Annotated in this window: 46 protein-coding genes and 1 pseudogene (1 of these 47 running past the window's edge); 23 read left to right on the forward strand and 24 right to left on the reverse strand. The window is 51.4% G+C overall.

The genetic code is table 11. The annotated features are described in order from the left end of the window. The 3 genes and pseudogenes from PsAD46_RS06620 to PsAD46_RS06630 form a co-directional block, all read right to left on the reverse strand. Positions 1–4,556: pseudogene (locus tag PsAD46_RS06620) on the reverse strand (hypothetical protein); the annotation flags it as partial. Continuing rightward, positions 4,549–5,160: a hypothetical protein gene (locus PsAD46_RS06625; protein WP_063306434.1), complete on the reverse strand. Its 612-nt coding sequence runs from the start codon at positions 5,158–5,160 to the stop codon at positions 4,549–4,551. The pseudogene PsAD46_RS06620 and the gene PsAD46_RS06625, both read right to left, overlap by 8 nt. Further along, positions 5,144–5,683: a hypothetical protein gene (locus PsAD46_RS06630; RefSeq protein ID WP_063306435.1), complete on the reverse strand. Its 540-nt coding sequence runs from the start codon at positions 5,681–5,683 to the stop codon at positions 5,144–5,146. Before PsAD46_RS06630 ends, PsAD46_RS06625 begins: the two co-directional genes overlap by 17 nt. A 378-nt stretch (positions 5,684–6,061) precedes the next feature. Here PsAD46_RS06630 and PsAD46_RS06635 point away from each other — a divergent pair, with 378 nt between their 5' ends. From PsAD46_RS06635 to PsAD46_RS06645, 3 genes are all read left to right on the forward strand, one after another. Next, on the forward strand, positions 6,062–7,339 hold the full coding sequence (locus PsAD46_RS06635; RefSeq protein WP_063306436.1) for an IS4 family transposase: 1,278 nt from the start codon (positions 6,062–6,064) through the stop codon (positions 7,337–7,339). Between the two features lie 44 nt (positions 7,340–7,383). Then, a complete protein-coding gene (locus PsAD46_RS06640; protein ID WP_063290761.1) occupies positions 7,384–7,668 on the forward strand; it encodes a ribbon-helix-helix protein, CopG family in 285 nt (94 codons plus the stop codon). Positions 7,669–7,997: 329 nt separating this feature from the next. Continuing rightward, positions 7,998–9,419 carry a hypothetical protein gene (locus PsAD46_RS06645; protein WP_153040709.1) on the forward strand — a complete coding sequence of 474 codons (1,422 nt, stop codon included), beginning with the start codon at positions 7,998–8,000 and terminating at the stop codon, positions 9,417–9,419. A 27-nt stretch (positions 9,420–9,446) separates the two neighbouring features. On the opposite strand, the gene PsAD46_RS06650 is transcribed toward PsAD46_RS06645, so the two are convergent. From PsAD46_RS06650 to PsAD46_RS06665, 4 genes are all read right to left on the reverse strand, one after another. Next, on the reverse strand, positions 9,447–9,662 hold the full coding sequence (locus tag PsAD46_RS06650) for a hypothetical protein (protein WP_063290759.1): 216 nt from the start codon (positions 9,660–9,662) through the stop codon (positions 9,447–9,449). Between the two features lie 11 nt (positions 9,663–9,673). Continuing rightward, positions 9,674–10,678: an HNH endonuclease signature motif containing protein gene (locus tag PsAD46_RS06655; RefSeq protein WP_063290758.1), complete on the reverse strand. Its 1,005-nt coding sequence runs from the start codon at positions 10,676–10,678 to the stop codon at positions 9,674–9,676. Positions 10,679–10,681: 3 nt separating this feature from the next. After that, positions 10,682–11,329, reverse strand: a complete 648-nt coding sequence (locus PsAD46_RS06660) for a hypothetical protein (protein WP_063290757.1) — start codon at positions 11,327–11,329, stop codon at positions 10,682–10,684. A gap of 638 nt (positions 11,330–11,967) precedes the next feature. After that, entirely contained in the window at positions 11,968–12,630 is a 663-nt protein-coding gene (locus PsAD46_RS06665; protein WP_063306438.1) for a DUF4386 family protein, read from the reverse strand. Positions 12,631–12,962: 332 nt separating this feature from the next. Between PsAD46_RS06665 and PsAD46_RS06670 the strand changes: the two genes are divergently transcribed. Then, complete coding sequence (locus PsAD46_RS06670; RefSeq protein WP_063306439.1) at positions 12,963–14,507, forward strand: AMP-binding protein; 1,545 nt, start codon at positions 12,963–12,965, stop codon at positions 14,505–14,507. Further along, a complete protein-coding gene (locus PsAD46_RS06675; RefSeq protein WP_063306440.1) occupies positions 14,507–15,010 on the forward strand; it encodes a GNAT family N-acetyltransferase in 504 nt (167 codons plus the stop codon). The genes PsAD46_RS06670 and PsAD46_RS06675 overlap by 1 nt, the downstream gene beginning before the upstream one ends. A gap of 51 nt (positions 15,011–15,061) precedes the next feature. Here PsAD46_RS06675 and PsAD46_RS06680 read toward each other — a convergent pair whose 3' ends face one another. Then, entirely contained in the window at positions 15,062–15,514 is a 453-nt protein-coding gene (locus tag PsAD46_RS06680) for an Lrp/AsnC family transcriptional regulator (RefSeq protein WP_063286911.1), read from the reverse strand. A gap of 102 nt (positions 15,515–15,616) precedes the next feature. Between PsAD46_RS06680 and PsAD46_RS06685 the strand changes: the two genes are divergently transcribed. Together PsAD46_RS06685 and PsAD46_RS06690 are read left to right on the forward strand one after the other, a co-directional pair. Continuing rightward, entirely contained in the window at positions 15,617–16,297 is a 681-nt protein-coding gene (locus tag PsAD46_RS06685) for an AzlC family ABC transporter permease (RefSeq protein ID WP_063286912.1), read from the forward strand. Beyond that, complete coding sequence (locus tag PsAD46_RS06690) at positions 16,294–16,590, forward strand: AzlD domain-containing protein (RefSeq protein ID WP_063306441.1); 297 nt, start codon at positions 16,294–16,296, stop codon at positions 16,588–16,590. Before PsAD46_RS06685 ends, PsAD46_RS06690 begins: the two co-directional genes overlap by 4 nt. A 44-nt stretch (positions 16,591–16,634) precedes the next feature. Here the strand turns inward: PsAD46_RS06690 and ugpC are convergent, their stop codons facing one another. Both ugpC and PsAD46_RS06700 read right to left on the reverse strand, forming a co-directional pair. After that, entirely contained in the window at positions 16,635–17,726 is a 1,092-nt protein-coding gene (ugpC, locus tag PsAD46_RS06695; RefSeq protein ID WP_063306442.1) for a sn-glycerol-3-phosphate ABC transporter ATP-binding protein UgpC, read from the reverse strand. A 61-nt stretch (positions 17,727–17,787) separates the two neighbouring features. Further along, entirely contained in the window at positions 17,788–18,594 is an 807-nt protein-coding gene (locus tag PsAD46_RS06700) for an IclR family transcriptional regulator (protein WP_063306443.1), read from the reverse strand. Between the two features lie 210 nt (positions 18,595–18,804). On the opposite strand from PsAD46_RS06700, the gene PsAD46_RS06705 reads away from it, so the two are divergent. The 8 genes from PsAD46_RS06705 (at position 18,805) to PsAD46_RS06740 (ending at position 28,309) form a co-directional block, all read left to right on the forward strand. Next, entirely contained in the window at positions 18,805–19,995 is a 1,191-nt protein-coding gene (locus PsAD46_RS06705; RefSeq protein ID WP_063286964.1) for an extracellular solute-binding protein, read from the forward strand. A gap of 100 nt (positions 19,996–20,095) precedes the next feature. Continuing rightward, the gene (locus tag PsAD46_RS06710) at positions 20,096–21,073 is read left to right on the forward strand and encodes a sugar ABC transporter permease (RefSeq protein WP_244273180.1); all 978 of its coding nucleotides are present in this window, start codon (positions 20,096–20,098) and stop codon (positions 21,071–21,073) included. A 1-nt stretch (position 21,074) separates the two neighbouring features. After that, positions 21,075–21,923: a carbohydrate ABC transporter permease gene (locus PsAD46_RS06715; protein WP_063306444.1), complete on the forward strand. Its 849-nt coding sequence runs from the start codon at positions 21,075–21,077 to the stop codon at positions 21,921–21,923. 119 nt (positions 21,924–22,042) lie between these two features. Continuing rightward, positions 22,043–23,020 carry a 2-dehydro-3-deoxygalactonokinase gene (locus PsAD46_RS06720; RefSeq protein ID WP_208981707.1) on the forward strand — a complete coding sequence of 326 codons (978 nt, stop codon included), beginning with the start codon at positions 22,043–22,045 and terminating at the stop codon, positions 23,018–23,020. Then, positions 23,007–23,645 carry a 2-dehydro-3-deoxy-6-phosphogalactonate aldolase gene (locus PsAD46_RS06725; protein WP_063301360.1) on the forward strand — a complete coding sequence of 213 codons (639 nt, stop codon included), beginning with the start codon at positions 23,007–23,009 and terminating at the stop codon, positions 23,643–23,645. Before PsAD46_RS06720 ends, PsAD46_RS06725 begins: the two co-directional genes overlap by 14 nt. Then, positions 23,642–24,514 carry an SMP-30/gluconolactonase/LRE family protein gene (locus PsAD46_RS06730; RefSeq protein WP_063301359.1) on the forward strand — a complete coding sequence of 291 codons (873 nt, stop codon included), beginning with the start codon at positions 23,642–23,644 and terminating at the stop codon, positions 24,512–24,514. Before PsAD46_RS06725 ends, PsAD46_RS06730 begins: the two co-directional genes overlap by 4 nt. Before the next feature lie 4 nt (positions 24,515–24,518). Continuing rightward, positions 24,519–26,519 (forward strand): beta-galactosidase, encoded by a 2,001-nt coding sequence (locus tag PsAD46_RS06735; RefSeq protein WP_063301358.1) that lies wholly within the window; start codon positions 24,519–24,521, stop codon positions 26,517–26,519. Continuing rightward, on the forward strand, positions 26,516–28,309 hold the full coding sequence (locus tag PsAD46_RS06740) for an IlvD/Edd family dehydratase (RefSeq protein WP_063290748.1): 1,794 nt from the start codon (positions 26,516–26,518) through the stop codon (positions 28,307–28,309). Before PsAD46_RS06735 ends, PsAD46_RS06740 begins: the two co-directional genes overlap by 4 nt. Positions 28,310–28,372: 63 nt before the next feature. Here the strand turns inward: PsAD46_RS06740 and putA are convergent, their stop codons facing one another. Next, on the reverse strand, positions 28,373–32,011 hold the full coding sequence (gene putA / locus PsAD46_RS06745; protein WP_063306445.1) for a bifunctional proline dehydrogenase/L-glutamate gamma-semialdehyde dehydrogenase PutA: 3,639 nt from the start codon (positions 32,009–32,011) through the stop codon (positions 28,373–28,375). Between the two features lie 150 nt (positions 32,012–32,161). On the opposite strand from putA, the gene PsAD46_RS06750 reads away from it, so the two are divergent. Continuing rightward, positions 32,162–32,614 carry an Lrp/AsnC ligand binding domain-containing protein gene (locus PsAD46_RS06750; RefSeq protein ID WP_063290746.1) on the forward strand — a complete coding sequence of 151 codons (453 nt, stop codon included), beginning with the start codon at positions 32,162–32,164 and terminating at the stop codon, positions 32,612–32,614. On the opposite strand, the gene PsAD46_RS06755 is transcribed toward PsAD46_RS06750, so the two are convergent. The 7 genes from PsAD46_RS06755 to PsAD46_RS06785 all read right to left on the reverse strand — a co-directional run bounded on the left by PsAD46_RS06755 (position 32,611) and on the right by PsAD46_RS06785 (position 40,974). Further along, a complete protein-coding gene (locus PsAD46_RS06755) occupies positions 32,611–33,117 on the reverse strand; it encodes a GNAT family N-acetyltransferase (RefSeq protein WP_063290745.1) in 507 nt (168 codons plus the stop codon). The genes PsAD46_RS06750 and PsAD46_RS06755 overlap by 4 nt on opposite strands. A 23-nt stretch (positions 33,118–33,140) precedes the next feature. Then, complete coding sequence (gene nhaC / locus PsAD46_RS06760) at positions 33,141–34,625, reverse strand: Na+/H+ antiporter NhaC (RefSeq protein WP_063306465.1); 1,485 nt, start codon at positions 34,623–34,625, stop codon at positions 33,141–33,143. A gap of 118 nt (positions 34,626–34,743) precedes the next feature. Then, positions 34,744–35,676 carry a carbamate kinase gene (gene arcC, locus PsAD46_RS06765; RefSeq protein ID WP_063290744.1) on the reverse strand — a complete coding sequence of 311 codons (933 nt, stop codon included), beginning with the start codon at positions 35,674–35,676 and terminating at the stop codon, positions 34,744–34,746. After that, positions 35,676–36,680 (reverse strand): ornithine carbamoyltransferase, encoded by a 1,005-nt coding sequence (argF, locus tag PsAD46_RS06770; protein ID WP_063286926.1) that lies wholly within the window; start codon positions 36,678–36,680, stop codon positions 35,676–35,678. Before argF ends, arcC begins: the two co-directional genes overlap by 1 nt. 55 nt (positions 36,681–36,735) lie before the next feature. After that, complete coding sequence (gene arcA / locus PsAD46_RS06775; RefSeq protein ID WP_063290799.1) at positions 36,736–37,962, reverse strand: arginine deiminase; 1,227 nt, start codon at positions 37,960–37,962, stop codon at positions 36,736–36,738. Positions 37,963–38,084: 122 nt separating this feature from the next. Continuing rightward, positions 38,085–39,485 (reverse strand): YfcC family protein, encoded by a 1,401-nt coding sequence (locus PsAD46_RS06780; protein WP_057464770.1) that lies wholly within the window; start codon positions 39,483–39,485, stop codon positions 38,085–38,087. 304 nt (positions 39,486–39,789) lie between these two features. Further along, complete coding sequence (locus tag PsAD46_RS06785; RefSeq protein ID WP_063290743.1) at positions 39,790–40,974, reverse strand: GAK system CofD-like protein; 1,185 nt, start codon at positions 40,972–40,974, stop codon at positions 39,790–39,792. A gap of 372 nt (positions 40,975–41,346) precedes the next feature. Here PsAD46_RS06785 and PsAD46_RS06790 point away from each other — a divergent pair, with 372 nt between their 5' ends. Continuing rightward, on the forward strand, positions 41,347–43,173 hold the full coding sequence (locus tag PsAD46_RS06790) for a long-chain fatty acid--CoA ligase (protein ID WP_063306446.1): 1,827 nt from the start codon (positions 41,347–41,349) through the stop codon (positions 43,171–43,173). 85 nt (positions 43,174–43,258) lie between these two features. Here PsAD46_RS06790 and uxaC read toward each other — a convergent pair whose 3' ends face one another. The 5 genes from uxaC to PsAD46_RS06815 all read right to left on the reverse strand — a co-directional run bounded on the left by uxaC (position 43,259) and on the right by PsAD46_RS06815 (position 50,575). Further along, a complete protein-coding gene (uxaC, locus tag PsAD46_RS06795) occupies positions 43,259–44,674 on the reverse strand; it encodes a glucuronate isomerase (protein ID WP_063290741.1) in 1,416 nt (471 codons plus the stop codon). A gap of 95 nt (positions 44,675–44,769) precedes the next feature. Next, a complete protein-coding gene (locus tag PsAD46_RS06800; protein WP_063290740.1) occupies positions 44,770–46,248 on the reverse strand; it encodes a mannitol dehydrogenase family protein in 1,479 nt (492 codons plus the stop codon). 15 nt (positions 46,249–46,263) lie between these two features. Beyond that, entirely contained in the window at positions 46,264–48,663 is a 2,400-nt protein-coding gene (locus tag PsAD46_RS06805) for a glycoside hydrolase family 31 protein (protein WP_063306447.1), read from the reverse strand. A gap of 53 nt (positions 48,664–48,716) precedes the next feature. Beyond that, the gene (locus PsAD46_RS06810) at positions 48,717–50,039 is read right to left on the reverse strand and encodes a TRAP transporter large permease (protein WP_057464764.1); all 1,323 of its coding nucleotides are present in this window, start codon (positions 50,037–50,039) and stop codon (positions 48,717–48,719) included. A gap of 11 nt (positions 50,040–50,050) precedes the next feature. Continuing rightward, positions 50,051–50,575, reverse strand: coding sequence for a TRAP transporter small permease (locus tag PsAD46_RS06815; protein WP_063304239.1), 525 nt, complete (start codon positions 50,573–50,575; stop codon positions 50,051–50,053). 655 nt (positions 50,576–51,230) lie between these two features. Here PsAD46_RS06815 and PsAD46_RS06820 point away from each other — a divergent pair. The 6 genes from PsAD46_RS06820 to PsAD46_RS06845 all read left to right on the forward strand — a co-directional run bounded on the left by PsAD46_RS06820 (position 51,231) and on the right by PsAD46_RS06845 (position 57,334). Further along, the gene (locus tag PsAD46_RS06820) at positions 51,231–53,030 is read left to right on the forward strand and encodes a glycoside hydrolase family 2 (protein WP_063304240.1); all 1,800 of its coding nucleotides are present in this window, start codon (positions 51,231–51,233) and stop codon (positions 53,028–53,030) included. Between the two features lie 13 nt (positions 53,031–53,043). Further along, positions 53,044–53,826, forward strand: coding sequence for an FCD domain-containing protein (locus tag PsAD46_RS06825; RefSeq protein ID WP_063295338.1), 783 nt, complete (start codon positions 53,044–53,046; stop codon positions 53,824–53,826). Positions 53,827–53,868: 42 nt separating this feature from the next. Continuing rightward, positions 53,869–55,053 carry a mannonate dehydratase gene (uxuA, locus tag PsAD46_RS06830; RefSeq protein WP_063290734.1) on the forward strand — a complete coding sequence of 395 codons (1,185 nt, stop codon included), beginning with the start codon at positions 53,869–53,871 and terminating at the stop codon, positions 55,051–55,053. A gap of 175 nt (positions 55,054–55,228) precedes the next feature. After that, the gene (locus PsAD46_RS06835; protein WP_208981713.1) at positions 55,229–55,981 is read left to right on the forward strand and encodes an ATP-binding cassette domain-containing protein; all 753 of its coding nucleotides are present in this window, start codon (positions 55,229–55,231) and stop codon (positions 55,979–55,981) included. Next, positions 55,974–56,789: a metal ABC transporter permease gene (locus PsAD46_RS06840; RefSeq protein ID WP_063286938.1), complete on the forward strand. Its 816-nt coding sequence runs from the start codon at positions 55,974–55,976 to the stop codon at positions 56,787–56,789. The genes PsAD46_RS06835 and PsAD46_RS06840 overlap by 8 nt, the downstream gene beginning before the upstream one ends. A 119-nt stretch (positions 56,790–56,908) precedes the next feature. Beyond that, entirely contained in the window at positions 56,909–57,334 is a 426-nt protein-coding gene (locus PsAD46_RS06845) for a Fur family transcriptional regulator (RefSeq protein WP_063290798.1), read from the forward strand. Here the strand turns inward: PsAD46_RS06845 and PsAD46_RS06850 are convergent. Next, on the reverse strand, positions 57,320–57,671 hold the 3' portion of the coding sequence (locus PsAD46_RS06850) for a hypothetical protein (protein WP_063290732.1). It continues 401 nt past the right edge of the window; 352 of the gene's 753 nt are visible here — the last part of the coding sequence; its start codon lies off the right edge, out of view; the stop codon is at positions 57,320–57,322. The two genes, PsAD46_RS06845 and PsAD46_RS06850, sit on opposite strands and share 15 nt — an antisense overlap.

Below are 57,671 nucleotides of genomic sequence, written 5' to 3' on the forward strand. Positions count from 1 at the left end.
GCGCGCACGCCAGTGACAACATCATCACCTGCTGTACCGTGGTAGATATCATAACCATCAACATCAAACTCAATGCTGCTGAGCCGGACACCATCAGCAAACTCATAGCGCTCGATATGCGCATCAGCACTCCAGTTCTTTATGGTCAGAACGTCGCTAATCTCACCTAACGGCTGATCTGGCTTGCCCGGATCAATCAGATAAAACTTTAAGTCACCATCGGCGACAATTATCTTTAGATTTGAGAGTGTGATGCCGTCTGCAAAGCGGATGGTGTCGGTGCCGGAGGTTTCTATGAGTGTATCTTTACCAAAACCGCGCTCGAACACATAAGTGTCATTGCCTTCGCCACCATCCAGGATATCGTCCCCATCACGGCCAAGGAGCAGGTCATTCCCAGTTCCACCAAGGAGCCAGTGATTGCCCGGCGTATCATCAATAATATCCGCAGCATCAGAACCTAGAACAAGAGGCGCTTCTGGTAACCCACCAAAGTTAAATACTTCGATATCAACATAGTTTAGCCCATTCGCTTCAGCAGCTTGCAAACGGTAATCCCCGGGGCCGCCATCGTTATAAGCATAGAAATCAAAGTCGAAATACCCAGAGTTCGGCGCGGTGAATGTGCCATTGGTGTGATATTCATAACTGTTATCAGACAGGACGATGGTGTCTCCAATTTTAAACAACATGCCATCATCCACATCTTCGCGGAACTTGTAAGTTCTCCCAGCTTCCAGATAAAGCTTTCCCTTAAAATGATGAATATCGTAAGCAGGCAGACCGCTCCTTAAGGATGTGACCTGTGTGACTGAAGACGCACTCTGATCATCGATCCAATCTTCAAACTGATGACTTGGAAGGTGCTTTGGTGCCCCGTTATATATCGTGCGAGTAACATTTACTGCAGCTATTCTCGCTTCAACACCCGCATATGAGCTCATATTTAGCTCAAACCCATCTGCAAACCTGAGCGCATCAACGCGTTTGGAGGATGAGTTCCAGTTCTGGATACGGATAGAGCCTTCCAAGTCAGCCAACGGCGTGTCGGGATTGTCTTTATCGAGCACATAGACAACCATGTCGTTGCCCTCGCGGCGCAGTGTCACCTCATCCAGTATCAGGTCCGACAGGAACAGCATGTCCATGTCACCGGAGCTGTCAGAGATGGTGTCTTTGCCGTCGCCGCGCTGGTAGGTGTAAACGTCATTGTCAGAGCCGCCCTCTAGTCGGTCTGAACCCTGGCCTCCGGTCAGAACATCCGTGCTGTCACCACCCTTGAGTGTGTCGTTGCCTTGACCACCAGAGAGAATATCAATGCCATCTCCACCTTCCAGCGTGTCATTGCCATCGCGGCCCTGCAGAACGTCATTGCCATTGCCACCGCGCAAGGTGTCATTTCCAGCATGACCTTCAATCCAGTCGCGCAGGGAAGAGCCTGTGACTGTCTGAGTACCTGTTGCCTGTAGCAAGCTACCTTTCAGGTCTGTCAGCGAGAACGTCACTCCAGAGGCAAAGGTCAAAGCCTCTACAGCCTTGTTTGTGTCTCTCCAGTTCCTAATGCGAATGGTATCAGTGACATCAGCCAGTGGGGTCGCATGACTGTCCTGCGGCAGCACATAGATCACCAGATCATTACCGTCTTTGACAAGGCTGAGGTCTTCAAGATCGATATCTAAGCCGAACGATATTGCATCGGCTGTACCGGAAGTGTCCTCCACAGTGTCGTTCCCGTCTCCCCGATTGAAGAAGTAGGTATCATCACCGGCCCCTCCAAAGAGTGTATCGGTGCCAGAACCACCACTGAGGCGATCATTATCAGCTTCTCCGTGCAGCTCATCATTGCCAGCCGAGCCGTGCAGCTCGTCTTCATCATTACCACCATAAAGCTTGTCGGCTCCTTCCTCGCCTTGAAGGAAGTCCTCACCGTCATGACCACGCAAAATGTCATTGCCTTGACCACCAGAGAGAATATCTCCACCCGAGCCGCCACTGATGTTATCATTCCCTTCATAACCAAAGACAGCAACAGAGACAGATGCACCGGTTGCTGTAATCGTGTCATTGCCCTTGCCAGCATGAAGCTCCTCAATCTGGTGGGATTTCAGATCAAAGGTCAGCGCTGCATCGCCAACATAGTTGGCATTGTCATGTCCATCGCCACCAAGTACGACACTATCGTGCTCATCAAAGAAGAGCAGGTCATCTCCATCTCCACCACGGAGCTGGTCTGCACCCTTATCACCAGAGAGCAGGTCATCCTGATTGCCGCCTGTTAGCGTATCGTTCCCGTCTCCGCCCGTAAGCTGTACGGCGGTATCATAACCGCTGGCGTCCAAGAGGTTGTTACGTGCATCTCCGGTCGCCCCACCCAAAGCTGCAGCTGCTAAATTGACGTCGGTTGACCCGGTGCCATCCAAGACCCGGTACTCGTAGTTTTCGTTGTTCTCAAACTCGATACGGAAGCCCGTATCCGTTTCAACACGGCGCCAGCCTTCAGCCGTGTAGGACAAGGACATGTCTCCAACACCACCTTCGATCACTTCACCATTGCGGGTGTAAGATGCGCGGCCCAGGATCGTATTGTCATAGATAGTGACATCATTGCTCAGGTCAGCATAGTCGGTGCCGTCATCATATTTGAGATTGATCTGTGTGATGCCAAGCTGCTCAAGAGATTTGAGCTCACCCTCATCAGTGATACCATTCTGATTGAGATCCTGCCAGACATGCAACTCGCTCCAGACTTCATCTTGAGCATCGAGTACACCGTCGTTATTTCCGCCGCGGCTTTCCCATTCATCAAAAGTTGCCAGGGCCTGAAGGTCGGTTGCACCATCCCAATCAAGCCACTTACTCAGAACCAACTCCTTGGTCTGGTCGATCTTGCCGTCTCCTTCACCGCGCGTGCCATCGGCATTCAGGTCCATAACAAGAAAGCCGTCGTCCGCCGCAGCCCAGGCCGTTTTCTCAAGGAAGCCATCGGCGTCCATGTCAAAATCTACATCAGCACTGGCATTCACTTCAATACCATCACCATCTAGGTCCAGGATGACTGGTTTGCCACTGTCGCTGTCCTTGCCGTCGTTGGAATCATTGTCGCCAAAGATATCGCCGACAAAGTCGCTGATCCCCTTACCAACCTTACTAATGCCTTCAGCAAATGAGCTGCCGATTTCACGCACGGTCTCAACGGCTGTACGCCCAATCTCACTGAAGGCGTTACCGATCCCTTTGCCAATCTCAGCAATACCACCAAAGATATAACCTTCGCTGAAACGACTTATTCCTTTGCTGATCCCGGTCCCAATAGCGCCAACAGCACGGGCAGCGCCATCCAGGATCTCACCTGCAACGTGGAACGGGCTGGTGACAATATCGCCGATGCCATCACCAAGAGTACCAAGTTTGTCGAAGAACACGTCATCAATAGTGTTGCCAACCTGACCCAAAACACCAGAGTCGTTGTGAACGCGAACCCCGCCTGCAATATAGGTATGCAGGCCTTCAACTTCGAAGTTATAGGTTTTCCAACCTTCTGGTACGTCTTCGTTTAAAACGCATTTTCCATCAACAAAAACGGAGCGATTGGAACTGCGCTCAAACAGATCAGCGGTCTTATCATCAAAGCGGAGAAGTTCAGCAGTGACTTCAATTATCTCACCGGTTTGATCAACTACCCGAGCAGTGCCATTGCCAGCTTCTACTAGTTCACCAATCTTGGTAAAAGAGCCTGTTTCATCAAGGAACGCATGACCTGGTGTCACAATCAGAGGTTCACGTTCATCGTCAAATGAAAGGCGCAACAACTCCTGAGTGGCGTTTTGGTAGAGTTTGACGATTTTGCCAGCCTGCAAGGAACCGCGACCGGCATTAACGCTGTCATCAAAACTGGAGACTGAATGTGAAGTGGTAAGTGCTTCAATCGAAGTGGTGGAACCATCTGAGAGAGTGACAGCTGTACCCGAGACAAAGCATCTAGACTCAGTTAAGTCGGCGATTGCGCCATCTTTGATGGCTTGATTGATGACACGGTCAACTTCAAACAGGCCAAAAAGGTTATCGTGTAAAGTAGCTACCATTGCAGTAAAAGAATTTTGTCCGAATGTACCTACATTTCGAGCAGACGCTGGTAGATCTAAATCTGCATAGAAACCGCCACTTTTCCGAGCTGAAATATCTGTCGTTACTGCTGCACCTAAAGTGCCGTTGATGTCGAGTGAAGTATCTATTCTACCAAATTTTGCAGTTAACTCGGCATTACCGGGTGAGACAGCAACGCCCACTCCCCGGTTTGCAAAACCAACCCCCAACTCTCCTTTTATTGTTACTTTTTTTTCTCCCTCAGTCGGGATCTTAGTCTCAATCACCTGCCCGACAGTGACATTGGCGATTTTACCTCTGAAGGAGTAGTTATTACTTACACTGACCTTACTCGTCTCGACTATGCCCACTTCGAGAACTTTCTCGTACGCAGAGTAGTTTACCGTAGTTGGACTAAAGCTAGAAAAAGTTGGGTCGTATGAGTTGTTAGCCCTGCGTAAAACGTCATTCATTTGCACTTGCCTCTAAATAATGCTCAACGATTTTTTTTGTAATTTCTTTAATTGTAGAGGTATCTGAACTGAGTGGAGCAATCCCTTCGAACTTTAGCAAAGCAAGCGCAGCGCATTTATAATCTGCTGGTTGAATGGTCTTTTCTGTACCATTAACCGCTAGAATTGCATCCTCGGCATCAGAAATGTTTACTTCCAAGATCAAGCAACGATCTTTGGTGTCTAAATATTCATTAAAAGGTTGCGGATCAGGTATTTTAAGAACGTCCGCGATTAATTTTGTGTTTAGGCCTCTCTCGTTGACGTAGTTACTTCCAGATAGAAATATGAAATTAATTCCACTATTGTCCGCTTCAGTACCATCTAGAGTAAGCACGTCACGAAGGTAAATCAGGGAGTCGACATAATTTTCTAACTCTGGATCTTCGATATCCCAAAATGCTCTGATTTCTTCTGCTTGAGTGAGACTACTGAAGGTGAACAAGCCTGCCAGTAAACCAGCTCTGCAAAACTTGGCGAAGAAGCGCTGAAGCCTTTGCGCAACATCAATCACATGCATGGTTTTATTTTTTTTGATCCGATGTTTCTTAGATGGATCTCGCATAGCTTCCTCCTATGAACTTGAAGCCTGCTTTTTTAGTAAGTTTGTGCAACCTGGACAGCTCCAAATCTGACGTGGCATGCAGCAAGAGCTCACGTGCGTGCCGGGCCTTTGCCCACTGTGTTGCTCCGCGCAAAAGGCCGAGCGCGGCACGCCCACCGCTAAGTGAGGATCGCACAGTTTTAAGCACATTGATGTTGTGAATGGTGGCAAGGAGTACTCCCTCACCGATGTGATACTCACCAACACTGCAGTAGAGCAGGCCAACCGGTTGCTCTGCCTTTAGCGCTAACATCACTGCATGTCTTGTAGGATCTTTGATCGCATTCTCAGCAATCTTCTGCGTTTTCTTTTCTGAAAACGGAATGTAGCCAAGCCGACTTTCTTCATGCGCCTGCCGCGCTAACTCTATAACAGCAGGAATATCCTGCTTACTTCCCACCAACCGAAAGGTGTAAGCCGAGCTACTTCTTGATCGCTCTGACCCTTTTCCATCCCGTTCTACTGCCTCAGCATCCGCATCCATTTTGCTCTTGTCCCCGCATCTTATTTTGATTTGCAAAGAACATATATGAGAGCGACAAAACCCAAAACCGAAAACTGTTCAACCACGCCTTGCCTTAGCAACAAATAACTCATCTACAAACCTTATGCTTTGCGGTTCTCATAAAGGCTTGATCATGGACTGCATGAAGTGATTTCAGTTATTGACCCCATCAGCTTTATAATCTCCTTTGAGAGGCACCTGAAAGCTAATCAACATGACGTTTTCATAACTTATTTTGAGCAGCAAATACGACTGTTTCCGCTACAAGCTGTCCACTACAGCACAAACCCTCAGTTTTGGTGGATGCTTTCATTCTTTAGATAGACAACTGGAATCATTGTGTGATTCATCAAAGGGATGCTTAATCCCTCTCTTCCCTGCGGAAAATGGGAGGACGTTCTGTCCTCGCTGCCCTCTCACCTCGACCTGAACCAAACAGCATTCAAATGTGGTGCCCTGCGCCGCCGGCGGCAGGTATCAGATAGTACAGACCTGCTGCGTCTGGCGCTGGCTTATGGTCCGTGTGGCATGTCGCTGCGCAGCACCTCCGCGTGGGCTTCCATGAGTGGGCTGGGGGAGTTATCGGATGTTGCCGTTCTGAAGCGACTGAAAGGAGCTCATGAGTGGCTCGGGGTGATCGTTGCCGAGCTGTTGTCAGAGGCCGGAGGGCAGAGCTTCCCAAATGGGCACCGTCTGCGGCTTGTTGACGGAACATGTATTGCCGGTCCGGCAAGCAAAGGAACAGACTGGCGGATACACGCCAGCTATGACCCTGCTGCCGGCTGCTTTACACATTTGGAGATCACTGATGTTCATGGTGCTGAGAGCCTGACCCGCGGGCCTGCCTTGCCGGGAGACATTCACATAGCTGACCGTGGATATGCCCAGGCCAAAGGATTGCATCGCATATTAGAAGATGGCAGCGACTTTATTGTCCGCACCGGTTGGCGCAAAGTTCGGCTGCGTCATATGAATGACACCCAATTTGATCTGTTTGCCATGTTGCCGGAAGCTGACTATGACAGACCGGTGGGTTATCCGGTTGACATCAAGGGTAGCACAAAAGAAACAGATGTTCCCGCTCGCCTGATCATCCTGCGCAAACCACCGCAAGCCACCGAGCAGGAAAGAAAACGCCTTCGGCGCACGGCCAGCAAAAAGGGCAGCAAACTCAATCCGGCCTCACTCGTTGCCGCGGAATACATGCTGTTGCTTACTTCATTGCCAGCTGAGGAGTTTGACGCCAACAGCATTGCCGAGCTCTACCGGATACGCTGGCAGATCGAACTCGCCTTTAAACGACTGAAAAGTCTCATTCATATAGACAGACTACCAGCAAAAGACCCCGCCCTGGCAAGAAGCTGGTTATTATCTCATCTGATCCTTGCCTTGCTGATTGAGCGTCAAAGTGAGGAATGCCTGTCACACGTGCCTCCTGACCAAAACCGGCAGGAGCGCACACCGTCTTTATGGCGAATAAACAAGTTGCTGCTCCAGGCTCTGCTCTCCGCCATACAGGGGATATGGGATACGAGTGGGATTACCGGAAAAGCAAGAAGCTTCTGGCGCGCTATGTGCGAGCCGCCAAGAAAGAGAAAAGTTCAACGAATTCCAAAATATAACCTCTTAAGTTAGCGCCTATGGGGCTGTGCCCCCGTTCACCCCCAAAGGGTCGGAGAATGGAATTGGTGCAGGATAAGACAATCAAGTTTCGTGTTACCTCTCACGAAAAAGAGCTGCTGCAGCGAGCCGCGGAAAGGCGTGGCAAATCTGCCTCACACATCCTCAGGCGTGCGATCAAAAGTGTAGCGGCGCAAAAGGACTATGGCAGTGATTTTCGCGCAAACGTGGTTGAACTCCGCCGCAGCATGAATGCAATGCTTGCCAAAGGCGATGAACTCACCCCGCAAGACATTGCCGCTACCCGACAAGTCGTTCAACAAGTCCTCGCGAACTTCCCATGATCATCAAAGCCCAGCGCGTCTCAACGAAGCGTGGTGTGAGGGGGCTTATTCATCACCTTTGGCACGGGGAGGAGAACGAAGAAGTCTCTTTCCTCCAAGGCTCTCGTGATGATGTTCTAGATATGCACTGCGATGCAAAGCAAGTGGCCTCTCAATACTGCGTTCGGCATTGGGTAATTGCGCCGCGTGAAGAAACCTCAGAAAACCAGTTCCATTGGCTCTTGCACCAGCTTGCAAGGGAGTTTTGTTTCTCACCATCTGCTGCCGTTGTCGTTAAACACGGGAAGCCAAGAGCTGTCACAAGTGCTTTCGATGAGCATTGGCATGTCTTGGTCTCTGAAGTTGATCCTGTATCCGGTAAAATCCTCCCAACTTCATGGGACTACGTGCAGCACGAACTTCTGGCACGCTGGGCAGAAGTTGAATTCGGTCATGAGGTTGTACCCGGCAAACATCTGAAAGCTGTAATCAAAGGACTTGCAGAGCGCGGCCTGAACGATGTTGCAAATAAGCTCAAGACTTTGACCAAAAGCCAGCAAACCACAGACCTTGAGGCCTTTAGCACCCAGCAGCATCAAGAAAAGAAGCGCAAAGGAATTGATCTGCCACAGGTCCGTGCACGCCTGAAATCAATCTGGGAAGAGTGTACCAACACCGATCAACTTCAGCAGGCACTTGCGAGCGTAGGCTTGAAGGTAGCGCTGGGTGCTAAGAAAAACACTTGGATAGTAGAGACAGAAGCAGGGGAGCTAGTAGGTTCTCTTTCTCGGCTTTTAGGTCAGCGTATCTCCGCTATCCGCGAATTTATGGAACGTGAAAATGAGCCAGAACCAACAGTTGACCCCAGAAATGGTCTTCAACGGAATGAGAGCGCTGCGAGGCGCACTAGCTGCACAGCAGATGCAACCAGAACAGAGCCAAGCTATCAACCAAGAAGCGAACCGAGTGATGGCAGAGTTCGTCAAGACCCAGCTAAAGCTAGTGGAAGGAATGCAAATGGTCAGAGCAGAGCTGGAACTGGTTCACACCGAACTCAAGCAGCTCAGATCAAGCTAGACCCCTCAGCTACGAACCATATCGCAGGCGCTTTAGTGATGCTTGAGGAGGAGCTTACAGCCCTACATGTAGAAGCTAATACTATTGCTCTCAGTGCCTACCAGCGTGTTTCTCAACATCTGTGCCGTTTGGGAGGGGAAGAGACACTGATTTCTAAGATGAATTACGTCTCTCCTGTATACCCGCAAGAATTGCTACAAGCCAACGATGAGCAGTTAACGCTTGAGGCTCAAGTTGGCGTTATAGATGAGAAAGTTGAACAGGTTAAAGCTGAAATACAACAGTTGCCGACACCGCGATGGTGGTGGATTTTCACCAGTAAGCACGAAGAACTGGAAAGGAAGCGAGAAATACTCGAAATGAACCTCCAGAAGCGTATTGTAGAAAGAAGTAGTGTTAAGAGTTCCCTACAAAAAGCAGCGCTTGAACTCTGTAACTTGGAGCAAGACTTTGACTTGCAAGTGAGTAATGAGCGGCAGGAGTTCAATCGCCGTAAGTGCTTAGCGCAAGAAAGGATTCCGGTCCTCAGAGCGGCCCTACGATGCTTAGAGAGTGATCTCTCACAAGCCCACGCTGGGCCCGACTTTTTGCTGCGAAAAGGAAGAGAACGATTGGAAAACGAAAAGACGCGGCAAATGCAGTTAGAAGTAGAGCGCACAATTGCCTTGGATGAGGTGGCTCCTTCTTTCTCATAGCTATATGCATTACAGAATCCAGAAGGTTTAGTCTCGATAGGCGACATAGACAAAACGCCCAAACTCGAATTCCTCCATTCGACCACCGAATGTGCCCTTAACAGTTTCAGCAAGCTCTGCTTCCGTCATATCAATAGGGTACAGCCCCTCAATGCGAGTGCCCCCGGGTATTTGCTTTTTCCTTTCTATCTGGATTTCTTCAACTTGATTTGTCGATTTCTCGTAGACTGAATATTTGGGCATCTTTGTCTCCGTCAGCAATAGTCATCAATGCACTCACCGTACTCGTGTTCCAAATTGCAAAGCTCAGCTAAATGTTTTGCAGCACCAATGTATTCGAAAAATGTTCCTTCGGATCTGTGGTAGAAAAAGCCATCGGATACAGAGATGTGTGTCACGGCCCATTTTTTAACTGCTTCCTCTGATCGCGTGAGAACCACAAGTTCGGCATCAGCGGTCGTGGCATATTCAACCACACGTGACTGACCGTATTGGTTCTCACAAAACACTTCGCCATTCGTCAGCTGCTCTTCATATTTCTTTATCGCGTCCTCTGTGACGTTGCTGGGGCAACATAAGAATGCCGTTGGTGTTTTCCAGTTCACTTGCACTACAGACGGTGTGAGAGACTCGAATTCTTGTTGTGCTTGCTCTAGAGCTTCTGAAATCTCAGAGCTTTGATGCGCAAAAAGCCATTCGTCTAAAGCTCCACCTTTAGGAACAGACCCGCTCTTGGCCCAGTTTTGGAAGCGTTCCTTGGTGAGTAGAGCCTCTTCTTTAGAAACAGTCCTCATCCAACCTATATCTTGGAACTGGGTGCCGCCTTTGAAGCAAGAAGGATCAGCAATGAATGCTTCTATAGAACCGTAAGCAAGTTCAATTCGTCTGGCCGATATTGGGTTAAGTAAGACGTTCTCAAGGCGAGTTACCCAGCGCAAGTTTTCGGGTCGATTATTGGCTCTATTGGTATCGATGTGATCGACCACATGGTTTTTAGTAGGAGGTGCTCCGTGAAAAGCACAGCAGACAATGCGGTGAACGGGTACCCCGGCTAGGAGGACATAGCCGGTCGTTTCAGACTGTTTTCCGAAAGACCATTTGTTATCCAGAGGACGAACCCTGTTTTGAAGTTTGTTGTGCCGAAAGACAGCACCGTTGTCTCTTACGTTGTATCTTTCATTCTTGTACTCAACATCAAGTACTCGATCAAACGTATCTAGCAGAACGGAATTATCAGCTTTGTTTGTATCAATCGGCATGCTTTACATCTCCCAATTGTAACTGATTATCTTCTCGCCAAGATCATTCTTGGCTTCGTCACGGCCAAGACGGTATGAGATCCACTTTGCGAACGAAGCGTTGAACCAATCTGGACGTCTGTAGTGCGGAGGTAGTGTTGCAAGACAAAGAAGATTTGCATCAGAAAAATGCAGCGGTTTATCGTCAACAAGAGTGCGGGCAACATGGCGCATAGCTTCAGCAAGTGCTGCAGCTTTCTCACTGCTCCCCAGTTTTGCTAGCTCCAAAGCAGAAATTAAGTGTGAGGCCAGAGCGCGGGTATCGTTGGTCGCCTCTTCCAACTCAATCCTGCGTTTTCTGGCGTTTGAACCTTTCGGAAACTTGCCCATTTCATTGCGTCCGTCGAATACATCGACTGAAAGGGCATTGTCTGGTTCAACGAGGTCAAAGAAAATCCGCTCGATGTGCTCATAGGCATGAACGAGATCTTCATCTGTCCAACCTGACGGCAAGTTCTCTAGGTTTTTAAGCTGGCTCAACTTGGTTTTTTCATTGTCTCCAAGAGAAAAGATAGCAAGTTGGGCTTCTGAAATGCGCCTGTTTACGTGCTTCTTGAGATCTTCCTTTTTTCGGAATCGGGCTTGCTTTTCGGCATTACTAATAGGTGGCATAAGGCTCTCCATAACTTTTGCATGTAGTTACGTAACCAAAAATCTAATTTCAGGTCAACCTTGAATTCTGAGGAGAGAAAACGAAGAGCGTGATGACATCTTAAGGAGAGGAAGCAATACATTTCTAACTATACTGCCCGCCTGCTTTCGATATTTGGGTCTCCAGCAGGCTACCTCCTGCGAGCTGTTTCTGTTTTTGCTCTAGCTGCTGAAATTCATTTTTTGTGTTGTACAATGTACCCACATAGGTGTAGTACATGAATTGTTTCCAAGTTGAAGCGCGATTAATTTCAATGGCTTACAGACGTGCAGAGAGACGGCTGAGAATCCTACCACCCCAGCCATTTTCTCCTGAAAATTTATTCGACTAGTCTAGAGTTAAGCATCGATTTTATGCGTTCTCTAAAGCCTGTAATGAGCAGTCAGTAACACCGGCTTAAATGCTGTTCTCTGTGCATGCACATTCCAGTTACCAGCCACGCTCCTTCCCAAAATATAACTGTGTCGGTTCTCAAGAAGATTTTACATCATGTAACATGCTGTTTTAATTGAGATAATGCCTCTTCATTGCCTGACGACCTTAGCTTACCCAAATTCCTTGAGGGTGCTTTGATCGCTGAGACCATTCTGCAACCGGCTTAACCAGAAGCTTCACCGTGTCTGAGCAGGTAGATACCTGCCCAGATGAACCAGAGAATGAAGCCAAGGCCGAAGATGATACCGCCCAGATCGCTCATGCCTGGAATGACTGTGGCAATCCCTGCCAGACCGATGATAATGCCAAGCCAGCCAAGTCCCTTGGAAAGACTGGAGCCACGCAGGCCAGCCCAGCACAGCAGCAACACCCACAGGCCACCGGTGATCTCGTTGCCCCCGCCAATACCTTCCTGCACGCTGCTCAGGGTTGCCCACATCACCAGTGCTTCGTCATGGTCCAGTGCGTAAAGGGTTGAAACTTCCGCCAGAGAAATGTTGGCCAGCATGCCACTGGCCAAAATCAGACCCGCCCAGATCAACCCGAAAGCAGCGGCAACCTGAGAGAGCCCCGGCGTTGCAGCTTTCAGCCGGTCATGCAGCGCAATCACCAACACCACCAGAAACACTGCATTGACGATGTAGATGATGAAATTCCAGAGGTACATAAGGCTCTGATTGGACACGATGAATGCCAGCAGGTTCGCATCACTGCCGTCTTCGCCAAAGCCGGCATCCGCGAGCAAAGTGGTTAAAAGAGCAAAGCCAATAATGTATGTGGCCGCTTCAAGAAGAGAGGCTATTCCTCCAGCTTTTTGAAGGTTCATGGCAGGATTCCCTCTTAATATTCATAATTGAACTCAGGCAGAACATGGGATGCTCTGAGCAACAAAGAAATGTAAAGTGCAGAAAGCCGCAGCGTAAACTTACAAATTGCGTTAAACAAGAGGCGTATACCCAGACTTGCAAAAAACTATAGTATTCGCAGCTTGAAAGTTTGTGTTGAAGCAGCCGACCATAATTCGTCACCACGACGCTCCCAGACCAATAATAAGAGACGAGTGAACAGTGCGTGATCGCCAGAAGAAAAACGGGCGATGAGACGGTAGCAGCCAGATTGCTTTTGAGGGAAAGCACTCTGATTTGAGGGGGAGACCGAATGAACCTGGCAGAATGGCTGGCCCGTACAGCCAGAATAACACCCGACGCACCTGCGCTCTTTCACGGAACGCAGCTTGTGGCAACCTACGGTCAGTTTGGCGCGCGCTCCGCTGCCATCGCCGGTGCTCTGCAAAATGACTATGGTGTTTCCAAGGGCGACCGTGTTGCCATCTTCATGAAAAACCGCACAGAGTATCTGGAAGCCAGCTATGGCATCTGGTGGTCTGGCGCCGCTGCGATTCCGATCAATGCCAAGCTGCACCCGAAAGAAGCCGCATGGATTATTGAGAATGCTGAGGCCACCACCGTCTTCATCTCTGATGATGTGGGTGAGGATCTGATCAGGGAAATCGACCAGTCCAAAACCAAGGTTATCTCGGTAGATCAGGACAGCTACAAACAGATGCTCACCGCAGAGCCTTTGGCGCAGCCTGTGCCCATTGACGCGCAGGATATGGTCTGGTTGTTTTACACCTCCGGCACCACAGGCCGCCCTAAAGGGGTGATGATGTCCTCGCAAAACATCCAGAGCATGATGCTCGGGTATTATGCAGGCATTGGCACACCAACGCACGAAGACGCCACGCTTTACGCAGCTCCCATGTCCCACGGTGCAGGCATTTACAGTTTCATGCACGTTGTGGCCGGTGGTCGCCACGTTTGTCCGGTCTCTGGCGGGTTTGACGCTGCAGAGATTTTGGAAATCGCCCCACAGATCGGCAGGATCGCCATGTTTGCGGCACCCACAATGGTGCACAGGCTGGTGGAAGTGGCCAAAGCCACAGGCGCAACGGGTGAGGGGCTGGACACCATCATCTATGCTGGCGGTCCAATGTACTTCGCTGATATCGTTGAAGCCGTTGATGTTCTCGGCCCACGCTTCGCACAGATCTACGGACAGGGCGAATGCCCAATGGGCATCACGGTCCTCAGCCGAGAGCAGGTCTGCGACAGAAAACATCCCCGTTGGGAAGAAAGATTGAAATCAGTTGGGGTAGCTCAAGTCGTCTCGAATGTCCGTGTGGTAGGAGAGGACATGAAAGACCTGCCCGTCGGTGAGATTGGCGAGATCGTCGTGTCTGGTTCGGCGGTCATGCTAGGCTACTGGCACAATGAGGAAGCAACCGCTTCCACGATTGTCGATGGTTGGTTGAAAACAGGCGACATGGGTGCGCTGGATGAGGATGGGTTCCTCACCATGCACGACCGCTCGAAGGATATGATTATCTCGGGCGGGTCCAATATCTATCCTCGCGAAGTGGAAGAGATCCTTCTGCTGCATCCGGATGTATCTGAAGTCGCAGTTGTCGGTCGGTTCCATGAGGAATGGGGCGAAGAGGTGGTGGCAATCATCTCGCCAGAGAAGGGAAAGACCGTCGCTTTTGCAGAGCTGGATCAGCTGTGCATTGATAACATCGCGCGTTTCAAGCGTCCAAAGCAGTACGTCGCCATGGATCAGTTGCCCAAGAACAATTACGGCAAGATCCTTAAGCGAGACTTGCGAGAGATGTTGAAAGGCCCGCAGAGAGGTGGATCAGTCTGATGAAGACCTTTGAAATTCGTAGCGCTCGCTCAAAAGATATCCCGCAGATCGGAGAGGTCGGTCTCGCCTCATGGAAACGAGGCATCGGCCCCCACGTGCCACAGGTTGCTCACGACACCATGAGCAAGGCCTCTTTCACCGATTTTGCAAGCGCCTGTCTGGATCAGATTGTGGTGGCGGTCAAAGAAGATCGCGTGCTCGGCTTTGCTGCAACAGAGCATGCCGACAACTTCATCACCGATCTCTGGATTGACCCGGACTATGAGAGCAGCGGACTGGGCACCGCATTGGCAGAAGAAGCCGAACGCCGCATCGCCGCCCGTGGCTACCACACCGCAGAAATCTCGGTGCTCATCCAGAACGAACGCGCTCTGGGCCTCTACCACCACATGAGATACGAGGACGTGCGCGAGGCCACCAAGTTCGACGAAGACCTCAAATGCGAAATCACCTACATCCGCCTCCGCAAACACCTCCCATTCTACGCAGAAGAAATCGCCTGAGGACGCTCCTCAGGCATGCCTTCTTTGCGGGGGAACTCTGAAACACGCCCATCAGATAGGTAACTCAAGCGTGGCCTTCTCTGTTGAGACGACAATGGATGTTCTGAATTTGCGGACATTTTTGTCTGCAAAGAAGAACCTGTGGGTGAAGGCTTCGTAGTCTTCAATGTCTTTGGCCATAACAATCATCATGAAATCCGCATCACCAGCAATACAATAGAAGTGCGTAACTTGCCGATCCTCACGGGCTTTGCGCTTAAAGGCGTCGATCTGATCTAGTCGATCTCGTTCCAGCTCAACAGCAACCACTGCGGTTATTCCCAAACCAACTTTCTTGGGATCAAGAACGGCAACTTCTTTTTGGATTACTCCGGTATCACGTAGAGCTTTCAGCCGACGCTGCACAGATGCTGTCGACGTTCCAGAATGTTCGGACAACTCCTGAATCGAAGTCTTGGCGTTTTCCTGCAAAGCACGAAGCAGAGTTACATCGATAGCGTCCATGATAGAATTGTCCTATAAATGCTAATAATTTGATTTATTCATATCATATTATCGCCAATAAAGCGCTTAATTGCATCACTAGTCGCACCTATGCTCAACCTTATGAAACATGGTGCTATATCAATCCTTCCCCTTGCTGCCGGGGCGGCCCTATACGGCTTCGCATTTGGTCTTTTGGCGGCACAGACCGGCTTCCCGTGGTGGAGTGTCGGCCTTATGAGCGCAGCCGTTCATGCGGGTTCATCACAAATCGTTGCCGTCGAGCAATTTGCCAATGCCTCTACAGTTCTTGGGGCCGCATTTGCAGGTGCTGCCCTCAATTTAAGATACATCGGGATCGTCGCCTCCCTGTCTGATGTTCTTGCAGGCTTATCTTTGCGGGCAAAGCTGGTCGCAATTCATATAACCGGAGATGAGAACTGGGCGCTCACGATGTCGGAGCGGGCGAAATCCAAAGACATCGGAGCCTCATTCCTGATCGGATCAGGCCTGGTCATGATCTGCGTATGGACGGTCTCCACTGCATCCGGTGCTTTGGTTGGGACGGTCCTGCCTGACCTTGAAAGGTTCGGACTCGGCTTTGCCTTCACAGCAGCCTTTATCGCAATGGCAAGGGGATTATGGCAGGGACGATCAAGTATCCTGCCATGGGCGGTCGCGTTTGGATTAGCAATCGCGATGGTTTACCTGGGGCTTCCCAAAGCCTATGCAATTGTCGCCAGTGCCCTCTGTGGGCTAATTGCGTCGCATATGATCCGCCAAATCAGGAGCGCTTCACAATGACCAGCTCTCATTGGCTTATCATTCTCACACTGGCCGTGGCTGCCCTTTCCATCCGGATAATCGGACTTTTTGCTGGGAGCAAAGTTAGAGCGTCAAAGCACTCCTGGGTGCTGGAGGAGCTGCCCGGCCTGATTGTCGTCAGCCTCATTGCGACGTCCCTTTCCGGGCAATCTGTGCAAATGTGGGTGGCAGCTGCAGTCGCTTTGGCCGTAGCAATCACAACAAACCACGTCATAGCAACGATGTGTCTCGGTGTCGTCGCATTTGCAGGTTTATCGCTGATTACGGGTTAGCGGTGGCGTCCCCACTCCAGCCGTAAAAGCAACTACATGGACAGTTACCGCAGTCGCTCACCATCAGGCTTGAACAGCAAGGCCCGTGAAGTGGGCAGCGTTAGTCGTAGCGTCTCTGAACCCTGCTCAAGGCGGTTGCCGCGGCTTTCTGCGATGACCTGAACGCCGTCCGGCAACGTGCAGTAGGCGTAGCTGGTTTCACCGAGGTTCTCGACCAGCGTCACGCTCACATCGGCGCCAACACCGTCCCCGCCTGAGCCAACCACAAAGTGTTCCGGGCGAATGCCAACGCTCACCATTGCGCCCTCCACCACGGAGGAGGTGATCCCCGGCACGACCAGCGTCTGCCCCTCAAAACCGGATACGGAAATCTCCAGCCCTGCATCGGTTGAACGCACAGCCTTACCACTCAGGAAGTTCATCTTCGGAGAGCCGATAAAGCCTGCCACGAACTGGTTCGCCGGATTATCGTAAAGCTCCAGCGGCTTGCCCACCTGCCGGATGTAACCACCTTCCAGCACCACAATCTTGTCAGCCAGTGTCATGGCTTCCACCTGATCGTGGGTCACGTAGATCATCGTGGCCGCCACGTCCTTGTGCAGTTTGGCAAGCTCAATGCGCATTTGCACACGCAGCTCTGCATCAAGGTTGGAAAGCGGTTCGTCAAACAGGAACACCTTCGGGTTGCGCACAATCGCCCGGCCAATCGCCACGCGCTGCCGTTGGCCACCGGAAAGCGCTTTGGGGTGACGGTCCAGATACTCTTCCAGTTTCAGAATACGCGCCGCTTCATCCACCTGCCGCTTGATCTCGGCTTTGGGGTGTCCGGTCATCTTCAGGCCAAAGCCCATGTTCTCCGCAACGGTCATGTGCGGGTAGAGCGCGTAGCTCTGGAACACCATGGCAATACCGCGTTGGGAGGGATCGATGTCTGTCACATCTTCATCCGCAATGTGGATGGTCCCGCTGTTGCTGGTCTCCAATCCGGCGATGGTTCGCAGCAAGGTGGATTTTCCGCAGCCAGAGGGTCCAACGAAAACAACAAACTCGCCCTCCTCAATGTCCAGGTCCACACCGTGGATCACCTGCGTGTCGCCATAACTTTTCTTTAGATCGCGCAACACAACTGCGGTCATCTGTTCCCCTCCCGAAAATTATCTTCAATATCTGAGCAAGGGCCTCCCAAAGCCCCGCAAATCAAACACCCAATGCAATCTGAGCGTTCTCTGAAATCTCATTGGTCGCCGCCTTCATGGCTGGCAAATAGGTTTCGACCATGGTGTCGAGCGAGGTCACATAGGTCGTGCTGGTCACGGAAAGTGCGCCAATCGGCTCCCCGCGCTTGTTCAGAATCGGCAAGGCCACACAAATGATGGTGCCTTCATGCTCCTCATCGTCATAGGCATGTCCGCGCGTGCGAATACGAGCCAGCTCATCACGCAGCATTGTCTCGTTCACCAGCGTCTTATCGGTATGGCGCTGGAATGATTGCGCCTTGATCGCCTCAGCAAGCCGTGCCTCAGGAAGAGCAGAGAGCATCGCTTTGCCAACACCCGTGCAGTAGGCCGGACCAATCTTGCCGGGGCTGGAGAACATGGAAACGCTGCGCGGCGGCAGGCGCTTGTCCACGTAAAGCACCTGATTGTTGTCCAGCACAGCCAGATGAATGGTCTCAGGAATCTGCGTGCTCAGCATGTCCAGCGTATCCCGCGCCACACTGGCAAGGCTGGCACGGCTCCAGGCAGAATGGGCCAGCCGCAGCACCCGCATGCCAATGCTGTAGGTCTGATGCACCTCGTCATGCACCAGCATGCCTTCCTTCACCAATTGCCGTAGCTGACGGTGCAACGTCGCCCGGCTCAGCGGCAAAGCATTCAAAAGCTCCACAAACCGTGGGGGTGATTCTGCCATTGCAACCGCGTCTAGCACCACCAGTGCCTTGGAAATGGGGCTTGTGAGGTCTTGCTCGGTTTCCTCAGAGATACTCAGGGTTTGTGCGCCCATTTCCTGCTGTTTCCTTACCCGTTCCGGAAATCTGCAATTTTCATACAGATCCCTTCCTAGTTCCTTTGGTTGACAATTATGCACTAGCACGTAACTATTTCAATGGTCAAAACGAAGTTTCATTCAATGGAACTTATTTCTTGGCGATATTGGGAGGTTTAGGTGTTTAATTTTAGCAAAGTAGCTGCGGGCGGTTTCGCTGCAGCATTTATGATTTCAAGTTCCGCATATGCCGCTGGCGATCTGATTATCAATCTCGACCAGACGGATCCGGCTCCAAAAAAAGCATTTGAAGACATCGTGGCTGGCTTCTCCAAGGAGAACCCGGATGTGAACGTCATCGTCAACACGATGCATAAGGAGGGTTATAAAACCTCCATTCGCAACTTCCTCACAGCAGACGCGCCGGACCTGGCAACATGGTACGCGGGCAACCGCATGGCACCCTTCGTCAATGCCGGTCTGTTTGAAGACGTCTCGGATGTCTGGGAGGAAAATGGTCTCAATGAGCAGCTGAAATCAGCCGCCGCATCCATGACCATTGATGGCAAAAAATGGGGTGTGCCCTACACGTACTACCAGTGGGGTATCTACTACCGCAAAGATATCTTCGAAGAGAAGGGCATTGCTGTTCCAACCAGCTGGGACGAACTGGTTGCAGCATCCGCAAAGCTCAAAGCAGCTGGCATTGACCCGTTCACAATCGGCACAAAAGCACTTTGGCCAACAGGCGGCTGGTTTGATTACATGAACCTGCGCGTCAACGGCTACGAGTTCCACATGGACCTCACCGCAGGCAAGGTGCCTTACACTGACCCGCGTGTGAAAGCGACCTTCGACAAGTGGGCCGAGTTGGTCAAGCCAGGCTACTACAACGCAAACCATGCAGCTTTGGACTGGCAGGAAGCTGTGCCAGCACTCGTGCAGGGCAAAGCGGCAATGTACCTGATGGGCAACTTCGCGGTTGATGTGTTCAAGAACGGTGGCTTGAAGGAAGAGCAGATCGGCTTCATGCAGTTCCCGGAAATCACACCGGGCATTCCAATGGCTGAAGATGCACCAACCGACACCATTCACATTCCGGCAAATGCCAAAAACAAGGAGGATGCGAAGAAGTTCCTTGCTTACATGGCGCGTGCAGATGTGCAGACAGCAACAAACGTCACACTCGGTCAGTTGCCAGTAAACTCCGGTGCAGAGCGCCCTGAAGAGCGCATCCTGCAGCAGGGCTTCGACATGCTCTCCAATGCGTATGCGCTGGCGCAGTTCTACGACCGTGATGCTCCGGCAGCAATGGCAAAGGCTGGCATGGAAGGCTTCCAGGAATTCATGGTGAAGCCAGAGCGGGCTGACGCCATTCTGGACCGTCTCGAGAAGATCCGGACCCGTGTCTACAAGTAGTAGATAGGCGGAATTCTTAAGTAGGGTGGCGGAAGATTTCGCCGCCCTATGCTCTAGGAATAAACAGTGCAGAAGCATGATCTTCTGCAGGAGGACATAGATGAGCGAGCAGGCCTTGGCTCCTGTATCTTCCGGAAACTCACCAAAGTTTTCTGGAGGACCTGCCACATCAGGCGCCAGCAAAACCAGATCGTCAAAGTGGATTGCCAACCAGCGCAAACTTGCACCCTGGCTGTTTCTAGCGCCGGGTGTTGTGATGTTTCTGGTCTATGTGATCGCGCCAATCGGCCAGTCACTCTGGATCAGCTTGTATGAGTGGGATGGCATCGGCGTCAAAACCTTCATCGGCATTGCAAACTATATTGAGCTTATAGATGACGAGGCGTTTTACACCGCGCTGTACAACAACGTGTTGTGGCTCGTGCTGTACATGCTGGCGGTGCCTGCCGGACTGCTGATTGCGATTTTCCTCAATCAGACTGTGACGGGCATCCGTATCTATAAGTCTCTGTTTTTCTTCCCGTTTGTCATCAGTCAGATTGTTGTCGGCCTCATCTTCTCGTGGTTTTATGCCCCCAACTTCGGTTTGTTCACCAAGCTGCTGGAGTTTATGGGCGTGGAAGGCATTGCCATCCTTGCTGATGAGCGCTTTGTCACCTATGGCATCATTGTTGCTGGCCTTTGGCCGCAGATCGCATATTGCATGATACTGTACCTGACGGGCCTCAACAACGTCTCGCCAGACCAGATTGAAGCGGCGCGGCTGGATGGGGCAAAAGGCTGGAAGATGCTCTGGTATGTCATCATTCCGCAGCTGCGCCCAGCCACCTTCATCGCAGTTGTCGTCACAATCATCGGCGCGCTACGCTCGTTTGATCTGGTCTCCATCATGACCAGCGGCGGCCCGTATGGGTCCAGTCGTGTGCTCTCCTATTACATGTACGAGCAAGCACTGTCTGAATATGGCTTCCGCATGGGTTACGGCGCCTCCATCGCTGTTGTGCTCTTCGCCATCATGATGGTGTTCATCACGCTCTTCATTGTGCGTATGCTCAAAGATGAGAGGGAGGGCTACTAAGATGTTTCCAACTCCCGTTGCAAATGCATCCGCACCAACCCGTGTCGCCTACAAGGTGGCCCTGCCAATCTCCTTAGTGGTCTGGCTCTTGCCGCTGATCGGCGTCATGGTCACCTCCATCCGCCCGGGCTCAGACCTTGCCATGGGCAACTACTTCGGCGTGCCATCCTCGTTTGAGCTGGGCAACTACCTGACCGTTTTCCAAAACACGCCCATGGGCCTGTTCATCATGAACTCGTTCAAGGTCACCATTCCTACCGTGATTGGTGCCATAGCTTTGTCATGCCTGACCGGATACGCGCTGGCGACCTACAAGTTTAAAACCAATCTCTGGCTGTTCTTCATGTTCGTGGCTGGCAACTTCGTACCCTTCCAGATCCTTATGGTGCCGGTTCGTGATCTCACGCTCAAGATGGGCCTTTACGACACGGTGACAGGTCTGGTGCTCTTCCATGTGGCCTTTCAGACGGGCTTTTGTACGCTCTTCATGCGCAACTTCATCAAGGCACTGCCAAGTGAACTGATCGAAGCCGCCCGCGTGGAAGGCGTCTCGGAAATGCGCATCTTCTGGTTCGTTGTGCTGCCACTCATGCGGCCTGCCATCGCGGCTTTGTCGGTGCTCATCTTCACCTTCATCTGGAATGACTTCTTCTGGGCCACCGTTCTGGTGCAGGGCACGCACGCCATGCCGGTCACAGGTGGCATCATCTCGCTCAACGGTCAGTGGGTTGCTCAATGGCATCTGGTATCAGCCGGGTCCGTCGTTGCAGCCATGCCGCCGGTCATCATGTTCTTCCTCATGCAAAAGCACTTCATTGCAGGGCTAACGCTGGGGGCGACCAAGGGCTGACAGAATACCGGAAGCAGGAATGTCCCAAGCAATCCTGCTTCCAAAAATCCATCAATGCCGAAGGCGCTTATGAAGTGCCTGAAGCTAATAATAAACATAAAAGGGAACAGGGGGCATAAGTGAACCAAGTGGCATCGCCAAATAACGACCTCCGTCAGATCACAAAGGCAAGCAGCTGGGTCGCCGTTGATTGGGGGACCTCCAGTCTTCGCGCATGGCTGATTGACGAAAACGGTGTAACGCAAAACAACGCAAAATCAACGCAAGGTGCGGGAACACTGCAACCTTCTGAATTTGAAGGAGTTTTGCTGGGTCTGATCGGAGACTGGTTACACAGCAACGCAAAACCAACGCAAGTGTTCATTTGCGGCATGGCTGGCAGCCGTCAGGGCTGGCAAGAGGCAGAATATGTGCCTGTGCCAACCAAACTGACAGAACTGCACCAGCATCTGGTTGCACCCAAAACAAGTAATGCCCTCATCCAACCATTCATAGTGCCCGGTCTCTGCCAAAAATCAGAGCAGCAGCCGGATGTTATGCGCGGAGAAGAGACACTCCTGCTCGGCATTCTGGACGAGTTATCCGACAAATCCGGCGTCTTCTGCCTGCCTGGTACCCACAGCAAATGGGTGGAGATGGAAGAGGGGACAGTGACGCGCACCTCCACCTTCCTGAGTGGTGAGTTATTCGCGCTGATCGCCAAACAATCTATCCTGCGCCATTCACTGGACACAGAAGCAGAGCTGGACAGGGATGTCTTCCTCTCCACGCTGGATCAGCTGAAAAATCAGGAAGCTACACTGCTCGGCAACCTGTTTGGTCTGCGCGCCGGACAACTGCTCAACGACACCAGCACACAGGCAGGCGCTTCCAAACTTTCCGCACTTGTTATCGGAACAGAGCTTCTCGACATGCTCGCAAAGTGCGGGGACAACCCACCCAAGCAAGTCCACCTCGTCGGTGGCAGCAAACTCGCTCAAAATTACGCGCTCGCCCTGCAACATCTCGGCTTAACGCCGATCGTGCATGATGCAGACAAAGCAGCGCTCAAAGGACTTTCCGCCGTCAGACAAGGGGCACTCAATGACAACAGTTAAACAAACACCAGAGCGCAACCTCATGGCTATCCTCCGTGGAGTAAAGCCTGCTGAGATTTTGGATATTGTGAAAGTGCTTATAGAAGCAGGATTTTCACAAATTGAAGTGCCGCTCAATTCGCCAGAGGCACTCAAGTCTATCACCATGGCACAAGACAAGTTCGGCAAGTTATCCGCCATCGGCGCGGGGACAGTTCTCACCGCAGAGCAAGTCAAACAGGTTCGCGCAGCAGGCGGAACCTTCATCGTTTCTCCCAACTACGATGAAGACGTTATCCGCACCACCAAAGCAGAAGGCATGGCCTCCTATCCGGGAGTTCTCACCCCGTCAGAATGCTTTGCCGCGCTGAAGGCAGGGGCTGATGCACTCAAGATCTTCCCGGCCTTTCAGGTGGGAGTAAAAGGCATTCAGGCAGTGCGTGCAGTCCTGCCAAAAGAAACTCTGGTCTACGCCGTTGGCGGTGTCGGCCCTGCGGAATTTGCGCAGTATGTGGAAGCAGGCTGTCAGGGCTTCGGCATGGCAAGTAACCTGTACAAACCGGGCTTTACAGCGGTGCAGGTTTCTGAAAACGCAAAAGAAATGGTTGCAGCATACGATGCGCTCAAACTCGGAGAGAGTGCATGAGTGAGCCCTATGTTTTCGCTAAAACAGAATGCAGCTTAGGGGAGGGCCCTCTTTGGAGCGCCCGCCATGACGCGCTGTTTTGGGTGGACATCAACAATCATCTGGTGCTGAAAAAGGGTATAACCGGCGACCTTGAGACATGGAAGTTCGATGAGCCGGTCTCCGCCTTTGCGCAGATCCCAAGCAGCGATGACTTCATGTTATCCTCTGCAACAGGTCTGTATCGCTGGTCCCCGGGAACGCACAGTCGCAACCTTATCCTCCCTGTCGAGGACCAAAACCCCATCACCCGCTCCAACGACGCCCGCACCGACCGTACCGGTGGGTTCTGGATTTCCTCCATGGGACACAAAGCAGAAAAAGGCGCAGGTAGCCTTTATCGTTTTTTCAAAGGGGAATTAGCGAAGGTTGCCAGCGACATCACAATCCCGAATTCCCTTTGTTTCTCGCCAGATGGGGACACTGCGTACTTTTCAGACACGGTGACATCTCAGATCATCAAATGGTCACTAAATGCGCAAACTGGCCTGCCAGAAGGGCCCGCGGAGATATTTGCTGATATCTCCGGGACAGGATTTGGCCCCGACGGTTCCGTGGTTGATGCTGAGGGATATCTCTGGAACGCTCAATGGGGCGGATACAGAGTCGTTCGCTATAAACCTGATGGAATGGTGGATCGCATTATTGAGATTGACGCAAGTCAGGTATCTTGTCCTGCGTTTGGTGGGGCCGACTACAAAACGCTGTTCATTACCACGGCTCGCGAAAACCTGAGTGAGGAGCAATTGGCGAAAGAGCCTCTCGCTGGATCGGTTTTTGCAGTCCCTATTGATACTCCAGGTCTGCCGGACCCTGAACTACAAATGTGATCTCATGAGCGATAAGAAACACTTAGGTATCTGTTACTACCCAGAACATTGGTCAGAGGACTTATGGCAGCAAGACGCCAAAGAAATGGCCGAACTGGGCATTACCTATGTGCGCATCGCTGAGTTCGCCTGGTCTCGCATAGAGCCGGAACCAGGGCGTTTCTCATGGGATTGGCTGGACAGCGCAATTGAGACTCTCGCAAGTGCGGGGCTCAAGATCGTGATGTGCACCCCAACCGCCACCCCGCCGCGCTGGATGGTGGATAAACACCCGGACATGCTCGCCGTTGACGAGAACGGCCACCCCCGAAAATTCGGCAGCCGCCGCCACTACTGCTTCTCCCACGAAGGCTACCGCTGGGAATCCCGCCGGATCACAGAAATCCTCGCTGAGCGATACGGTAATCACCCCTCTGTCGCAGCTTGGCAAACCGACAATGAGTACGGCTGTCATGAGACAGTCCGCTCTTGGTCTGGCTCCGCCCACAAGGCCTTCCAACTCTGGCTGGCGCAAAAGTACGGCAATATCAAAGCCTTGAATGAGGCTTGGGGCAACGTGTTCTGGTCAATGGAATACAACAGCTTTGAGCAGGTCGATCTGCCAAACCTGACGGTGACAGAGAGTAACCCATCTCATAGGCTTGATTTCAAACGGTTTTCATCAGATCAAGTCGCTGAATTCAATGGTGAGCAAGTCGATATCCTGCGCAAGCTCTCTCCGGGCCGCGCAATCCTCCATAACTTCATGGGCAACACGTTTTCCTTCGATCACTACAAAGTCGGAGACCAGCTCGATATCTCCAGCTGGGATTGCTATCCCCTTGGGTTCCACAGCCAATATCAGATGGAAAACCCGCAGGGCACACCTGATGGCTACTGGGAAGACTATTTCCAGCAAGGCGATCCCGATTATCAGGCCTTCCACCACGACCTTTACAGACAAGCTGGTCATGGCCGCCTCTGGATCATGGAGCTGCAACCCGGCCCCGTGAATTGGGCACCGTATAACCCAATCCCACTGAAGGGAATGGTGCGCTTGTGGAGCTGGGAAGCTTTCGCCCATGGTGCTGAAACCACAAGCTATTTCCGCTGGCGACAGGCCCCATTCGCACAGGAGCAAATGCATGCAGGGCTCAAGCAGACCGATAATAAGCCTGCGCAGGCTTATGTCGAAGCCGCTCAGGTTGCCCGCGAAATTGAGGAGCTGGGCGCATTCACCCCGTCAGAAGCTCCTGTTGCACTCATTGTTGACTACGAAAGTCACTGGGCACACGAAACTCAGCAGCAGGGTCAAGACTTTAGCTACTTCCGTCTCGTCCTCTCCTACTACCGCGCGCTGAGACAAAAGGGTGTTGATGTAGAAGTCATCAGACCAGCCTCTCAGGACTTATCCCCCTACAAGCTGGTCATTGTCCCCGCCCTTTATGCAATGAGCGAGGAACTCTCAGAAAACCTCAAAGCCTACATCGAGTTCGGCGGTGTCGTCCTCGGTGGTCCCCGATTGGCTCAGAAAGACAAGAACTACCAGATCTCTCAAAAGACCCTTCATCTTCCTGAACCCTTTGAAGGCGTTGAGGTTCTGCGCGTCAGCACCAGCCCGATAAAGTTCGCGACACCAGTCTCAGACCTGGCAGATCAGGAACGCGGCAAAGCCTACGTCTGGCAAGAAGAGGTCACCACCGGCTTGCCAATCCTGTTCGAAGACGAGAGCGGTCAACCGATCTTCATGGGCGAAAACAACATCTACTACGTCTCCGCCTGGGCCGACCCAACACTCATGGGCGCCATTTTGGATGAGGTCTTCAAACCTGCCAAAATTGATAAGGTGGAATTGCCGAGCGGATTGAGAAGAAGCAAAACATCTGCCGGCACTTTCTACTATAACTATTCGAAAAATAAGATGAATTTGAAAGCGCTGCGTCTCGCTGATGCAGCGGAATTGGATGGATTGGAGCTGCCTCCAGCAGGGGTTGCTCTGGTTCGGGAAGGAACTGAAGAGCTATGACTGAAGCTCCAAAAACAAAACTCCGCTCACAAGAGTGGTTTGACTCGCCAGACGATCCGGGCATGACCGCACTGTATCTGGAGCGCTACCTGAATTACGGCATTACGCGTGAAGAGCTTCAGTCAGGCCGACCGATTATCGGTATTGCCCAGACGGGGTCCGATTTATCCCCGTGCAACCGCCACCATCTGGTGCTGGCAGAGCGCGTGCGCGAAGGCATCCGCGAAATGGGCGGCATCTGCTTCGAGTTTCCTGTTCATCCTATTCAGGAAACCGGCAAACGCCCAACCGCAGCGCTTGATCGCAACCTTGCTTATCTCGGGCTTGTCGAAACGCTCTACGGTTATCCGCTCGATGGTGTTGTTTTGACCATCGGCTGTGACAAGACCACGCCAGCGCTGCTCATGGCCGCCGCAACCGTCAACATTCCCGCCATCTGCCTGACTGTTGGGCCTATGCTCAATGGGTATCACAAGGGGGAGCGTGTTGGCTCCGGCACGGTAATCTGGAAAGCCCGCAAGATGTTGGCGACTGGAGAGATCGACTACAAAGAGTTCATGGAAATGGCCGCAGACTCTGCGCCATCCGTCGGCTACTGCAACACCATGGGCACTGCCTCAACCATGAACTCACTTGCAGAAGCTCTGGGCATGAGCCTGCCAGGTTGCGCGTCTATCCCCGCGCCATATCGCGAACGTGGCCAGATCTCCTATGAGACCGGTAAGCGGATCGTGCAGATGGTGCATGACGATCAAAAGCCGTCAGATGTCCTCACACGCAAGGCGTTTGAAAACGCAATTGCAGTGAACTCGGCCATCGGCGGTTCAACCAATGCGCCAATACATATCAATGCTATCGCACGACATATCGGCGTTGAGCTGCACAACGATGATTGGCAGAACCTAGGCCATAAAATCCCACTGCTTGCCAACGTTCAACCGGCTGGGGCTTACCTTTCAGAAGAGTTCCATCGTGCAGGCGGTATACCGGGCATCTTCTCAGAGCTGATGAAACACGACCACATCCATAAAGATGCTGTCACTGTTTCAGGAAAGACCACAGGTGAAATCTACGACGAGAGCACAGTCGCCGACTACGACGTGATCTACCCCTATGATAAGCCGATGATGAAAGACGCCGGGTTCCTCAACCTCAAAGGCAATCTTTTCAAATCTGCAATCATGAAAACCTCTGTGATTTCAAAGGATTTCAGAGAGCGTTATCTGTCTAATCCAGATGACTTGGATGCTTTTGAAGGTAAGGTCGTGGTGTTTGACGGTCCTGAAGAATACCACCACAACATCAACAATGAGGCTCTTGGCATTGACGCCAACACAATCCTCGTCATTCGCGGATCTGGCCCGATCGGCTATCCGGGCGGTGCTGAGGTTGTCAACATGCAGCCGCCGGATGAGCTCTTGAAGCAAGGCATTGATGCACTGCCATGTATCGGTGATGGTCGCCAGTCAGGCACCTCCGGCTCTCCCTCTATCCTCAACGCATCCCCGGAAGCCGCCGTCATGGGTGGTCTCGCTTTGTTGCGTAACGGAGATATTGTTCGCCTTGATCTGAACAAGGGGGAAGCGAATGTGCTGATCTCTGAGGAGGAGCTGGCGAAGCGAAAGCAGGAACTGGCTGAAAGTGGTGGCTATGAATTCCCAGAGCATCAAACGCCGTGGCAGGAAATCCAGCGCGGTATCGTAGATCAGTTTGATGAAGGCATGGTGCTGAAGCCAGCCGTTAAATACCAGCGCATCGCGCAAAAAGGTCTACCGCGTCATAGTCATTGATTGTGGTTCAAAACGAAAAAGCCGCCTCAGTTTGAGGCGGCTTTTCTGTTGTTTAAGAACAGCTTAGTCTTCTGTCGCAGCCAGCAGGCTCGCATTGCCACCAGACGCCGTTGTGTCAATGCAGAGGTGACGTTCCAGCTGATAACGCTCAGGCTGGTTACGCTCCATAATCAGCTGCATCAATGCACCCTCACGTTCGGCAAGCTCAGCCTTCATTTCCTTCAGCTCTTGCTCAGCGTGGTTCGCTGCAATGGCATCAACACCTTGAAGCTCTTTCAGTGCACCAACGGCCAGATTGCCTTCCAATGCGACGATTGGAGCGGAAAGAGTGCGCAGCTTCACAGCCAGTTTCTCAGCGTCTTGTCCAACAGCAATCACGCCGTTGCCAGCTGCCAAAGCCAGAACCACTTGATGGTTCAGGCTTTCTGTATCCGGGCCAAGGCAAAGCACGGTGCCGCGTGGTGCAGCATAAAGGCGGTTGGATTCACCGGTTGGTCCAGGCATGTTGTGCGCGTGATCAGCCGCAACACGGTTCAGCAGACCTGTTTCCTTCTCAAACAGAGTTGCCAGCTCGGTGAAGCGACCGAAATTACCTTCCCACGTGCTGGTGCGTAATGCCCCTCGCGCTTTAAAGATATCCTCGGCGGAGACGGTTTTGCTCAGCTCCACACTGGTCGCCGCTGACGTGTCTGCAAGACGGAAACGAGCCACATAGTGAGGACCACCTGCTTTTGGGCCAGTACCAGACAGACCTTCACCACCGAATGGCTGAGATCCAACAATCGCGCCAATCTGGTTGCGGTTTACATAAAGGTTGCCCACCTTCACGCGCTCCACAATATGCTGAACACGGCTATCCACACGGGTATGCAGACCAAATGTCAGACCGAACTCTTTTGTATTGATTGCGTCAATCGTCTGGTCGATCTCTTCTGCTTTGAAGGTTGCAATGTGCAGAACAGGACCAAAGATTTCCTCGTCCAGCTCTTCGATGCCGTCCAGCTTGATCAGAGTTGGTGCAATGAAGTGGCCTTTGGTTGGTGCCTTCATCTGTTTGATAATGCGACTTTTTTCAGCCCACTTCTCACAGTGTGCAGCAATCTTCTTCTGTGCAGCTGCATCAATCACCGGACCAACATCCGTTGACAAGGCTGCAGGATCGCCCAGTTCCAACTCACTCATGGCACCCAAGAGCATCGCTTTGAAATCTTCAAAGATATCTTCCTGAACATAAAGCATACGCAGCGCAGAACAACGCTGACCCGCACTTTGGAAGCTGGAAGCAATCACATCACGAACAGCCTGCTCAGGCAGTGCCGTGGAGTCCACGATCATAGCGTTAAGGCCACCAGTTTCCGCGATCAGCGGTGCAGATGGAGCAAGCGCTTTTGCCATAGCACGGTTGATGTGCTGCGCAGTCCCAGTAGACCCGGTAAAGCAAACACCAGCCACACGGCTGTCAGATGTGAGTGCTGCGCCAACTTCGCCAGCACCCGGCAGCAACTGCAGAGCCTCAACAGGAATGCCAGCCTTGTGCATCAGTCCAACAGCAAACGTTGCGATCAGTGGTGTCTGTGGCGCAGGCTTGGCAAGCACTGGGTTGCCAGCTGCCAGAGCTGCAAAAATCTGACCCGAGAAAATCGCAAGCGGGAAGTTCCAGGGAGAGATACAGGTGATTGGACCACGAAGGCCGCCTTTACCATCACGCTCATCAAGACGGATCGCTTCGTTCGCGTAGTAGCGTGCAAAGTCTACCGCTTCACGCAGTTCGTTGATGGCATCCATGTAGGTTTTGCCAGCTTCACGGGTGAGCAGAGCAAAGATTTCAGGAGCATTTTCTTCAAACAGATCTGCCGCTTTGCGCAGAATAACAGCGCGGTCTTCAGCACTCTTGTCTGCCCATTCAGGGCAACCGTTATGTGCGGTAGTCAAAGCCGCTTCAATCTGCTCAGGCGTCGCGGTCGCCACACTACCAACAACATCCCGCAGATCCGCAGGGTTTTTCACGCTCACCGCTTCAGCGTTCTTGACGGAAGCTGCAATGACAGGATGGCCGTTCCACTTGGTTGCTGAGAAGGATTTCAGGTTCTCAACATACTCAGCTTCCTGGCGCGGATCACTCAGATCCCAGCCCTTTGCGTTTTTACGTCCTGCGCCGTAAAGCGCAGGTGGGAGAGGGATCTTGGAGTTGGCAACATGCTCGCCATACTTTTCGATATGCGCCAGTGGATCCTGTGCAATCGCCTCTGGTGTCACATTCTCATCGCGGATCTGGTGAACGAAGGAACTGTTCGCTCCATTTTCCAAGAGGCGGCGAACCAAATAAGCCAGCAGATCTTTGTGTGCGCCAACCGGAGCATAGATGCGGCAATTGGAGCCGTGTTTCTTCATGGTGCGCTCATGAAGCGCTTCGCCCATGCCATGCAGACGCTGGAACTCATAGGAGCTTAGTGGAAGATTTTTTCCCAGCTCCAGAATGGTTGCAACACTGTGCGCATTGTGAGTTGCGAACTGCGGATAGATCCGGTCTGTCATACTCAGCAGTTTTTCAGCACAAGCGGTATAGGAGATATCAGTGGATACCTTGCGGGTGAAGACCGGATAGCCATCAATACCAAGGGTCTGCGCACGTTTGATCTCGCTGTCCCAGTAAGCACCCTTCACGAGGCGCACCATGATCTTGCGATCATACTTCTCAGCAACCGCATAGAGCCAGTCGATCACGTGAGTTGCACGTGGTCCAAACGCCTGTACAACAATACCGAAACCGTCCCAGCCCTCAGTTGCAGGATCCGCCAGCAACGCTTCAATCACATCAAGGGATATGTCGAGGCGATCCGCTTCTTCTGCATCAATGTTGAAGCCCATATTGGAAGATTTCGCCAGCATGATAAGGGAGAGGGTGCGAGGCACCAGCTCTTTCATCACACGTTCGCGCTTGGCAAACTCATAGCGTGGGTGCAGAGCAGAAAGCTTGACTGAAATGCCTGGGTTTTCGCGAATGCTTGCTTTCGTGCAATTGCTGGAAAGCGCGGTAATCGCTTTTGAGTAGGACAGATGATAGCGCTTCGCATCAGCCTCGGTCCGGGCAGCTTCGCCAAGCATGTCGTAGGAGTAGGTGAAGCCGTTGCCTTCTTCCGCACGCGCATTGCGCATTGCTTCACGGATGGTACGGCCAAGAACGAACTGGCGACCTAGTTCTTTCATCGCCTGCGCAACAGCAGTACGAACCACAGGCTCACCAAGGCGCTTCACAACACCGCGAATGGTGCCAACGAGCCCCTGATCATCTTGCGCCAGAACCTTACCAGTCAGCAGCAATGCCCATGTGGAAGCGTTGATCAGAGTGGAAGAAGACTGACCCAGGTGCTCTCCCCAGGCACTTGGAGTAATCTTATCCGCAATCAACGCATCAATTGTCTGGGCATCAGGCACGCGAAGCAAAGCTTCTGCAAGGCACATCAGCGCGATGCCTTCCTGAGTTGAGAGGCCGTATTCGCCGAGAAAACTCTCCATGATTGTTGGAGAGGTGTTCGCTCGCAAATCTGAGATCAAATCTGCTGCCTTGTCAGATGCCCGCTTGCGCGCAGCCTCATCCATTTGCAGGGATGAAATGAGCTCCTGAACAACCTGATTTTCATCAGGAAGGTAGTTGTCTCTGATTTTGTTGCGGATGATCTCCGGCGTAGCCTCTGATCCCATGCCATGCTCCCTACTGCTAAATACCTATTTTTGTTGAAGTGACATTAGCAAAATACCTATAGGGATGTTTCCTGTATTTTTTGATGGTAAAGACTAATCGACTTTGATATTGAGACTGTATGGTCTTTATGAGTAAGAAAATGGCATATCATGGAGAAATTGGACGACTTTGATCGTAAGATTGTGGAAGAATTACAAAAATGCGGGCGCATCACTGTCACTGACCTTGCGAAAAAGGTAGGCCTTTCTAAAACGCCTTGCCAAATTCGCATGAAGAAGTTGGAGGATGCGGGATACATTCTTGGCTATCGGGCAGAAGTCGATCACACCAAGTTAGGTGCTGGTCATATCGCGTTTGTACAGGTCAAACTTAACGACACGCGCTCACGCTCACTGGAAGCTTTCAACGCAGCTGCGCGGGAAATCCCAGAGATCGAAGAATGCCACATGATTGCAAGCGGATTTGATTACCTGCTGAAAGTGCGAACCAAGGATATCGGAAGTTATCGCCGCGTACTGGGAGAAAAACTCTCTGAAATGCCTTATGTAGCGCAGACATCCACATTCGTTTGTATGGAGCAAGTCAAAGACAGGCCGTTCTAGTCGACACCACGCTGCATGTAGTGTGCGTTCGCTCCATATGCTCTGAGTTTATCCTTGAGTAGTTGTTCGTGCACTGCTCGAAAGCCACGTGCCCGCCAGAATTCATTGGCGGTGTCCAGAGCAACCAGCGCAAACGTGTTGATGTAAAGACTGCGGGCGACCTGGCTCAACTGCTCAAGAACAGCTCGGGCTGCGCCAATGCCTTGTGACTCCGGCAGCAGGGCTATGTCGTGAATATAATAGACTTCGGCCTTGAAGGGCAGGGAGCCCAGTAAGCTGGAGAGCGGTGGGATACTGCGATTTTCCCATGGATGAGAGATGATGTAGCCGAGGATGGCGTCTCTATCGTTTTGTCGCAGCACCTGACAGCCATGAGGAAACAGTCGCACACGTTCCCGAATACAGTCGATATCCTCCGGCAAATGCGGATAGGTCTGCTGCATGATCTGGTCGATCTCGTGCAGGTCGTCTTCTTGCATCTGGTGCCAGCTAAAATTCTCCATGGCGGTGCTGCATTTCTCACTAATCAGGCTTCTTGCTCATCATCCGGCAGCACAATACGCTCAGGCTTGTGATCTGTCATCGTCAACATTCTCCATCCCATCACAGCAAACAGAATTGTCAGGAGGGGGCTGACGATGTTGAAGAAGGCAAATCCAGCAAATGCCAGCGTTGGAACACCAAGTGTAGCCGCCATATAAGCGCCACAGCTGTTCCATGGAATAAGAGCAGACGTCACTGTTGCACTATCCCCAACCGCACGGGACAGAACCTCAGGCCGCAATCGGCGTTGACGGAAAGACTTGCGGTACATCCGGCCCGGAATAACGATCGCAATGTACTGGTCGGCCGCCAGAATGTTAGTCGCGATTGCGGTTGAAACCAGCGACAACACCAGCGCACCAGTGGTTTTAGCTGCGTGTAGGATTGGGCCGATAATCCGGTCCAGAATACCAGCTTTCTCAACCACCCCACCAAACGCCAAAGCTGTCATGATCAACCAGATGGTCGTCAGCATATTGCCCATGCCACCACGGCTCAGCAGTGCATCAATAGAAGGGTCTCCTGTCACGCTCACATAACCGTTAGACATGGCGATCCAGACGCCTTTGATCACCTCCAGTGTGTAGGGCAGCGCCGGAGAGGCAGCAAGGCCAACCACTTTGTCTGGGGCCATGATGACTGCATAAAGACCGCCCGCCAATGCACCAATAAAGATGGTCGTAAACGGCGGGTAGCGGACAATTGCCAGTCCCAAAACCAGCAGGAGCGGAAGGAAATTGAGCAGGGTAATGTCGTAATGCTGCTCAATGCTGGTCAACGTGCCTTGTGCGACAAAGTCTCCGGGTTCTCCGAGCCACCAGAAGAGGGCTAGCGAAATGATGAGAGCAGGTATTGACGTCCAGAGATTTTCTTTGATGTGAGTGTAAAGATTGGATCCCGCCGCCGCAGTTGCCAGATTAGTTGCATCAGAAAGTGGAGAGGACTTATCTCCGAAGTAAGCGCCCGATAGGATAGCGCCGGCAGTGATAGCCGGATCGAGGCCCATCTTTGTTGAAATCCCCATCAAACCGATGCCAATGGTTCCTGCTACAGTCCACGAGCTACCGATGCTGACTGAAACAAGGGCACAAATAATGACGGTCGTGAAGTAGAAGTAATTCGGGCTAAGGAGCTGTAATCCATAATAAACCATCGCCATGATGGTGCCGGACATAGCCCATGTGCCGATCAACGAGCCCACTGCAAATAAAATGAAGATCGCATGAAGGCCGGTGCTCACGCTATCAACGACAGCATCCTTCAGTTCATCAAAGTGAAAACCATGAAACAGCGCCACAAAGCTGGCGATCAGGGCACAAAACAAGAGCGCAATCTGGTTTGGTCCTGAGGAGGCTTCATCTCCAAACAGATAGTAGGAAAGCGCAAGCAAGATGACAAGCGAGGCAACGGGAATGATCGCTCCGGCAAGCGACATTTTTTGAGAAGATGGGGCTGGCACTTTGGCCATATGCAATTCGTCCTTTGTGTTCCTGTTGTTTTTGATGGGCAAAATGAAGCCCAAGGACAATCAAATGCATTTGAAAACAGGAACGCCCCAAAGCTCACTCAGCGTCGGGGCGTCCATCTCAGTAAAACGTGGTGTCACCAGCCGCTGTGGTAATCGAAGTCCCTTTCTCTCCCAAAATTGCTTGAGGAACTTCAGAGAGCGTGCATATGACGGATTTCTTGTCGGTTTGCCGAGCAAAAGTCTGTGCTGCTTCTACCTTTGGTCCCATAGAACCTGCAGCAAAACCGTATGCATCCAGTGCATCCGGAGAAGCCGATTTGATTGCGCGTTGGCTCGGGGTACCCCAATCCAGATAAACGGCATCCGCATCTGTCGCCATAATGTAGACGTCAGCATCAATCTCTTTGGCAAGAAGGCCTGAACACCGGTCTTTATCGATCACACATTCCACACCAACGAGCTTCTTTTCTTCGTTGTACATAGTTGGAATGCCGCCCCCACCAGCTGCGATGACAAGTACATCATGGTCCAGAAGCCACTTGATAGGCCGGATCTCAAAGATGTGTTTGGGTAATGGACTTGGCACAACGCGCCGCCACTTATCTCCATCTTCTCGAATGGACCAGCCTTTCTCATCGGCAAGTCTCTCCGCTTCTTCTTTGGAATAAAGCGGACCGATGGGCTTTGTTGGATCTTTGAAAGCCGGATCGTTCGGATCAACCTCAACCTGCGTGAGGATCGTGGCAAATGGCTTTTCAAAGGGCAGGAGGTTCCCAAGTTCCTGCTCGATCATGTAGCCAATCATGCCAACTGTTTCAGCACCCAGCACATCCAGAGGGTAGGCCTCAACCTGCTCGTAAGCAGCACCTTGCAGAGCCAGCAAGCCGACCTGAGGGCCATTCCCGTGCGTGATGACCACCTCATGACCATCATCATAAAGTGGCGCCAGCGCTTCTGCGGCGATCCGCGCATTCTTTCGTTGGTTTTCGGCAGTCATTGCCTCTCCACGCCGGAGAAGGGCATTTCCGCCAAGAGCGACGACAACACGCATTATCGGCCTCCAATCGTCGCAACCATGATGGCTTTAATTGTGTGGAGCCGGTTTTCAGCTTGCTCAAACGCCAGATTTCGATCTGATTCAAAGACATCTTCAGTCACTTCCATCTCGGAGATACCGAACTTCTGGAAGATCTCTTCACCCACCTTAGTTTCCCGGTTATGGAAGGCTGGCAGACAATGCATGAAGAATGTGTTCGGGTTGCCGGTGCCTTCAATCAAGGCCTTGTTGACCTGATAGTCACGCAGCAACTTGATCCGGCTGTCCCAGACATCCGGCGGCTCACCCATGGAGACCCAGACATCTGTATGGATGAAGTCAACACCCTCAGTACCTTCTTTGACATCATCCGTAATTGTGATGCGTGCACCATACCGTTTTGCATTGAGTTCGGCTGCTTTCAGCACATGCGGTTCAGGGTGCAGCTCTTGCGGGCCAATAATGCGAACATCACAGCCACATAGAGCGCCCAGCATCAGCAAAGAGTTGCCCATGTTGTTGCGGGCATCGCCCAGATAGGCAAAGGAAATCTCATGCAACGGCTTGGGGCTGTGTTCGGTCATTGTCAACATGTCAGCGAGCATCTGGGTTGGATGCCAGTCATCAGTCAAACCGTTATAGACCGGGACGCCAGAGTACTCGGCGAGAGTCTCAACGGCCTTTTGCCCGGAACCGCGAAACTCAATGGCATCGAACATCCGACCCAGCACACGTGCGGTATCCTTCATGGACTCCTTGTGGCCGATCTGAGAGCCGGATGGATCCAGGTAGGTGACATGTGCTCCCTGATCGTGAGCGGCAACCTCGAAAGCGCAACGGGTACGGGTAGAGGTTTTTTCGAAGATCAGGCAGATGTTCTTATCGACAAGCGTCTGCCGTTCTGTTCCAGAGTATTTGGCTCGCTTGAGATCACGGGCCAGATCCAGCATGTAAAGCACTTCGCGTTGGCTGAAGTCTTTGAGCTTGAGGTAACTGCGACCTTTCAGATTGAAAGCCATTTTCCTTACTCTCCATCTCTTGGATGTTTTTATTGTTCAACGGAGTTTGAAAAGACTAGAACTCCACGGCGTCACGCACTGTCGGACAGGTCATGCAGTGTCCACCACCGCGACCACGACCCAGTTCAGACCCGTCAATGGCGATGACTTCCACACCGGCTCGTTGGAGTTTTGAGTTTGTGTAGGTGTTTCGGCGATACCCAACCACGACACCAGGTTCGAGGCAGACAACGTTGTTGCCATCATCCCATTGCTCGCGTTCCTGATCATAAGCATTGCCGCCTGTGGTCACCACATGCAACTTCTGCATACCCAGCGCATTGGCGATGACATCGAACAGATGTCCTTCATCCTGCCTGTAATCGACACTCTCGGGTTTGTCTCCAGGACGGATCGAGAAGCAGATGATCTCATCACAAACGCCTGAGAACGCTGTTGCTTTGTCGCGATCAAGAAGGGTGAAAACAGTGTCCAAGTGCATCGCTGCACGGCTCTTTGGCATCTGGCAGGCAATGACGCGAGTTGCTGCCTTATTGCGGAAGAGGGCACGCGCCACTTGGCCGACAGCTTGAGGTGTGGTGCGCTCACCCATCCCAATTAAAACAACCCCATTGCCGATTGGCATGACGTCGCCGCCTTCCACGGTAGATTCATGGAAGTCCTCATCCGGATCACCCCACCAGAAATTGACCTTGCCCTTGAAATGAGGGTGGAATTTGTAAATTGCAGTGGTGAGGAGCGTCTCGTTCTGGCGCGCCTGCCAGAACATCGGATTAAGCGTAACGCCGTTATAGATCCAGCAGGTCGTATCGCGGGTGAACAAGGTATTCGGTAAGGGTGGAATGACAAAGTCGTTCGGGTCCAGATAACTCCCAAACACACCTGTTGGTTTGAACCCTAATTCACACCGCGCAATGCCGCCAATCAGATGATCCGCGAGGAACTTCTCGGGCTGCTCGTAAAGCCAGGCCCGCAGGTCCTCGGCCATGCCATAGCCAACGCGATTGTGTGTGATACGCCGTTCCAGCACCCACTTACGAGCTTCCTGATCCTCCAGCGTCTCTTTCAGAAGATTGTGCATCTCCAGCACATTCACACCGCGCTCTTCCATTCTGAGGCAGAAGTCGTAGTGGTGTTTTTGCGCTTCTCGAACCCAGATCACATCATCAAACAGCAACTCCTGACAGTTGCCGGGCGTAAGGCGCATATGCGCAAGCCCGGGACGGCAAACCATCACTTCTTTCAGTTTGCCAACTTCCGAATGAACACCAAATTCAGTCATGTTGCAGACTCCGTTCCAGAATTCTTGTTTGTGAGAGATCAGTGTCTCTATGTTTGGTTCAGAGGTTTGATTTGTGCGGCGCAGAGGCATGCTTGCCTCTGCGAAGATTGGAGAAACCGCCTCTAAACGCTGAGCGACAGCGCGAGTGAGATCAAAACGAACAGAATGATCACGAGCGGGATGGCAAACCGAAGCCACTTGTCATAAGGCACGCGCCCAATCGCAAGGCCGCCCATCACAACGGCAAAGGTAGGGTTGAACAGGTTCAACAGCCCACTGGCGGATTGGAAGGCTGTGACCACATATTCTGCCCCTACATTGGAGAACCCTGCTAGCGGGGCCATAATCGGCATGGACAACACAGCAAGGCCTGAGGAAGAGGGCACGAAGAACGACAGCACCAGTTCCAGCCAGAACATCACATTGATGAAGGCAACTTTGCTCAGCCCACTGACGGCCTGCTCGGACCAGTAAAGGATCGTATCGGTAATTGAACCAGCATCCATCACCACAACGATACCGCGTGCAACCCCGATGATCAGCGCGACACCAAGCAGATCACGTGCACCATCCAGGAAGTTGTCGACGAACTCGTGTTCACCTTGTCGGGCAACGATCCCCACGAGAATAGAGGCAGCAAGGAAGAGGGCAGCCATTTCGCCCATCCACCAGCCAAGAACAGCAACGCCGTAGATCAACAGGCCGAATGTGACGACGAAGATCGTCATGATCCAACCGTGCTTCGCCGTGAAATCGGGAATGTCGTCCGTTGAGACACCTTGCAGGAAGTGTTTTTCGTTTTCATCCTTCATTTCGGAAACAAGGGAAGAAGTGTGATCAGCCTTCACCTTTGCAGCGTAACGCATGACCCAAGCCACACAGACTAGCCAACCAACAATCAAGATAAGGAAGCGAAGACCGATGCCGTCTGTAAAAGGCACACCAGCTGCATTAGAGGCGATGACGGTTGCAAACGGGTTGATCGTTGAGCCAAGCGTTCCGATGCCTGCACCCAAAAGAATAACGGCAACACCCGTCATAGAGTCATAACCAGCGCGGATCATCACGGGAATGATGAGCGCGTAAAACGCAAGGCTTTCCTCCGCCATCCCATAGATCGTGCCCCCGGCTGCAAAGAAGGCCATCAGTATGGGGATCATCAAGTTCTCTCGCCCCTTCAATCCCGTCATAATCTTGGCGATCCCTGCATCAATTGCTCCTGTTCGGGTCACAACCATCAGGAAGCCACCAATCACAAGAACAAAGACCGCAACATCGATTGCATTTGCCGTGTAGGAGATCGGGTCATAAAGACCTGCAATTGGAGCCATAAAGACTTCAACAGGGCCTTGAGGATTAGCCTCTACCAGATGATAGGTGCCGGGGACCGGCACTTCCTTGTCGAGGATTGGGTTGATCACCCGATCGTACTTACCAGCAGGAACGAACCAGGTTGCAATCGCAACGAGAATGATGAGGGCAAATAGAATTGTAAACGCAGTAGGAAACTTGAACTTCGACATTTGCTTTTCCGCTTGGTTATGTGTCGAATGTAAACATGCTCCTGCTACCTAATATCTATGCGTATACTTGCGTCAACATGTCTTGTGTTTCTTGATTAAGCGTCATTGCAAATAAAATATTGTGAAGTGTTGGGAAGTTTTTAAGTAAAGTTGAAGATGATGTTCAAGGTGATCTAACTAAGTTGCAACAAACAACCTACGATAGCGTAAGGCAAACTATTGCAAATCATCTGCTTCTGTCAGATGTTGCATGCGAAAGACATAAATCACGAAATTACAGTGAGTTAACTGAACGAAAAGGACTTCAGAGAAAACTCAATAACATGCAAACTAGTTTTTCCGGGTCGTAATAAGGAACCGAATGCGTGCTTGTCAGGTCAGCACCAATCAGGGAAATGCCCTGTGCTTCCAGCTCAGCCCAATCAAATTCAGCAGCATGTTTTTCATCTGTGACGACAAAATTGAGTAGCTTGTCTGTTGGCGTATCTTCCCCCGCATCAGCGCGCAGATGTTTCAGGAGTGCATCCACCGTCTCATTCGGGCTCATCCCGAATTGCTCAGGATCATTGCCGAGGTTGGGGACATACACTTTCGGGTTTGGGCTACGTGCAATAGACTTGCCTACGCCCTTTGGCAGAAGGTTTGCAATCAGGCTGCTGTGAAAGCTTCCCGGAGGATAGCAGATCATGTCTGCAGTCTCGATAAGATGCTGCTTTTTAGGAGAGACCTCAATCTCCACCGGATCACCTCCAGCCAGAGAACGGGTCAGATAGGTCCGTTTAATCCTGCTTGCAATGGGCGAGGTTTCTTTGCCAGTCATCTTATGCTGGCCCACAATGATCTCACCAGAATCTAGTTCAACAGCCAGATGCAAACGTGCATCAACAGTCGCCAGAACCGTGCCGAGTGTGTTCACCAGTTTTGAAAACAGGAAGATAATCGGGTCAAGCTTCTGATTGTTGTTCAGATACCCACCGGCAAGGATTAGGTTTCCGATGCTGGCGCCTCTCAAATCGAAGTCTGATGGCATCGCATCATGAAAAAATGCCAGCTGATGCCGGATCAGGCGTCGCATTGGATTGGGAACCCGTGCGATCAGCTGATCATGCCCTTCCAACAAATCCACCAGTTCCCCGTGCAAGTCCTCAAGAGAAGCCGTTTTTGGAAACCTATGTGTGAAAAGACGGTAGATCTCGGACTGCCCAAGAACGCTTTCATCTGCCAGTGCAATCAAGCGTGAGCGCAGATCTCCAATTGCAGGCATACCAAAGGCATGACGCAAAACAGCAGAACTTCCACCGCTATCAAACGGCGTCATTAGGTGAATGGAGTTGTGGGTGTACTGCTTCAAAGCGCGAGCTGTTGGATTAAGCGCGCTTCCTCCGCTGAAGAACAAGAGGGCAGGGCCAAGTTCTGGCAGACGCTTGTAGCGACTGATGCGAACAGGATCTGGTAGGTTTAGACCGCGCGTAACACTGAACTGCTGCATAAATGAACTTGCCCGACTGAGTGATTGTCGATCCCTGTTACCATAGGAGATCTATTCCTCTGGTTTACCGCTAAATTGCAGAAACCATTCAACTAAATAAGAAGCATCCCCAAAGAACTCTTGGGATAATGATTAATCTTTAATGCCTCTAAGAAGCATTAAAGTAAATTTCCAATTAGATATATCAGGAATTCAGTAAAAACTCTGTCAAATCAAAAATGAATATTCGTTGCTCATGAACCAGAGAGATGAAAATAAGAGAAAATACCTGTAGTTCTTGTGGGTTTGATGGGTATTCTTGGTATCTGTATTTGACACCGACAAATTCAGAGGATGTAAAGCTCTGGAAATAATAAAAATAGAGAGAATAACATGAGTTCGCAGGCCCGGCCCGTTGCTCAAGCACAAGCTCAAAACACGTTCAAATCCATTCCCCAAGCATTCATGGAATCTGTCGAACGCCTTGCCGACAAACCAGCATACTTTGTTCGTGGGAAAGATGGATGGGAAGCAACGAGCTGGACCGAATATGGCGAGCAGGTACGTAACGCTGCAAAAGCACTGCTCGCACTGGGCGTTAATCCCGGCGATGCCGTTTGTATTTTAAGTTACAATCGTCCTGAATGGACTATCATGGATGTAGCTGCCATGATGATCGGGGCTGTTCCAACGGGCATTTACTGGACAGCCGCCGCTCCTGAAATCAATTACATCCTGCGCCATTCGCAAGGCCGCATCTTGCTTGCTGAAACCAAAGCTCAGCTCAAAGGCATAGGCGAGCAGGCAGAGAATATGCGCCACCTGCGTAAGACCATTCGTTTGGATGGGCGCGTCGAAAATCCAGATCAATACACATGGGCCAGCTTTATGTCCCTGGGTGAGAACAGCCCTGGACTGGATGCTGAGCTTGACCAACGCCTCAATGACATTGTTGCCGAGGACATTGCACTCCAGATTTACACCTCAGGGACAACAGGTCTGCCGAAAGCAGTGCAGATCAGCCATTGCGCAATTCGCACAGAATCTGATGCACTGAATCTGGCCTTCAAACCGACACCGGCTGACCGTTATATTTCCTATCTGCCCATGGCTCATATCGCAGAGCAGTGCGGCACCATCATTCAGGCTTGTGACACTGGCTACCCGGTTTACTACGCTAAGTCCGTGACCAGCCTCGGCGAGCACTTGCCAGAGGTGAGGCCGACTGTAACCTTCGGTGTTCCGAGGATTTTTGAAAAGATCAATGAGAAAGTCGAAAAGCAGCTCAGCAAAGAGAAAGGCTTCAAAGGCAAGCTTATTCAATGGTCTCTTCAAACGAGTAAAGACTGGTACAAAGAAAGCATAAACGGCAAGTCTGCTGGTTTGGTGCTGAACACCAAAAAGAAGATCGCAAACCGCCTCGTGCTCGACAAGATCAAACACAAGATCGGCCTCGACAAAATGCGCATGTTCGTGAGTGGTGGAGCGCCCGTATCTAAGCGTGTTCTGGAGGCCTTTACAGGACTGGATATTGTTATCCGCGAAGTCTATGGCCAGTCAGAGAATTGTGGTGGTGCGACCATCAACATCATTGGAGCAACCCGTCTGGGGTCTGTCGGCAAACCGATGGATGGTGTCATGATCAAAATCGCCGCAGATGGTGAGATCCTCTGCAAGGCAGACACCAACTTCTCTGGTTATGCGCATGACCCTGCCGCAACAGATGAAGCATTACGCGATGGTTGGCTCTACAGCGGTGATATCGGCTATTTCGACAAGGAAGGCTATCTCTTTATCACAGGCCGTAAAAAAGAGCTTATCATCACGTCTGGAGGTAAGAACATCTCGCCTGCGTTGCTTGAGCAAGACCTTATGGAAATTCCTTTTGTCGAATATGCTGTTGTTGCAGGCAACAACCAGAACTTTTTAAGCGCTCTGATCACCGTTGATGGGGCAATGGCACAGCGATTTGCAACCGAGAATAACATTAAACCAGAAGATGTTCTGAAATCAGATCAGTTGCGGAGTGTAATTCAGGCCAGCATCAAAAAAGTGAATGCACGTCATTCGCGGGTTGAACGCATTCGCAAGTTTGAGATCTTACCGGATGGCTTCTCGATCCAGACAGGCGAACTGACGCCAACATTGAAGATCAGGCGTGCTAAAGTGCTCAATAACCATGCTGATGCTCTGGAAGCAATCTATAAGCACGACGATTAAAGCAGGTCCCTGATGTCAGAAACCCCTTGGTCCAGAGGCATGGTCCAAGGGGCTTCCAAGGGATAAAGCAGGGGCCAAAGCTTACCTACTTTTCATCAAGGAACCAGTTTGCTGCATTGTTGTAGCAAATATCCCTGATCATGCCTCCCGCAAGCTCAAAATCACCCGGAATGTGGCCCTTATCCATCCATTCCCCAACGATCCTGCAAAGCAAGCGACGGAAATACTCGTGTCGAGGGAAAGATAGGAACGATCTGCTGTCTGTCAACATGCCGAGGAACTGAGAAAGCAATCCCATCTGCGCAAGTTGTGTCATTTGGCGTTCCATGCCGTCCAGCTGGTCATTGTGCCACCAGCCTGTTCCTGCTTGAATTTTGCCGCCGAAGGAACCGTCCTGGAAATTTCCGGCTGTTGTTACGACAACTTCGTTCTTGGTTGGATCAAGAGAATACAGCACAGTTCTGGGCAATGCTTTTTCACGATCCAAAGTGTCGAGGAACTGGTTGAGTGGATTAGCAAGCTCACGATCATCAATGCCATCACAGCCGACATCTGGCCCAAGAGCCTTGAACATGCGGCTGCGGTTGTTCCGTGTCGCACCAATGTGCATTTGCATGACCCAACCACGTTTGGCGTATTCCTTGCCAAGAAACACCTGAACAGCTGACTGGAATGCAGTCACGTCATCAAGACTTAGAGTTGCTCCGCTTTGTCCCTCTTTGAAGATACGGTTCAGCTCAGTACCGGGCGGAACCGGACAGAACAACATGGAATCCAGACCATGATCTGCCGCACGGCAACCATGTCGGCCAAAGTGATCCAGCCGCACGGAAAGTGCTTCAAGCAGGCGCTCATACTTATCGATATGGAAACCAACGGTTCTGCTGAGTTTCATGATGTAATCAGGAAACGTCGGCTTATTGATCTTAAAGGCCGGGTCAGGCCGGAAGGTAGGCCGAACAACCATTGTAGAGGTTGGATCCTGCGCGATCATCTTATGCCAATGCAGGTCATCACAAGGGTCATCAGTCGTTCCCAGCATCTTCACGTGCTGCATCTGCAACAGGCCACGAGCGGAAAATGGTTTGGTCGCAAGCTTTCCGTTACAAACTTCCCAGACAGTCTCAGCAGACTTCTCTGAGAGGATCACACCCTCCAGCCCAAAGTAGCGATACATCTCCAGATGCGTCCAATGGTACAGCGGGTTCCCAAGAAACTTCGGCATAACAGAAGCGTAGGCGAGGAACTTCTCTTTGAAGCTGGTATCCTTACCGGTGATCAGGCTTTCATCAATCCCGGCCCACCGCATAGCACGCCATTTGTAGTGATCGCCCTCAAGCCAGACGCGGCCAATGTCATCAAAGCGATGGTCTTCAGCAATGGTCTGCGGACATAAGTGGTTGTGGTAGTCCACGATTGGCATTTCAGCTGCATAGTCGTGGTAAAGCCGCTGTGCTGCTTCTGTCTCGAGGAGGAAGTCTTGTCCAAGAAATGGCTGCATCGTTTTTGCCCTGAGGTAGGGGGATTGATCCTGTGACCAATCCCTGAGTATGAGCGTTTGCTCAGCCTGTGGCCGAGCAAGGATTTCCGTAAAACCTAGTCAACCAAATCAGCGACGGCCTGCGCGGCACCTTTTTCTGCCACTGCGCAGTAGGCCTTGTGAACCGCTTTCTTGAACTCATCGTTAGCAACAAGTTCAGATGGGAACACAGAATCCAAGGCAAGCAGAGTATCGACATAGGTTGTTGCGTCGCCGCCGTCTTTGGCGACAATTTCGGCAAGCTTCTCTTTCATCGGATCAACCACTTCGTAGCTTTCGCCATTGCGATCCGCGCGGATGTAGTTCATCCAGCCACCAATACCGAGCACCAGATGACGATAGTCGCCACCATTGGCGAGATGAAACTTCACAGAGTTTAACCAGCGCTGCGGCATCTTCTGTGTTCCATCAGCAGCAATCTGCCAGGTACGGTGTTTCAGTTTGGAGTTGGAATAACGTTTGAGCAATGAGTCAGCGTAGGCCACCAGATCCACATCACCCGGAACATCCAATGTGGGCAATTGTTCATCCACCATCAGCTTGCGCGCTTCTGCGTAAAATACAGGATCGGCAGCGCAATCCGCAATGGTCTCCTTGCCAGCAAGGAAGCCAAGGTAGGCAAGGAAGGAATGAGAGCCGTTCAGAGTGCGAAGCTTCATCTCTTCAAACGGCTCAACATCCGCAACAAGTTGTGCGCCAGCAAGCTCCCACTGTGGTCGTCCAGCTTTGAAGTTGTCTTCAATCACCCACTGACGGAACGGCTCGCATACGATGCCATTCAGATCAATTTGTCCGCCAAGGCTCTTGCGGATTAGGTCTCGGGACTCGTCAGTCAGCGCAGGCACGATGCGGTCCACCATGGTGGATGGAAAAGAGACATTTTCCTCGATCCATGCAGCTAACTCTGCATTCTGCTTGGCCGCAAACTCACGAACGGCAACTCCGCAGAGCACGCCATTATGAGGTAAGTTATCGCAAGACATCACCGTGATAGGGCCGTTGCCAAGCGCCCGACGTTTCGCAAGGCCGGCGACGATCAACCCGATAGCGGTTTGGGGAGCCTCTGGTGCTTTAAGATCCTGCTGGATCATTGGATTGTCCAGATCCAGCTTCCCGTTTGTAACGCAGTAGCCTTTCTCGGTAATGGTGAGAGAAATGACCTTCAGCTGCTCTTCGGCTAGTCCGTCGATCAGTGTTGATACGCCATCGCGTGCTACGTGCTGTGTCTCGCAAACAGCACCGAGGAGCCGGGTATTGGTGCCCTCATCAGCAGTCTCAACCAACGTGTAGAGGTGATCATTCTCTGCAAGTATATCGAACAGATCTGGCGTTCCAAACAACTCAATCACCCGCAAGCCCCAATCACCGCCACCGGCAGCAAGTGTTTCGTGCAGATGCATTGCAACGTGAGCACGGGCAAAGGCACCAAAACCAATATGAGCAATACGCGGCTTTAGTGATGTACGATCATAAGATGGGACAGACACATCACCTGGAAGCGTATTGAGATCGAGTTTCTGAAATTCAAAAGTCATAGGAGGTGGACCTTATCAAAGCTCATTGAGTGAGAAAGTGTGAGTGTCATCCGAAACCTTTTGTCCGTTCACGACCACAGTCGGAACAAGACCATTCGGTGAGCGGCCTTTGATGAAAACGGAAAGTTCTCGTCCATCAATCTCAAGTGAACCGCTGCGGCACAAAGTTAAAATTTGCTCGTTGGAACTGCTGGAAAGAACCATATGCAAGGTGCTGTGCGTGCCATCGAGCCATTTATGGCTGATGCCATCATCTTCAAAAACAGCAAGCTCTCGCTTTCCGGCGCCTTGGAACGGGAAGATCGCCAGGGCTTCAAGATGGCACTCAGTGGTGTTTTTAGCTGTTGGGTTAGCAAGCGGAATGACGGTACCAGCACGCACGAACAGGGGGAGGCGTTCCAAAGGTGCATCAACAACGATGGTCTGTCCGCTCTTGTGATACGCGCCTGTATCGAATTCGTACCAGCCATCGCCATTATCTGGCAGATAAACCTCACGTATTGTCGCTCCTTGCTCAACCACAGAAGCAACCAACAGGTCCTTGCCGAGCAGATAATCATCCGTCTCCGCAAAGGTGCGCGCGTCTCCTTCGTGATCAAGGAATGTTGGGCGCAAAAGCGGCTCATCCATCACATGCATGTCGTGCAGCATGGTGTAGAAATACGGCATCAGATGCTGACGCAGTTGGATGGCATTGCGGATGAGGGGCGTAACTTCCGGATACATCCAGGCTTCATTGACCGTTGCATCATCATTCCACGAATGGATCGTGAAACGCGGATGCATGACGCCATTTTGAACCCAGCGTACAAACAACTCAGGATCAGGACGAGCACCAGAGAAGCCGCCCACATCGTGGCCGACATTGTAGATACCTGACATCGACAGCCCGAGACCCATCTTGATGTTGTATTTCAGGTTGTTCCAGTCAGTTCGGTTATCACCAGTCCACGTCTGTACATAGCGTTGCAAGCCGGGACAGCCACTGCGAGAGATAAGATAAGGGCGCTCTTCCGATGCATACTCCACCTGTGCTTCATAAGAGGCACGCATCATCAGGAAAGAATGAAGCGGACGAATGAGCCCGACGTCAATCTCTTCACCAAACCCCTGACAGCGAGCAGAGAAATCCCAGATCTCATACTCGTTGTTGTCGTTCCAGGTAGAACCGATACCGCGCTCAAGCAACTGCTCGGTGACGTTGGCTTTCCACCAACTCACAGTATCCGGATTGGTGAAGTCGAGGTGAGAACCTTCATCATCCCAGAACAGAGACCGCTCTGGCTGATCAACCTCACTGTCTTGAATGAACAGGCCTTTCGCTGCCACATCACCATACATAGGATGGTCCTGTAGTAGACATGGCTTGATGTTCGCAGCGAGATGAACGCCAGCATCCAGAAACTTTGAGGTCATGGCCTTTGGATCAGGACATTTCTCGTAGTTCCAGTTGAACACATAGCGTTTGGAGCCAATCGATGTGTAACCGGAGGAGAGCTGGAAACTATCGCAAGGAATGGCGTGCTCTTTGATCAGATCAACAAAGCCTTCCAACTGTTCCTGCGCATTCTCCGCATCGGTGTAATACATGGTCGAGCCGGAATACCCGAGGCTCCATTTCGGCGGGAAGATATGCTTGCCAGTCAGCCAAACCTGCGTCTTGGTCACCTCCAGTAGGGAAGGGCCGAGCATAAAATAATAGTCCAGATCTCCGTCTTCAGCACGGTATGATCTGTAAGGCTGATGATAGTTGTCGATCTCATTGCCAAGATCAAACCAGCAGCTCGCAAGATTGTCGTAGAACACCCCATAAGAGACGCCAGAACCGGTGCGTGTCAGCGTAAACGGCAGATGCTTGTAAAGTGGGTCGGTGGTCTCTGCATCATACCCCATCGCATCCAGATTACGCATTTCGTAGCGGCGACCATTGCGCAGCAGATTGCCAGCTTTTTCACCGAGGCCATAAATCCGGTCATCTGCAGATTGGCTGAAGAAATGCGAGTTCTTGTGGTCTTTGACGCCTAGCATATAAGCGCCTGTAGGCCGTTCGCTGGCGATAACCTGGTATGACCCGTCTTCGCTTTTTGCCTCCCAGATTATCTGAAGCGGCGTTTTCACGCAGACGCGTAAAGCCCGCGTCTCCAGTGTAAGTGTGTCCTCTGCAAGCTCTTGCTTAAACTCTGGCAGCGAAAAGCCTTCGACAGAAAGACGAGACCGGCCTTCAAGCGGTACCGGTGTTTCTGCCGGAGTGATGGACCATGTTCGTCCTTGCCGGAACTCACTATTCTTGCGCAAAAGAACCCGAACAAGCTTGTCTTCAAGAACGAACAGAGAAAGCAGATGCTTGTTATCTACAAGCAGGTCAACCCGGTTCTGTTCGGTCTCGATGTAGGACCACTTACCTAGCGTTTTCATTATGCTTCAACCAGTTTTGTTGGGTGTTGTTATGGTTGCAAAGTGTCTGTCTGTTATCCGCCGTAACCAAGAATGACGCGCGGCAGGAACAGGCTGATTTCTGGAATGAAAGTCACCAGCATCAGGATGGAAATCACCGCTGCATAGAAAGGCAGCATTGGTTTGATCAGATCCTGAATAGCAACTTTGCCTACAGAGCAACTGATGAACAACGCACTGCCCACTGGCGGCGTAATGATGCCGATGCACAGGTTGTAGGTCATCATAATACCGAAGTGCACAGGATCCATGCCAAGCTCAGTCGCGACAGGCAGGAAGATTGGTGTGAAGATCAGCAGCGCAGGGGTCATGTCCATAAAGGTGCCAATTACCAGCAGGCAGATGTTGATCACCAGCATGATGATGAATGGGTTTTCTGAGACATTCGCCAGTGCTTCACCAATTGCGTATGGAATGTCAGAGAATGTCATGGCCCAGGACATGCCGATAGAACAACCAATCAGAAGCAGCACGATGGAACTGGTAATGGCACTCTCAAGAATGATGGTGGGTAGATCAGTGACCTTCACTTCGCGGTAAATGCCAACCGCCAGTAGCAAGGTGTAAACCACTGCCACAGCAGAAGCTTCTGTGGCAGTAAAGACACCACCAATGATTCCACCCATGATGATGAAGATGAGCAACAACGGCAGGAAAGCATCAGCGATTTTGAAGAGGATCTCTTTGAAACTTGGCAGCGGGATCAGTGGATAGCCACGTTTCGCAGCAACGATACCAGCCACAACCATCACACCAAGACCCATCAGGATACCTGGCAAGTATCCGGCAACGAACAGCGTTGCCACGGATGTGCCGCCAGAGATCAGAGAGTAAACGATCAGCGTTGAGGAAGGTGGGATCAGCATGCCAGTTGGGCAGGAGGCAGCATTCACCGCAGCAGAAAAGGCAGGGTCATAGCCTTCTTTGCGCTGTAGCGGAGACATGATGCCACCGATTGCAGCAGCAGAGGCTACAGCAGAGCCCGAAATGGAGCCAAACAACATATTTGCCAGCACGTTGACGTGTGCCAAAGCCCCCGGCAAACGTCCGCCAACAATCTTGGCCAGCTCAATCAAGCGGCGTGCGATACCGCCAGAGTTCATGATGTTGCCAGCGAGAATGAAGAACGGGATCGCCAACAGTGTGAAGCTGTCCAGACCACTCGCCATCTTCTGTGAAACAACAAAAAGGGCCTGATCAAAAGAGATCAGAAAGGTGATTGTTGCTGTTGCCGCCAGCCCGATTGCAAAGGAGATCGGCACGCCGAGTGTAACGAGAATGCCAAACACACCAAACAGAATAAGACCGCTTTGAAGCTCACTACTTAAAAATTCCATCAGACTTACTCTTATTTTGCAGCAGGATCAGCGGCATCAGGCATCTGGTCGTTTGGACCTGTACCCGTGCCATTGACGAGACCAATGAAGAACTCAATGCAGTAGAACAGCATGATGCCGCCAGAGAACGGAATAGCTGCGTAGATGTAGCCCATTGGAACGCGAAGAGCGGGCGAGACTTGCCCGTTCGCGAGTGTCTTCAGGACCAGTTGTCCGCCGCCGTAAAGCATGACAACACCTGAGAAGAAGGCGATCGCCAGAATGATGAAGTAATCTGAAAACAATTTCCGATTGCCGACCAGCGAGCCGGTTAAAAGATCAATTGCCAGGTGTCTTCGCATTCCAAGCGTATAGGCCGCACCAATCAGGCCGATCCACATAAACATGAAACGAGCAAGTTCATCGGTCACGGTGCTTGGCGTGCCAAGAACGTATCTCGAAAAAACCTGCCAAACCACACACACCACGAGCACGACAAAAACCGACACCGTGACGGCCTTGAGGATCGTGTTAACTATTTTGGTCAGCGCTTGCATTTTATTTCCCTAATCCAGGTGAAGGCGCGGGCTCAGTATGCAGAAAGAATCTACAGTGGGCGACCAATTTCTCCTGAGGGGTTGTTCAGGAGATCTTGAATTCGTGAGAGGGTTTCAGTTGGAGATCTGCAAATCTACGGATATCCAATGAATCCAATTAAATTACCTCTCCTCCAATTAATTGCTGATTTTTGATTATTGGTCAACCAATATGATAAAATGGTTTGACAATGTCGCAGTTTTGTACAAATGTGACATGTGTGAAGAGAGGTTTGGTTGATCTCCTTTCTCCACAATTCAACGGTATCAGCGGAATTGCTCTGACCTCTTGTTTTTCAAGGAAGATGTAGAGACGGGAGCAACGCCAACCAATGGTAGCGTGCTGAAAGATGTATTCTGAGGCAAAGGGAAGGGGAACAAGCTCTCAGTCAGCTATTTAAACTATTTATAACAGTAGCTTGAGAGTTTGGACTATTGGTTTGATACATACATTTCGGAATGATGACACTCTTTGAGTGTACAGAGGTCCCGGTGTGATGATTTTCAGATCAATGGCACATTCGCCTGATTTTCTCAAATACACACAAATAGGTCGACCAACTTGGACGGATGTCCCAACAACGACGAAACCAATATTGGTCAACGAGGATCAGTGATGCTTGAGCGGATGGAAGGTGCCGATAACGGCCTGGCTTGCTTGCATGATGAGGACTATGACGTTCCTTTCAATAAGCAGAATCTGAACAGCAGCACGCTGATTTTCACCGGCGGCCGTAAGGCTGAGTCGCTAAACGGAGAGTGGAACTTCTGCGTCGACCTGCTAGATACCGGCCTGCGTCAGAAATGGTTCTCTTTCACTCCAGAAGCGCGGGAAGATAAGACTGAGCCTTACGATTACGACCCTTATGCAGGCGAAACGGTTCCAGTCCCTTCGTGCTGGTCCATGCTCAAGGACAAATGGTACTTCTTTGAAGGCAGTGCGTGGTACACCCGCTCGCTGGATCTGGATGAACTGTCGGAAGACGAGCGCTTGTTCCTGAGAGTTGGAGCAGCGCAGTACGATTGTAAGGTGTTCCTGAATGGCGAGTTTCTCGGCAACCACTACGGCGGGTCCACACCATTCAATGTAGAGCTAACCGATCACGCAAAATCGGGTCGCAACTGGTTGATGCTGTGCGTAAACAACACCCGCACGCTGGATCGTGTCCCGATGCGAAATACCGATTGGTTCAACTACGGTGGCATTTATCGGGACGTAGAGCTCTATAGAACCCCGAAAACATTCATCTCAGATTTCTTCGCTTACCTGATCCCTGACAGCTCCTACGATAAAATCGTGATTGAGCTGCAGGTCAACGGCCCAGACAGAGCGTCCGTCACAGTCGAATTCAAAGAGTTGGGCATCAAGTCTGAGGTTCCCGTTGACAAAGACGGGTTCGGAAAACTGGTTATCCCATCAAAACCAGAGCTGTGGTCACCAGAACACCCGCGCCTCTATCAGGCAACAGCCTCTGTTGGAGAAGATCGTGTCGAAGACATGATCGGGTTCCGTCAGATAGATCAAGTCGGAACGGACGTTCAGCTCAATGGCAAGCCAATCTTTTTTCGAGGCATCTCCGTGCACGAGGATGACGAGTTTACCGGTAAAGTCTTGCGTGATGAGGATCTGGAGCAACGGTTCCGACATGCTAAAGAGCTGAACTGCAATTTCATGCGGTTCGCCCATTACCCGCACGATGAACGCGCGGCAAAAATGGCAGACCGCGAAGGCATTCTTCTTTGGGAGGAAATTCCGGTTTACTGGGCAATCGACTTCAAGAACCCGGATACCCTCAAAGACGCCCGCAACCAGCTTCAGGAGCTGATCAAGCGTGATCGCAACAGAGCATCTGTCGTCATCTGGTCTGTTGGAAACGAGAACCCAGACACTGACGAGCGCCTCTCGTTCATGAAGCATCTGGTTGATACTGCAAAAGAGATGGACCCGACACGTCTGACTTCTGCTGCCTGTCTCGTGAACCACACCAAGAACCGTATCGAGGATCGCCTGATCCAGCATATCAATGTGATCGGCATTAACGAGTACTATGGTTGGTATGAGGAGAATTTCGACGACCTGATCGACTTCCTGGACAACTCCGAGCCGGGCAAACCTGTGGTCATCTCCGAAACTGGTGCAGATGGTTACATCGGTGAGGGGAAACTGGAGAAGGGCTTCTTCAGTGAGAGTTACATGGCTGAGGTTTACCGCAAGCAGATTGCCACCTTACGCCAGCGAGAATTCGTAAAGGGCATCTCACCATGGATCCTCTATGATTTCCGTGTCGAACGTCGACAGAATATGTTCCAGCAAGGCTGGAACCGCAAAGGCTTGATCGCCTCAGACAAGAAAACAAAGAAAACAGCCTTCAAACTTCTTGCAGATTTTTATGCAGAGCTGAAAGCGAAAAACTGATCTGGATTGCACCATGACATTAGACTCGAACAGAAGACGTTATCAGGATGTGGCAGAAGAGCTGGTTCGCGATTTGGCGAACGGTGCTTTTGCAATTGGTGACAAGCTCCCTACAGAGCGCAAGATTTCTGAGGATCTGGGCGTTAGTCGGTCGCTGGTCAGAGACGCGATGATCATGTTGGAAGTGCAGGGACTTGTCGACGTCCGCAAAGGCTCAGGTACTTATGTCCTCCGTCTTCCGGGCGATGTGACACCAGACAGTTCACTAGAGCAGGACATTGGCCCATTTGAACTGCTGCAGGCTCGCCAGCTGCTGGAAAGCAACATTGCAGCTTTTGCCGCAACAATGGCGACCAAAGCTGATGTGATGCAGATGCGCGAGACTCTGGCAAAGGAGCGGGTTGAGATCGAATCCGGTTCTGGAAGCCACAAGGCTGATGAAGAGTTCCATCGACTGGTTGCGCAGGCGAGCCAGAACTCCGTGTTGACCGAATCTGTTGAGCACCTTTGGACATTGCGCAAGCGTTCCCGCATGTGGGAGCAGCTGCATCAGCGCATCTTTGACCAAGGCTATCAGATTAAGTGGCTGGATGATCACCAGGCAATCCTGTCGGCGCTGCAATGCCGGGATCCGCAAATGGCCCGACAAGCCATGTGGCAGCATCTGGAGAATGTGCGCATGACACTGTTGGAGCTTTCAGATGTCGATGATCCTGCATTTGACGCATACCTGTTTGATACCGATCCGCTGGCCGCGGTGAATGATCTCAAAAAAATAACCGAAGTGAAATGTTAAACCGGGCCTTGGCCCCAAAATTTGAAAAGCAAAGAGCTAAACATGGAACAGACTTGGCGCTGGTATGGCCCACATGATCCGGTCACTCTCAAAGATGTTCGGCAGGCAGGGGCAACGGGCATTGTCACCGCTCTCCATCATATCCCGAATGGCGTAGTGTGGTCAGTTGAAGAAATTCAAAAGCGCAAAGACGAGATTGAAGCTGCCGGTCTTGTCTGGTCTGTCGTCGAAAGTGTTCCGGTCCATGAGCATATAAAAACGCGCACTGGGGATTTCGAAAAGTATATCGAGACCTATAAGCAATCCATCCGTAATCTGGTGGCCTGCGGCATCACCAAGATCTGCTACAACTTCATGCCTGTACTGGACTGGACACGTACAGATTTGACCTACGAACTGGAAACAGGCGCGACCTGTCTTCGCTTTGATGCAGATGTCTTCACAGCCTTCGATATCTTCATTCTCGAGCGCCCGAACGCTAAAGAAGAATACTCTGCAGAAGAAGTTGCGCGCGCAACCGCTGTCTTCGAGGCGATGTCTCAGGAAGATAAAGACGGATTGGTTAGAACGATCCTGGCCGGCCTTCCAGGTTCGGAAGAATCCTACACGGTTGCAGATATTCGCGCTCACCTGGAGCGCTACAACGGCATTGATGCAGATAAGCTCAGAGAGCATCTGGCACTGTTCCTCAAAGAAGTCATTCCAGTGTGCGCAGAAACTGGAGCGGTGATGGCAATCCACCCGGATGATCCTCCGCGCCCTCTGCTGGGCTTACCACGGGTATGCTCAACTGAATCTGATTATGAATATATTTCGAAGGCAGTCGATGTACCTGAAAACGGCTTTACATTCTGCACTGGCTCTCTGGGTGTTCGGGCTGATAATGATCTTGTAGGCATTGTGCAGCGCTACGCCAAGCGCATCCATTTCGTCCACCTGCGGGCCACCAAACGCGAAGACAATCCACTGTCCTTCCATGAGGCGGACCATCTGACCGGCGACGTTGATATGGTTGGTGTAATCTCAGCCTTGGTGGATGAAGAAGAGCGTAGGAAAGCAGCTGGCTCTGATGATCTGATCCCGTTCCGTCCAGACCACGGCCATGCCATGCTCTCAGACCTGCAAATGAAATCTGCACCGGGTTATCCAGCAGTGGGTCGTTTGCGTGGCCTTGCAGAGTTACGCGGTGTTGAAACAGCAATACGAGCGATGCGCGAACCTGCATAAACTAAATTCGCAAAATCAAACATCAACAAGCCGGGGCATTGCTCCGGCTTTTTTTACTCACTGTGAAATCAACGAATATTTTATTTGTGTAATATTATTACATAACATATAAAAGCCATCCCCTTCGTGGTGCTGCCCATGGTGAGTTGAGGTGCCTATTGTGCAATTGATTGAGATGGATGGAGTTGGGATCAAACGGCAAGGCCGTTGGTTGATCCAGAATGTGACTCTGAGTGTGAAAGCTGGTGAGATTGTAACCCTCATCGGGCCGAATGGAGCTGGCAAAAGCACGACCGCAAAAACCGCGTTAGGCGTGTTGAAAGCGGATGCCGGAAAGATCAAGTGCAAACCTAATCTCAAAGTCGGCTATGTCCCTCAAAAGCTTGCCGTGGACTGGACAATGCCTTTGACTGTCGGTCGCTTGATGAGCCTGACCGCCAAACCGTCCAAGACTGAGATTGATAAGGTGTTGGAGAAAACGGGCATCTCGCATCTCATCGATGCCAATGTACAGCAGCTTTCGGGTGGTGAATATCAAAGAGCACTGTTGGCAAGAGCGATCCTGCGCACGCCAGACCTTCTCGTTCTGGATGAGCCAGTACAGGGTGTCGACTATTCCGGTGAGATAGCTCTTTACAATCTGATCCTCCAAATTCGTGAGGAGCTGAACTGCGGTATCCTGCTCATTTCGCACGACTTGCACGTGGTGATGGCGCAGACAGATACAGTGGTTTGCCTTAACGGCCATGTGTGCTGCAGCGGTGCACCAGAACATGTGGCAGCCTCTGATGCCTACAAGCAGCTCTTCGGGGATGCTGCCTCACAGTCTCTGGCGATCTACCACCATCATCACGACCACAGCCACAAGGCCGACGGAACAATCGTTCCATCCAAAGGGGATTCTGGAGACTGCTGCGATCATGGATGATTTTATTCTAAGAGCCATGTTGGCCGGGATTGGACTTGCGCTTGTCAGCGGACCACTCGGCTGCTTCGTCGTCTGGCGTCGGATGGCTTATTTCGGCGATACCATGTCCCACTCAGCGCTTCTTGGCGTTGCGCTTGCCTTCCTGTTGAACATCAATCTCATGGTAGGCGTACTGGGTGTGACAGTAACGGTCTCCTTGTGTTTGCTCATCTTGCAAAAACGGGGGGCGCTCTCAACGGATGCTTTGCTGGGGTTACTATCGCATTCGGCCCTTGCACTCGGCATGGTCCTGATTGCGTTCATGAGCTCAGTGCGTTTTGATCTGCTCTCTTTGCTGTTTGGGGATATCCTCGCTGTTGGCAATGAGGACGTCATTGCAATTTACGCCTGCGCCGCAGTTATTCTCGGTTTGATGTACTTTCTCTGGCGCCCATTGCTGGCGTCCACGGTCAATCGGGAACTGGCGGAAGCTGAAGGTTTCAATCCAGACCTGACACAGCTCGTTTTCATGGTCATGATGGCAGCAATCATCGCCATTGCTATGAAGATCGTCGGTGTTTTGTTGATCACAGCGCTTCTGATTATTCCAGCAGCGACAGCGCGCTGGTTTGCTAGAACACCGGAGCAAATGGCCGTTGCCTCATCTATCATCGGTGTGGCGAGTGTTATTCTTGGTCTGGAAGGCTCACTACAGTTTGACAGCGCGTCCGGTCCATCCATCGTAGTGGCCAGCCTGTGCTTATTTTTGCTTTCATTGTTTGCATCCCGGCTCATAAACAGAGTATTGGGAAAGGAGCGAGGGCAGTAGAGCGTATTCCCGAAAAGTGGTTCCGGTTTTTGGATAGGAAGACGCTTGAGAACAAAGTGTTCGGGCTTGATGCGTGAATGCATAGGAACGCAACAAGCTTTGGAGTGAAAGAAGTGGCAATGGCAACTGCAGAAGTGAAGCTCACTAAAAATCAGCGTCTGGTTCTGGACTTGCTGTGCGCTTCAGATGCACCTATGAGCGCGTACTCCATTCTGGATCAACTTCGCTCTGAGGGACTTCGCGCACCATTGCAGGTCTACCGTGCTCTGGACAAGCTCATCGGACTGGGTCTGATCCATCGCCTTGAAAGCATGAACGCTTTTGTCGCGTGTGCACATCCCTCATGTCATTCTGTAGAGATGGTTGGCTTTGCGATTTGTGAAGCTTGTGGCAAAGCGCTGGAATTTGCTGACAATGATGTCGCGGAAATTCTGAGCGGTTGGGCAAGCGCGAATGGTTTTGATGCCAAATCAACTTCCATCGAGATTAAAGGCACCTGTGCATCCTGCCAAGAAAAGTTGGAAAGCTCCTCAGGAACTGAGTGAGAACCTACGCCGTAGATCAAAGAGGCTGGGTACATCACTCTCTGTGTGGTGCAGTTCTGAAGGTTCGATCAGTTCTCGCGAAATCCAATTTGTCGTGTAAAGCAAAGGCTTCTTCTGTTGGCGCGACGTTGGTTGGCCGCCAAACCCGCTGCCATCGACAAGAATAAGATCACTTGGAAGTTTTCGTCGAAGTTCGGAGAGGCTGGAAAACAGCAGGGATCGGTTCTTACTACATACCTGTAATCCAGTAGCTCGTTCTGCAAGTCTTGCAAGGATATCCGGGAACGAGCGTGTACGTTCACTCACCACGTATCTCAGAAAGATGCCGGGTGAGTAA

The sequence above is a fragment of the Pseudovibrio sp. Ad46 genome, from assembly GCF_001623065.1.
Taxonomy (GTDB): domain Bacteria; phylum Pseudomonadota; class Alphaproteobacteria; order Rhizobiales; family Stappiaceae; genus Pseudovibrio.

Excerpts from the sequence above, each read along its gene's own strand:
- PsAD46_RS06755 (WP_063290745.1), bottom strand. The coding sequence starts at position 33,117 with ATGGAGAATTTTAGCTGGCACCAGATGCAAGAAGACGACCTGCACGAG.
- PsAD46_RS06825 (WP_063295338.1), top strand. The coding sequence starts at position 53,044 with ATGACATTAGACTCGAACAGAAGACGTTATCAGGATGTGGCAGAAGAG.
- PsAD46_RS06635 (WP_063306436.1), top strand. The coding sequence starts at position 6,062 with ATGCTTAATCCCTCTCTTCCCTGCGGAAAATGGGAGGACGTTCTGTCC.
- uxaC (WP_063290741.1), bottom strand. The coding sequence starts at position 44,674 with ATGCAGCCATTTCTTGGACAAGACTTCCTCCTCGAGACAGAAGCAGCA.
- PsAD46_RS06810 (WP_057464764.1), bottom strand. The coding sequence starts at position 50,039 with ATGGAATTTTTAAGTAGTGAGCTTCAAAGCGGTCTTATTCTGTTTGGT.
- PsAD46_RS06690 (WP_063306441.1), top strand. The coding sequence starts at position 16,294 with ATGACCAGCTCTCATTGGCTTATCATTCTCACACTGGCCGTGGCTGCC.
- PsAD46_RS06630 (WP_063306435.1), bottom strand. The coding sequence starts at position 5,683 with ATGGATGCGGATGCTGAGGCAGTAGAACGGGATGGAAAAGGGTCAGAG.
- PsAD46_RS06840 (WP_063286938.1), top strand. The coding sequence starts at position 55,974 with ATGGATGATTTTATTCTAAGAGCCATGTTGGCCGGGATTGGACTTGCG.
- putA (WP_063306445.1), bottom strand. The coding sequence starts at position 32,011 with ATGGGATCAGAGGCTACGCCGGAGATCATCCGCAACAAAATCAGAGAC.
- PsAD46_RS06700 (WP_063306443.1), bottom strand. The coding sequence starts at position 18,594 with ATGGGCGCACAAACCCTGAGTATCTCTGAGGAAACCGAGCAAGACCTC.
- PsAD46_RS06680 (WP_063286911.1), bottom strand. The coding sequence starts at position 15,514 with ATGGACGCTATCGATGTAACTCTGCTTCGTGCTTTGCAGGAAAACGCC.
- PsAD46_RS06665 (WP_063306438.1), bottom strand. The coding sequence starts at position 12,630 with ATGAACCTTCAAAAAGCTGGAGGAATAGCCTCTCTTCTTGAAGCGGCC.
- arcC (WP_063290744.1), bottom strand. The coding sequence starts at position 35,676 with ATGCGTGTTGTCGTCGCTCTTGGCGGAAATGCCCTTCTCCGGCGTGGA.
- PsAD46_RS06785 (WP_063290743.1), bottom strand. The coding sequence starts at position 40,974 with ATGCAGCAGTTCAGTGTTACGCGCGGTCTAAACCTACCAGATCCTGTT.
- PsAD46_RS06750 (WP_063290746.1), top strand. The coding sequence starts at position 32,162 with ATGGAGAAATTGGACGACTTTGATCGTAAGATTGTGGAAGAATTACAA.
- PsAD46_RS06685 (WP_063286912.1), top strand. The coding sequence starts at position 15,617 with ATGAAACATGGTGCTATATCAATCCTTCCCCTTGCTGCCGGGGCGGCC.
- PsAD46_RS06730 (WP_063301359.1), top strand. The coding sequence starts at position 23,642 with ATGAGTGAGCCCTATGTTTTCGCTAAAACAGAATGCAGCTTAGGGGAG.
- PsAD46_RS06780 (WP_057464770.1), bottom strand. The coding sequence starts at position 39,485 with ATGTCGAAGTTCAAGTTTCCTACTGCGTTTACAATTCTATTTGCCCTC.
- PsAD46_RS06715 (WP_063306444.1), top strand. The coding sequence starts at position 21,075 with ATGTTTCCAACTCCCGTTGCAAATGCATCCGCACCAACCCGTGTCGCC.
- PsAD46_RS06820 (WP_063304240.1), top strand. The coding sequence starts at position 51,231 with ATGCTTGAGCGGATGGAAGGTGCCGATAACGGCCTGGCTTGCTTGCAT.
- PsAD46_RS06845 (WP_063290798.1), top strand. The coding sequence starts at position 56,909 with ATGGCAACTGCAGAAGTGAAGCTCACTAAAAATCAGCGTCTGGTTCTG.
- nhaC (WP_063306465.1), bottom strand. The coding sequence starts at position 34,625 with ATGGCCAAAGTGCCAGCCCCATCTTCTCAAAAAATGTCGCTTGCCGGA.
- uxuA (WP_063290734.1), top strand. The coding sequence starts at position 53,869 with ATGGAACAGACTTGGCGCTGGTATGGCCCACATGATCCGGTCACTCTC.
- arcA (WP_063290799.1), bottom strand. The coding sequence starts at position 37,962 with ATGACTGAATTTGGTGTTCATTCGGAAGTTGGCAAACTGAAAGAAGTG.
- PsAD46_RS06640 (WP_063290761.1), top strand. The coding sequence starts at position 7,384 with ATGGAATTGGTGCAGGATAAGACAATCAAGTTTCGTGTTACCTCTCAC.
- PsAD46_RS06805 (WP_063306447.1), bottom strand. The coding sequence starts at position 48,663 with ATGAAAACGCTAGGTAAGTGGTCCTACATCGAGACCGAACAGAACCGG.
- PsAD46_RS06660 (WP_063290757.1), bottom strand. The coding sequence starts at position 11,329 with ATGCCACCTATTAGTAATGCCGAAAAGCAAGCCCGATTCCGAAAAAAG.
- argF (WP_063286926.1), bottom strand. The coding sequence starts at position 36,680 with ATGGCTTTCAATCTGAAAGGTCGCAGTTACCTCAAGCTCAAAGACTTC.
- PsAD46_RS06735 (WP_063301358.1), top strand. The coding sequence starts at position 24,519 with ATGAGCGATAAGAAACACTTAGGTATCTGTTACTACCCAGAACATTGG.
- PsAD46_RS06725 (WP_063301360.1), top strand. The coding sequence starts at position 23,007 with ATGACAACAGTTAAACAAACACCAGAGCGCAACCTCATGGCTATCCTC.
- PsAD46_RS06655 (WP_063290758.1), bottom strand. The coding sequence starts at position 10,678 with ATGCCGATTGATACAAACAAAGCTGATAATTCCGTTCTGCTAGATACG.
- PsAD46_RS06705 (WP_063286964.1), top strand. The coding sequence starts at position 18,805 with ATGATTTCAAGTTCCGCATATGCCGCTGGCGATCTGATTATCAATCTC.
- PsAD46_RS06835 (WP_208981713.1), top strand. The coding sequence starts at position 55,229 with ATGGATGGAGTTGGGATCAAACGGCAAGGCCGTTGGTTGATCCAGAAT.
- PsAD46_RS06625 (WP_063306434.1), bottom strand. The coding sequence starts at position 5,160 with ATGCGAGATCCATCTAAGAAACATCGGATCAAAAAAAATAAAACCATG.
- PsAD46_RS06790 (WP_063306446.1), top strand. The coding sequence starts at position 41,347 with ATGAGTTCGCAGGCCCGGCCCGTTGCTCAAGCACAAGCTCAAAACACG.
- PsAD46_RS06800 (WP_063290740.1), bottom strand. The coding sequence starts at position 46,248 with ATGACTTTTGAATTTCAGAAACTCGATCTCAATACGCTTCCAGGTGAT.
- PsAD46_RS06740 (WP_063290748.1), top strand. The coding sequence starts at position 26,516 with ATGACTGAAGCTCCAAAAACAAAACTCCGCTCACAAGAGTGGTTTGAC.
- PsAD46_RS06675 (WP_063306440.1), top strand. The coding sequence starts at position 14,507 with ATGAAGACCTTTGAAATTCGTAGCGCTCGCTCAAAAGATATCCCGCAG.
- PsAD46_RS06670 (WP_063306439.1), top strand. The coding sequence starts at position 12,963 with ATGAACCTGGCAGAATGGCTGGCCCGTACAGCCAGAATAACACCCGAC.
- PsAD46_RS06710 (WP_244273180.1), top strand. The coding sequence starts at position 20,096 with ATGAGCGAGCAGGCCTTGGCTCCTGTATCTTCCGGAAACTCACCAAAG.
- PsAD46_RS06815 (WP_063304239.1), bottom strand. The coding sequence starts at position 50,575 with ATGCAAGCGCTGACCAAAATAGTTAACACGATCCTCAAGGCCGTCACG.
- PsAD46_RS06650 (WP_063290759.1), bottom strand. The coding sequence starts at position 9,662 with ATGCCCAAATATTCAGTCTACGAGAAATCGACAAATCAAGTTGAAGAA.
- ugpC (WP_063306442.1), bottom strand. The coding sequence starts at position 17,726 with ATGACCGCAGTTGTGTTGCGCGATCTAAAGAAAAGTTATGGCGACACG.